The 57671-nt window shown below is 59.5% G+C and carries 50 protein-coding genes and 1 riboswitch (1 of these 51 running past the window's edge); of the genes, 26 read left to right on the top strand and 24 right to left on the bottom strand.

Annotated features, from left to right (window positions below):
• Positions 1-1859 carry the 3' portion of a KUP/HAK/KT family potassium transporter gene (locus tag GPK39_RS00250; protein ID WP_215673333.1) on the top strand. The gene continues 388 nt to the left of window position 1, outside the view, so only the last 1859 of its 2247 coding nucleotides appear in the window; the start codon falls outside the window, past its left edge; it ends in the stop codon at positions 1857-1859.
• 81 nt (positions 1860-1940) lie between these two features.
• Here GPK39_RS00250 and bsh read toward each other — a convergent pair whose 3' ends face one another.
• Positions 1941-2906, bottom strand: coding sequence for a choloylglycine hydrolase (bsh, locus tag GPK39_RS00245; RefSeq protein ID WP_195919494.1), 966 nt, complete (start codon positions 2904-2906; stop codon positions 1941-1943).
• A gap of 244 nt (positions 2907-3150) precedes the next feature.
• Positions 3151-3570 (bottom strand): peptide deformylase, encoded by a 420-nt coding sequence (locus tag GPK39_RS00240; protein WP_252204438.1) that lies wholly within the window; start codon positions 3568-3570, stop codon positions 3151-3153.
• A gap of 193 nt (positions 3571-3763) precedes the next feature.
• Between GPK39_RS00240 and GPK39_RS00235 the strand changes: the two genes are divergently transcribed.
• Positions 3764-5074, top strand: a complete 1311-nt coding sequence (locus GPK39_RS00235; RefSeq protein WP_215673331.1) for an NCS2 family permease — start codon at positions 3764-3766, stop codon at positions 5072-5074.
• A 137-nt stretch (positions 5075-5211) separates the two neighbouring features.
• On the top strand, positions 5212-5877 hold the full coding sequence (locus GPK39_RS00230) for an alpha/beta hydrolase (protein WP_195621498.1): 666 nt from the start codon (positions 5212-5214) through the stop codon (positions 5875-5877).
• Positions 5878-5937: 60 nt separating this feature from the next.
• Here the strand turns inward: GPK39_RS00230 and GPK39_RS00225 are convergent, their stop codons facing one another.
• The 4 genes from GPK39_RS00225 to GPK39_RS00210 all read right to left on the bottom strand — a co-directional run bounded on the left by GPK39_RS00225 (position 5938) and on the right by GPK39_RS00210 (position 10497).
• Positions 5938-7272 carry a uracil-xanthine permease family protein gene (locus tag GPK39_RS00225; RefSeq protein WP_215673330.1) on the bottom strand — a complete coding sequence of 445 codons (1335 nt, stop codon included), beginning with the start codon at positions 7270-7272 and terminating at the stop codon, positions 5938-5940.
• A 123-nt stretch (positions 7273-7395) separates the two neighbouring features.
• Positions 7396-8529 carry a 5-methyltetrahydropteroyltriglutamate--homocysteine S-methyltransferase gene (locus GPK39_RS00220; RefSeq protein WP_252204434.1) on the bottom strand — a complete coding sequence of 378 codons (1134 nt, stop codon included), beginning with the start codon at positions 8527-8529 and terminating at the stop codon, positions 7396-7398.
• Between the two features lie 152 nt (positions 8530-8681).
• The gene (locus tag GPK39_RS00215; protein WP_006234513.1) at positions 8682-9578 is read right to left on the bottom strand and encodes a LysR family transcriptional regulator; all 897 of its coding nucleotides are present in this window, start codon (positions 9576-9578) and stop codon (positions 8682-8684) included.
• 10 nt (positions 9579-9588) lie between these two features.
• Entirely contained in the window at positions 9589-10497 is a 909-nt protein-coding gene (locus GPK39_RS00210; RefSeq protein ID WP_215673328.1) for an HAD-IIB family hydrolase, read from the bottom strand.
• Between the two features lie 160 nt (positions 10498-10657).
• Positions 10658-10768: riboswitch (TPP riboswitch) on the top strand.
• A gap of 51 nt (positions 10769-10819) precedes the next feature.
• Between GPK39_RS00210 and thiM the strand changes: the two genes are divergently transcribed.
• From thiM to GPK39_RS00195, 3 genes are read left to right on the top strand one after another with little or no spacing between them, the layout of a single operon-like run.
• Positions 10820-11659, top strand: a complete 840-nt coding sequence (thiM, locus tag GPK39_RS00205) for a hydroxyethylthiazole kinase (RefSeq protein WP_338404361.1) — start codon at positions 10820-10822, stop codon at positions 11657-11659.
• Between the two features lie 3 nt (positions 11660-11662).
• Positions 11663-12004 (top strand): thiamine-binding protein, encoded by a 342-nt coding sequence (locus GPK39_RS00200; RefSeq protein WP_252204431.1) that lies wholly within the window; start codon positions 11663-11665, stop codon positions 12002-12004.
• Positions 12001-12696 carry a thiamine phosphate synthase gene (locus GPK39_RS00195; protein ID WP_215673327.1) on the top strand — a complete coding sequence of 232 codons (696 nt, stop codon included), beginning with the start codon at positions 12001-12003 and terminating at the stop codon, positions 12694-12696. The genes GPK39_RS00200 and GPK39_RS00195 overlap by 4 nt, the downstream gene beginning before the upstream one ends.
• A 297-nt stretch (positions 12697-12993) precedes the next feature.
• On the opposite strand, the gene GPK39_RS00190 is transcribed toward GPK39_RS00195, so the two are convergent.
• Positions 12994-13863, bottom strand: coding sequence for a patatin-like phospholipase family protein (locus GPK39_RS00190; RefSeq protein WP_215673326.1), 870 nt, complete (start codon positions 13861-13863; stop codon positions 12994-12996).
• Between the two features lie 230 nt (positions 13864-14093).
• On the opposite strand from GPK39_RS00190, the gene GPK39_RS00185 reads away from it, so the two are divergent.
• The 8 genes from GPK39_RS00185 (at position 14094) to GPK39_RS00150 (ending at position 25676) form a co-directional block, all read left to right on the top strand.
• Complete coding sequence (locus tag GPK39_RS00185) at positions 14094-17015, top strand: EAL domain-containing protein (protein ID WP_215673325.1); 2922 nt, start codon at positions 14094-14096, stop codon at positions 17013-17015.
• A gap of 77 nt (positions 17016-17092) precedes the next feature.
• Positions 17093-19810, top strand: a complete 2718-nt coding sequence (locus GPK39_RS00180) for a bifunctional diguanylate cyclase/phosphodiesterase (protein ID WP_215673324.1) — start codon at positions 17093-17095, stop codon at positions 19808-19810.
• 127 nt (positions 19811-19937) lie between these two features.
• Positions 19938-21467, top strand: coding sequence for a diguanylate cyclase domain-containing protein (locus GPK39_RS00175; protein WP_215673323.1), 1530 nt, complete (start codon positions 19938-19940; stop codon positions 21465-21467).
• Between the two features lie 74 nt (positions 21468-21541).
• Positions 21542-22165 (top strand): flavodoxin family protein, encoded by a 624-nt coding sequence (locus GPK39_RS00170; RefSeq protein ID WP_195233116.1) that lies wholly within the window; start codon positions 21542-21544, stop codon positions 22163-22165.
• 12 nt (positions 22166-22177) lie between these two features.
• On the top strand, positions 22178-22519 hold the full coding sequence (locus GPK39_RS00165; protein ID WP_117645782.1) for an arsenate reductase family protein: 342 nt from the start codon (positions 22178-22180) through the stop codon (positions 22517-22519).
• Positions 22520-22605: 86 nt separating this feature from the next.
• On the top strand, positions 22606-23736 hold the full coding sequence (locus tag GPK39_RS00160; RefSeq protein WP_215673322.1) for a GTP-binding protein: 1131 nt from the start codon (positions 22606-22608) through the stop codon (positions 23734-23736).
• A gap of 95 nt (positions 23737-23831) precedes the next feature.
• Positions 23832-24431, top strand: a complete 600-nt coding sequence (locus GPK39_RS00155) for a tRNA (cytidine(34)-2'-O)-methyltransferase (protein ID WP_215673321.1) — start codon at positions 23832-23834, stop codon at positions 24429-24431.
• Positions 24432-24575: 144 nt separating this feature from the next.
• Positions 24576-25676: an ATP-binding protein gene (locus tag GPK39_RS00150; protein WP_215673320.1), complete on the top strand. Its 1101-nt coding sequence runs from the start codon at positions 24576-24578 to the stop codon at positions 25674-25676.
• Positions 25677-25716: 40 nt separating this feature from the next.
• On the opposite strand, the gene GPK39_RS00145 is transcribed toward GPK39_RS00150, so the two are convergent.
• From GPK39_RS00145 to GPK39_RS00130, 4 genes are all read right to left on the bottom strand, one after another.
• On the bottom strand, positions 25717-28230 hold the full coding sequence (locus GPK39_RS00145; protein WP_215673319.1) for an excinuclease ABC subunit UvrA: 2514 nt from the start codon (positions 28228-28230) through the stop codon (positions 25717-25719).
• The gene (locus GPK39_RS00140; protein ID WP_215673318.1) at positions 28223-29341 is read right to left on the bottom strand and encodes an ATP-binding protein; all 1119 of its coding nucleotides are present in this window, start codon (positions 29339-29341) and stop codon (positions 28223-28225) included. The genes GPK39_RS00145 and GPK39_RS00140 overlap by 8 nt, the downstream gene beginning before the upstream one ends.
• Positions 29342-29434: 93 nt before the next feature.
• The gene (locus tag GPK39_RS00135) at positions 29435-31438 is read right to left on the bottom strand and encodes an elongation factor G (protein ID WP_215673317.1); all 2004 of its coding nucleotides are present in this window, start codon (positions 31436-31438) and stop codon (positions 29435-29437) included.
• 253 nt (positions 31439-31691) lie between these two features.
• Positions 31692-32180, bottom strand: coding sequence for a GNAT family N-acetyltransferase (locus GPK39_RS00130; protein WP_215673316.1), 489 nt, complete (start codon positions 32178-32180; stop codon positions 31692-31694).
• 77 nt (positions 32181-32257) lie between these two features.
• On the opposite strand from GPK39_RS00130, the gene GPK39_RS00125 reads away from it, so the two are divergent.
• Positions 32258-32554 (top strand): hypothetical protein, encoded by a 297-nt coding sequence (locus GPK39_RS00125; RefSeq protein WP_055286660.1) that lies wholly within the window; start codon positions 32258-32260, stop codon positions 32552-32554.
• Positions 32555-32602: 48 nt separating this feature from the next.
• On the opposite strand, the gene GPK39_RS00120 is transcribed toward GPK39_RS00125, so the two are convergent.
• Complete coding sequence (locus tag GPK39_RS00120) at positions 32603-33307, bottom strand: class I SAM-dependent methyltransferase (protein WP_055286662.1); 705 nt, start codon at positions 33305-33307, stop codon at positions 32603-32605.
• Positions 33308-33741: 434 nt separating this feature from the next.
• Here GPK39_RS00120 and GPK39_RS00115 point away from each other — a divergent pair, with 434 nt between their 5' ends.
• Positions 33742-34143, top strand: a complete 402-nt coding sequence (locus GPK39_RS00115; RefSeq protein WP_215673315.1) for a hypothetical protein — start codon at positions 33742-33744, stop codon at positions 34141-34143.
• 128 nt (positions 34144-34271) lie between these two features.
• Here GPK39_RS00115 and GPK39_RS00110 read toward each other — a convergent pair whose 3' ends face one another.
• Positions 34272-35087 (bottom strand): putative RNA methyltransferase, encoded by an 816-nt coding sequence (locus GPK39_RS00110; protein WP_215673314.1) that lies wholly within the window; start codon positions 35085-35087, stop codon positions 34272-34274.
• A 232-nt stretch (positions 35088-35319) separates the two neighbouring features.
• On the opposite strand from GPK39_RS00110, the gene GPK39_RS00105 reads away from it, so the two are divergent.
• Positions 35320-36702 carry an MATE family efflux transporter gene (locus GPK39_RS00105; protein ID WP_215673313.1) on the top strand — a complete coding sequence of 461 codons (1383 nt, stop codon included), beginning with the start codon at positions 35320-35322 and terminating at the stop codon, positions 36700-36702.
• Between the two features lie 27 nt (positions 36703-36729).
• On the opposite strand, the gene GPK39_RS00100 is transcribed toward GPK39_RS00105, so the two are convergent.
• A complete protein-coding gene (locus GPK39_RS00100) occupies positions 36730-37596 on the bottom strand; it encodes a LysR family transcriptional regulator (RefSeq protein ID WP_195621469.1) in 867 nt (288 codons plus the stop codon).
• Between the two features lie 158 nt (positions 37597-37754).
• On the opposite strand from GPK39_RS00100, the gene GPK39_RS00095 reads away from it, so the two are divergent.
• Positions 37755-38657, top strand: a complete 903-nt coding sequence (locus tag GPK39_RS00095; protein ID WP_215673312.1) for a DMT family transporter — start codon at positions 37755-37757, stop codon at positions 38655-38657.
• A gap of 87 nt (positions 38658-38744) precedes the next feature.
• Positions 38745-39470: a uracil-DNA glycosylase gene (locus GPK39_RS00090; protein WP_215673311.1), complete on the top strand. Its 726-nt coding sequence runs from the start codon at positions 38745-38747 to the stop codon at positions 39468-39470.
• Between the two features lie 50 nt (positions 39471-39520).
• Here GPK39_RS00090 and GPK39_RS00085 read toward each other — a convergent pair whose 3' ends face one another.
• The 3 genes from GPK39_RS00085 to GPK39_RS00075 form a co-directional block, all read right to left on the bottom strand.
• Entirely contained in the window at positions 39521-40201 is a 681-nt protein-coding gene (locus GPK39_RS00085) for an SDR family NAD(P)-dependent oxidoreductase (RefSeq protein ID WP_215673310.1), read from the bottom strand.
• 9 nt (positions 40202-40210) lie between these two features.
• On the bottom strand, positions 40211-40933 hold the full coding sequence (locus GPK39_RS00080) for a VUT family protein (RefSeq protein ID WP_022093974.1): 723 nt from the start codon (positions 40931-40933) through the stop codon (positions 40211-40213).
• A gap of 156 nt (positions 40934-41089) precedes the next feature.
• On the bottom strand, positions 41090-42703 hold the full coding sequence (locus GPK39_RS00075; RefSeq protein WP_215673309.1) for a peptide chain release factor 3: 1614 nt from the start codon (positions 42701-42703) through the stop codon (positions 41090-41092).
• 215 nt (positions 42704-42918) lie between these two features.
• On the opposite strand from GPK39_RS00075, the gene GPK39_RS00070 reads away from it, so the two are divergent.
• Genes GPK39_RS00070 through GPK39_RS00060 form a run of 3 tightly spaced genes read left to right on the top strand, consistent with a single transcriptional unit; the run spans position 42919 to position 44899 of the window.
• Positions 42919-43299: a GntR family transcriptional regulator gene (locus tag GPK39_RS00070; RefSeq protein WP_215673308.1), complete on the top strand. Its 381-nt coding sequence runs from the start codon at positions 42919-42921 to the stop codon at positions 43297-43299.
• 23 nt (positions 43300-43322) lie between these two features.
• Entirely contained in the window at positions 43323-44204 is an 882-nt protein-coding gene (locus GPK39_RS00065; RefSeq protein WP_215673307.1) for an ABC transporter ATP-binding protein, read from the top strand.
• Positions 44201-44899 carry an ABC-2 transporter permease gene (locus GPK39_RS00060; RefSeq protein WP_215673306.1) on the top strand — a complete coding sequence of 233 codons (699 nt, stop codon included), beginning with the start codon at positions 44201-44203 and terminating at the stop codon, positions 44897-44899. The genes GPK39_RS00065 and GPK39_RS00060 overlap by 4 nt, the downstream gene beginning before the upstream one ends.
• A 90-nt stretch (positions 44900-44989) precedes the next feature.
• Here GPK39_RS00060 and GPK39_RS00055 read toward each other — a convergent pair whose 3' ends face one another.
• From GPK39_RS00055 to GPK39_RS00045, 3 genes are all read right to left on the bottom strand, one after another.
• Entirely contained in the window at positions 44990-46294 is a 1305-nt protein-coding gene (locus GPK39_RS00055; RefSeq protein ID WP_215673305.1) for a chloride channel protein, read from the bottom strand.
• Between the two features lie 125 nt (positions 46295-46419).
• Entirely contained in the window at positions 46420-46953 is a 534-nt protein-coding gene (locus tag GPK39_RS00050; RefSeq protein ID WP_215673304.1) for an LOG family protein, read from the bottom strand.
• A gap of 36 nt (positions 46954-46989) precedes the next feature.
• Entirely contained in the window at positions 46990-47415 is a 426-nt protein-coding gene (locus GPK39_RS00045; RefSeq protein ID WP_215673303.1) for a potassium channel family protein, read from the bottom strand.
• A 198-nt stretch (positions 47416-47613) separates the two neighbouring features.
• Between GPK39_RS00045 and GPK39_RS00040 the strand changes: the two genes are divergently transcribed.
• Positions 47614-50418 carry an ATP-binding protein gene (locus tag GPK39_RS00040; protein WP_215673302.1) on the top strand — a complete coding sequence of 935 codons (2805 nt, stop codon included), beginning with the start codon at positions 47614-47616 and terminating at the stop codon, positions 50416-50418.
• A 42-nt stretch (positions 50419-50460) separates the two neighbouring features.
• Positions 50461-50940, top strand: coding sequence for a pyridoxamine 5'-phosphate oxidase family protein (locus tag GPK39_RS00035; RefSeq protein WP_215673301.1), 480 nt, complete (start codon positions 50461-50463; stop codon positions 50938-50940).
• A gap of 70 nt (positions 50941-51010) precedes the next feature.
• Here the strand turns inward: GPK39_RS00035 and GPK39_RS00030 are convergent, their stop codons facing one another.
• From GPK39_RS00030 to tsaA, 4 genes are all read right to left on the bottom strand, one after another.
• Entirely contained in the window at positions 51011-53203 is a 2193-nt protein-coding gene (locus GPK39_RS00030) for a hybrid sensor histidine kinase/response regulator (protein WP_215673300.1), read from the bottom strand.
• The gene (locus tag GPK39_RS00025; RefSeq protein ID WP_215673299.1) at positions 53200-54069 is read right to left on the bottom strand and encodes a substrate-binding periplasmic protein; all 870 of its coding nucleotides are present in this window, start codon (positions 54067-54069) and stop codon (positions 53200-53202) included. Before GPK39_RS00025 ends, GPK39_RS00030 begins: the two co-directional genes overlap by 4 nt.
• Positions 54070-54213: 144 nt before the next feature.
• On the bottom strand, positions 54214-55428 hold the full coding sequence (locus GPK39_RS00020) for a MalY/PatB family protein (protein WP_215673298.1): 1215 nt from the start codon (positions 55426-55428) through the stop codon (positions 54214-54216).
• Positions 55429-55540: 112 nt separating this feature from the next.
• Entirely contained in the window at positions 55541-56278 is a 738-nt protein-coding gene (gene tsaA / locus GPK39_RS00015; protein ID WP_252204427.1) for a tRNA (N6-threonylcarbamoyladenosine(37)-N6)-methyltransferase TrmO, read from the bottom strand.
• Positions 56279-56419: 141 nt separating this feature from the next.
• Between tsaA and GPK39_RS00010 the strand changes: the two genes are divergently transcribed.
• On the top strand, positions 56420-57247 hold the full coding sequence (locus tag GPK39_RS00010) for a TipAS antibiotic-recognition domain-containing protein (RefSeq protein ID WP_215673296.1): 828 nt from the start codon (positions 56420-56422) through the stop codon (positions 57245-57247).
• A gap of 51 nt (positions 57248-57298) precedes the next feature.
• The gene (locus tag GPK39_RS00005; RefSeq protein WP_215673295.1) at positions 57299-57544 is read left to right on the top strand and encodes a glutaredoxin family protein; all 246 of its coding nucleotides are present in this window, start codon (positions 57299-57301) and stop codon (positions 57542-57544) included.
• Positions 57545-57671 lie beyond the last annotated feature (127 nt).

Genomic DNA, 57671 nt, shown 5'->3' with positions numbered 1-57671 from the left:
CGCTGCTCGCCGACGGCATCCTCACCCCCGCCGTCACGGTTACCACGGCCATCGAGGGTCTGCGCACCATCGAGTGGGGCCACGCGCTGTTGGGTGACGGGCAAACTAACGTCATCATTATTACCATCATCATTATCTGCGGCCTGTTTGCCATGCAGCGCGCTGGCACCTCGTCAATCGGCAAGCTGTTCGGTCCGCTCATGACGCTGTGGTTCCTGTTCCTGGCAGGCGCCGGTCTATTCAACATGCTCGGCAACCTGTCCATCTTGCGCGCGCTCAACCCCATCCGCGGCGTCATGTTCCTGTTCTCGCCCATCAACCACTCGGGCATCATGGTGCTCGGCTTCGTCTTCCTGTCGACGACCGGCGCCGAGGCGCTCTATTCAGACATGGGCCACGTGGGCAAGGCCAACATCTACGCATCCTGGCCGTTTGTTAAGGCGGCGCTTATCCTTAACTACCTGGGTCAGGGCGCTTGGCTGCTCGCCAACAATTCCAATCCCCAGATGCTCGCGATGGATATCGTCAACCCGTTCTATATGATGCTCCCCGAGCCCCTGCGCCCCTTTGCCATCGTGCTTTCGGCCGTGGCGGCCATCATTGCCTCGCAGGCGCTCATCACCGGCTCGTTCTCGCTGGTATCCGAGGCCACGCGCCTCAACCTTATGCCGCATCTGCGCATCCACTACCCCAGCGACACCAAGGGCCAGCTCTATATTCCGCTCGTCAACAACATCATGTGGGTCGGCTGCATCTTCATCGTGCTGCTGTTCCAAAACTCCGAGCGCATGGAGAGCGCCTACGGCCTCGCCATTACCGTGACCATGCTCATGACCACGACGCTTTTGACGAGCTATATCGCTGGCATTCTCAAGCACAAGCTGGGCGCCTGCGTCTTCGCCCTGCTCTTCGGTGCCATTGAGCTGTGCTTCTTCGCCTCGTGCCTCACCATGTTCTTTGACGGCGGCTATGTGATGATCTTCCTGGCCGCACTGCTGTTTGGCCTTATGTACGTGTGGCGCCGTGGCACCGCCATCGAGCGCACGCAGACGATCCTGCTGCCCGTCTCCAAGTACATCGACCAGCTCAACCGCCTGCGCAACGACGAGACCTATCCCGTGCTCGCCGACAATCTGGTATTTCTCACCAACAGCCCCGACCCGCTCACACTCGACCGCGACGTGCTCTATTCCATCCTGGACAAGCACCCCAAGCGCGCCAAGGCATATTGGTTCATCAACGTGCACGTTACCGACGAACCCTATACGCACGAGTATTCCGTCGAGACCTTTGGCACGGACTTTTTATTCCGCGTGCGCCTGGACCTGGGCTTTAAGGTCAACCAGCGCGTTAATGCCTACCTGCGTCAGATCGTCGGCGACTTGATGGCATCGGGCGAGCTGCCGCCGCAACATCACACCTACTCCATCTACGAGACGCGCGGTAACGTGGGCGACTTCCGCTTTTGCATGCTGCGCAAGATGCTTGCCCCCGAAACGGACATCAACCGCAATGACCACCGCGTGATGGCCATCAAGTACGCCGTCCGCCGCGCCTGCGGAAGCCCGGCACGCTGGTACGGTCTCGAGAACTCGGCCATCATCATTGAGTACGTACCGCTCTTTGCCCGCATGCGCCCGGCCGTCAAACTTGTGCGCACCCAGGTGCCACTCGAGGTTCAGATCGAAGAGGCCGAGGAAATGGAGGTCGACATCTTCTCGGACGACTTGGTCAACGGCAACGAGGCCGGCAAGAGCATGAACGTCGATCCCACCGAGCTGCTCGAGAGCGTCGCCGATACGCCCGAACAGCAACTCGACGGACTCGAGAGCACCCAGTTCAACGACGCCAACTTCTAACACGCCACCAGCCATTGACGACAACGGCCTCGCATCTCATAAGAGGTGCGAGGCCGTTTTATGTCGCAACGGACCAGTGAGCTACGAACGGCGCGGCTCGGGAACCACGAGCCTATCGGGGCTCGCGCCCTCGGCATCCATCAGGCTCACGTAGCGAATCGACGGATCCCCATACATCGCGTAGTAATAATTGCCCGTGCGCGCGCTAAAGCATCCGGTGTAGATAGTCTTCTCGAACTTGCCATCGCCCATCCTGGACGCTCCCTCGATCATCACCACGCCCTCGAGCGAGCGGAACATGCGAACGACGTTTTCGGTCTCGCTCTCCTTTTGCGGATAATTGGCATTGAGGTACGCCGCCTTTACAAAACGGCTCGGCGAATAGCAGTCACCCGGAATACCGCGCATGCCGGCACCGGCTCCATAGGGCTTGAGCTCGGCGCCACGCCATGTCGCCGTCTGCGGAAAATCGCTTGTGGCGGTGATATAGGTGCGGAGGTTTTCCATGTGCCACGGGAAGGTCGGCTGGTTGGCAAGGGTGTCGACCGGATCGTCGTACACATACAGGCCGTCAGCCATCATCTCGACCACGATGCTGCGCTGGCTGTCGCCGATAATCCAATGGAGCAGCGACACGCCCAGTCCCTCTCCTGCAGATTTGGCAACAATCACCGTGTCGCGCAGCGCGGCCTCGACCTCATCGACCGTCGAGAACGTCGCTGCCACCCACAGGGGAAACTCATAGGCCGCGATATTGGTCTTTCCATCAACCGGCCCCTCGGCATACTCGGCATAACCCGGGAAATTGAGGCCCGCTACGGCGAGGCCCGCATCGTTGCCGCAATCGAAGAACATAGGGTAGTTCTTGTAATCGATGCACATACCGATCACTGCGTGCGCCGCTGTCGCGTCGTCGATAAACGAATACGGAATGTGAAACCCGCGCGGCATCACGCGAACCTGTTGGCCGTAGTCAAAGCTCCAGTCGAGATTGCGGCCCAGATACATGTGGCCAGAATTATCGGTAAATCGAATACTCGTACACATAGCGCCTCCTAGCTTTACGTTCTTGCTAATTTCATTGTCTCCAAACAAAGGGGCGCTAAACAAAAAAGCCCGGACATGACAACAATGTCACGCCCGGACTATTCAAGCTGGATAAACTCAACCAAGTTAACCCCGCAGGTCGTCTAAGGGGTCAAAGTGCCGCAGATTGCCACGAAAGAGGAGCGCCGCGTACTAACGGTACGCAAGCGACGATTGAGCGGCAAGGTGCGGTGCTTTGATCCCCTTAGACCAACTTGCCAAGACAGTGATCAATCATATGCTGGATCATTTGTGCCTCAAAGCCCGCGTAGTCGCGGCGGCACTCCTTCATCTTGCCGTCGACGATCCGGTCAAAGGCAACCTTGCACTTGATGTAGCGCGTGGACTTGGTGACCTCCTCGTGCGTCAGGCAGCTCTCCTCCATCTTGCTGGCACCCAGGCCAAATACCAGACGGGGGTTGTAGAGCACATGGGGCTCGCCGGCGTCGTCCAGATAGACGCAGACCTTCTTGGTGACGCCGATCTGGTTGGCGGCAAGGCAGCCGGCATCGTCGAGCGACTTGATGGTATCGATCAGGTCCTGTGCCACCGACTCGTCCTCGACGGTCGCGACCTCGCAACGCTGGGACAGAATAGCCTCGTCGTGGCAGAGCTCTTTAATCATACGTTCCTCCATAGGGGTCGTTGTAACTGCTTAAGTATACGGTACCCACACATTTTCATGCGAAAAATACCGTCCGTCTGCTACAAAGCGCCGAACATCAACATGCGAGGAACAACAGCGTCGTAAAGGGGCTATAGTGGGTGAGTTCGTGTCAATCGGCCTAAACTCGGGGCCGAACAAGGAAAGGGTATGCATGGACGAACTATTTCACGTCAGCGAGCGCAAGTCCACAATCGGGACCGAACTCCGCGCTGGACTGACAATATTCCTGGCGATGGCCTACATCATCGCCGTCAACCCCGCGGTGCTCTCGGGCGCTGGCATCGATGCGGGAGCGCTCGCCTGCGCCACCTGCCTGGGCGCCGGCATCATGACCATCTGCATGGGCATCTTCGCCAACCGCCCGCTCGCCTGCGCGTCGGGCTTAGGCGTCAACGCGATGATCGCCGGAATCACCACCACCGTCTGCGGCGGTGACTGGCACGTGGCCATGAGCGTCATCTTCCTTGAGGGCGTCGTCATCTTGCTGCTCGTGCTTTGTGGCCTGCGCGAGGCCATCATGGACGCCATCCCGGTTGTCCTGCGTCACGCCATCTCGGTGGGTCTGGGCCTGTTCATCGCCATGATTGGCCTGTGCGATGCCGGCATTATCACCGCTGGCGCCGGTACACTCGTCGGTCTGGGCGACATCACCTCCCCCACCTTCATCGTCGGCATCATCTCCATCCTGGTGACAGTCGCCCTCGCCTGCCGCAACGTCCCCGGCTCGCTGCTCATCGGCATCGTCGTCGCCGTCATCGCCGGTATCCCCCTAGGTGTGACCCAGGCTCCGACCGGTATCATCGCCCCGCTCGACTTCTCGAGCATCGGTGGCCCCATCGCCGACGCCGGCGGCGTGCCTGCCATCGTCAAGGTCCTTACCGACCCCGCGCTCCTCGTCATCTCGTTCTCGCTGCTCATGAGTGACTTCTTCGACACCATGGGCACCGCGATGGCCGTGGCCAAGCAGGGCGAGTTCCTCACCGACGACGGCAACGTCGAGAATATCAAGGAGATTCTGATCGTCGACTCCGCCGCCGCTGCTGTGGGCGGTTTCATGGGCGTCTCCTCCATCACCACTTTCGTCGAGTCCACCTCTGGCGCTGCCGACGGTGGCCGCACGGGCCTCACCTCCGTCACCACCGGCGTGCTGTTCATTCTCGCCGCGTTCTTCTCCCCCATCGTCACCATCGTTTCCAGCGCCGCCACCTGCGGTGCTCTGGTCTACGTCGGTTACCTCATGATGAGCGAAGCCTCCGAGATCGACTGGTCCGACGTGTCGCAGGGTTTCCCGGCGTTCATGATCGTCGCCGGCGTGCCCTTCACCTACTCCATCTCTGCCGGCATTGGCCTGGGCTTTATCGCCTACGTGATCGTCGCGCTCTTTAAGGGCGAGGCCTCCAAGATCAAGCCGCTCATGTGGATCGCAGCCCTTGCCTTCCTCGTCTACTTCTTCGTGGCGTAACGGCATAGTCTGCTAAAGCAGAACATCAAGGCGCGGAGTCGCATCGAGCGGCTCCGCGCCTTTCTTTTAGCGTCTGCCCCCGCGCCAGCGTGCGACAATTGAGGCTGTCAATATCACAACACCGAGAGAAGCCTGCCTTGGAAGCGCATCATAAGCAGATAACCGTTTACTCAGAGTGTGCGGAAGGCGCGCCCGTCATCTACCTCCCCGTGGTTATGGGCGACGGTAGTGAAGTCTACGAGCGCTGCCGAGAGCTCGACTGCCCGCCATTCACCCTTGTCGCCATTGGAGGGCTCGATTGGAATCGCGAGCTTAGCCCCTGGGAATGTGAGGGAACTATACGAGATGCCGAGCCCTTTGGTGGACAGGCTGCTGGTTTTCTTGACGAGTTGTTGAAGCAGATAATCCCAGAGGCCGAATCATCACTTCCCTGCCCGCCCACCTGGCGCGGCATTGCCGGCTACTCGTTGGCGGGTCTTTTTTCACTGTGGGCACTTTGGCAAACAGATGTCTTTGAGCGCGCGGCAAGTGCATCGGGGTCGCTGTGGTTCCCCGGCTTTATCGACTACGCGCGCGAGCGCACGATGACAGCCACGCCCGACGCCGCCTATCTGTCGCTCGGTAAAAAGGAAACCAAGACGCCCAACCGCATGATGCGGCACGTACTCGACGATACGCGTGCGATGGAAGAGCTGTTTATCGAGCGCGACATTCCAACAACACTGGAGCTCAACCCCGGCAATCACTTTGCCCAAACTGACCTGCGCATGGCGCGCGGCATCCACTGGATACTGACGCATTAAAAATGGCGTCCACGCGTACATACGCATGGACGCCATTTTTAATTTGGCTGAACGCAGCTACTATTCAGCAGTCTCCTCAAGCTCGGAAGTATCGAACTCAAAGTCATTACCGGGCAGGATGGCGTTGAGCACAATGCCCACCAGCGAGCCCACGGCAAGGCCCGAAAGCGAAATCGTCACGCCGCCCAGCTCCAGCACGATGGCACCGGCGGTACTGTAGGCAATGCCGAGCGAAAGCACGAGCACCAGAGCCGCCACCAGCACGTTGCGGTTGTTCTGGAAATCAACCTGATTCTCGATGAGGTTACGCGCGCCAACGGCGCTGATCATGCCGTAGAGCACGAGCGACACACCGCCGATAACGCACGCCGGCATGGCGGCAATCACCGCAGCAAACTTGGGGCAGAACGAAAGCACAATGGCGCAGCAGGCGGCAATGCGAATCACACGCGGGTCGAACACGCGCGTAAGCGCAAGCACGCCGGTGTTCTCGCCATACGTGGTGTTGGCCGGAGCGCCAAAGAGCGACGCCAAGATGGTCGCCAGGCCATCGCCGAGTAGGGTACGGTGCAGACCGGGATCGGCAATGTAATTGCGTTCGCAGGTAGAGCCAATGGCGGAGATATCGCCAATGTGCTCAATCATGGTCGCAAAGGCCAGCGGCATGATGGTGATGATGGCCGTCGTGGCAAGACCGCTATCGAACTGCGGGCCAAAGAGCGCAAACACGGTGTTGCCCCACACGATGGGCAGACCGACCCAGGGGGCGGCTGCGACGCCAGAGAAGTCGACCTCGCCCAACGCGGCCGCAACGGCATAGCTCACCACAACGCCCAGCAAAATCGGCACGATCTTGACCATGCCGCGGCCCCAAATATTGCAGACGACGATCACGGCCACAGCGATGACGGCGACAAGCCAGTTGGTCTGGCAGTTGGCAATGGCAGAGCTTGCCAAGATCAGGCCGATGGAAATGACGATGGGGCCGGTCACCACCGGCGGGAAGAAACGCATAACGCGCTTGGCGCCAAAGGCACGGAACAGGGCCGCCAGCACCGGATAGAGCAGGCCGGCGCAGGCTACGCCCAGGCAGGCGTAGGGCAAAAGCTCGGTCTCTCCGTTGGGCGCGATTGCGGCATAACCGGCAATAAAGGCAAACGATGAGCCCAAAAATGCCGGCACCTTACCGCGCGACAGGAAGTGGAACAGCAGCGTGCCGATGCCGGCGAACAGAAGCGTCGCCGAAACGGAAAGGCCGGTGAGCACGGGCACGAGCACCGTGGCTCCGAACATCGCAAACATGTGTTGCAAACCCAACACAAACATGCGCGGGCGGCCGAGCGACGATGCATCGTAGATGGCATCGGTGACGGCGGGCGTCGAGGATTGGGACATGGAAGTCCTTTCATGATGGAAGGGCGATCAGGCATATCGGATAACCTGCCCGAACGATACGATCCGAACCATTGTACGTGATACACCATGTCTCGCGCGCGCCGTCACCTGCAAACGGTAGCGTTACTTCCAAACGCGCTCGGCAATGCGCTTGACCAGCGCGATCTTTGCCCACTGCTCGTCCTCGGTCAGCTTGTTGCCAATCTCGCAGCTGGCAAAGCCGCACTGGGGCGACAGGTACAGATTCTCGAGCGGCACGTACTTTGCGGCTTCGCGGATGCGCTCGACGATAACATCCTCGTTCTCGAGCTCTGCCGCCTTGGTGGTTACCAAGCCCAGCACGACCTTCTTGCCGGGAGCGACGTACTTGAGCGGCTCAAAGCCGCCGGCGCGCGGCGTGTCGAACTCCAGATAGAACGCATCGACATTCTCATGTGCGAACAGGTACGGCGCGATGGGATCGTAGCCGCCCTCAAAGGCATAGGTGGAGTGATAGTTGCCGCGGCACACGTGCGTGTTGATGACCAGATCGTCGGGCTTGCCCTCGATGGCGGCATTGTTGAGTGCCACGCCCAGCTCGCTTACCTTTTGCAGGTCGACCGGGCTCATGCCGGTTTTGGCGACAAAATCGGTATCGCAGTAGATGCCCCAGGTGCAGTCATCAAACTGGATGTTGCGGCAGCCTGCTGCGTACAGGTCGGCGATCACCGTGCGATAAGCGGCTGCAATGGCGTCGGCAAGTTCCTCGTCGGTCTTATAGACGGCACGCAGGCTCTCCTGCTGGCCGTCGCAGCGATCGAGCGTAACCTCAGAGAACGTCTGGATAGGCGCCGGGATGGTCTGGCGTGCAACGTGGCCCTCTCCCTCAAGCGCCTTGACGAACTTAAAATGCTCGACGAACGGGTGGTTCTCGCCGCTAATGGGACCGGTAACCACAGCGGTGTCGGCCGTGGTCTCCTCGTCGTGGAACATATAGCCCGTACGTGAGGCACGGCGTTCAATGCCGTTGAGTCCCCACATAAAGTCGAGGTGCCAGTAGCTGCGGCGAAACTCGCCATCGGTAATCACCTGCAGGCCGGCGGCCTTTTGCTTGTCCACCAGGTCGCGAATGGCCTCATCCTCGACGGCCTTAAGACCGGCGGCGTCGAGTTTGCCCGCGGCGTAGGCGGCACGGGCGTCCTTCACGGCCTGCGGACGAAGAAAACTGCCGACGATATCGGCGCGAAACGGCGCGTTCGGTTGAATCGAAGTGCTCATAGATATCTCCCTTTGCATTGGTTGCTTTATCGAGACAGAGTATGGGCGCTCATGTGGTCATCGTAAAATATATGTTTATATAGGTTTGTTATTAGTTTTTTCTATACCGAGCAACAGCGGGACTCAGCCTCACATGGATATCTCGAAGTGAGCTAAATATGCTGACGAATCGCGTCGATATAGGCCTGCCCATAGCGCGTGAGCGTCGTATTTTTGCGCGTGATAATGCCAATCTCCATATACTCGTCCACATCGAGCGGAATCGAGATAATACCGGGGCCGTTAAGTTCATGGCTGATCACGCCCGAACACACCGTGTAACCGTTAAGGCCCATAGCTAGGTTGAACAGCGTCGCACGGTCACGCACGCGGATATTCTTGCGACGCTCAAAGGTCGAGGTCAGCTCCTCGGAATAATAAAACGAGTTATAGCTGCCCTGCTCATAGGACAGGAACGGGTAGTCTTCCAAGTCCTCGAGCGTCACGCTGGAGCGGCCCGCCAGCGGATGGTCGGCGCACACGAAGACATGCGGCGCGGCGCAGAAGAGTCCTTCGAACACGAGCTCGTTGGCCGCCAGCATGCGCTCGATGACCTCGCGGTTATGCTCGGATAAGTACAGGATGCCCAGTTCGCTTTTCATATGCGCGACATCCTCGATAATCTCGTGGGTCTGCTCCTCGCGCAGGGTAAAGTCGTAACGCGCGGCATCGAACTCGCGGATTACATCGACAAACGCGTTAACGGCAAAGGAATAATGCTGGCAGCTCACACTAAAGTGCGGCACCTGCTCGGATGCGCCCTTGTACTTGCCCTCGAGTAGGTCGGCCTGGTCGAGTACCTGACGCGCGTAGCCCAAGAAGGTCTCGCCTTCCTCGGACACAATGACGCCCTTGTTGGTGCGCTCAAAGATGTGCACACCCATCTCGTTTTCGAGATCGCGGATCGACGCGGTAATCGAAGGCTGCGACACAAAGAGCCGGCGCGAGGCCTCGGTGATGCTGCCGCATTCGGCAACCTTAACAACATACCTGAGCTGCTGAAGCTTCATGACGTTCTCCCTAGACGTTCGTGGCGCCAAGACCCGCCGCGTCCACCTGGCGCATAAACGACGGCATCTCCCCCGTCGCGGCGCAGGCGACAATCTGATGCAGAGCCCCGGCAACCGCATCATCTGCCGCAGCGCCGATATGCCAGCGTGCGGCAGCCGTGACGGCCTCGTTGGCATTGGCGACTGCAACGGAGTTGGGAACGGCATCGATCATGGGCAAATCGTTATCGGAATCGCCGAATACGGCCACCTCGTCGGGCGTCAGACCCAAAGCACGCGCCAGCTCCAGCGCAGCGCAGCCCTTGTCCCAGTCGGTCGGAAGAACGTCGAACAGGCGCACGCGGTTGTTGGGAAACACAAGCGAGAGCTCCGGCACCTCAGCGGCAACACGCTCGCGCAGCTCGGCGAGCTCCTCGCGCGAACGGGCACTCCAGATATTCGCCTTGTATACCGGGGCATCGTCAACGACAGGACAACAGGGAGCCTCTTCGCCCTTGAGCCACGCGTTGCCGCCTGACTTCATGGCGCGACGCACACGCTCGGGATCGCTTGTCACGCAATAGGCATCGTTATTCCAAAAGTCATCGCCCAGACGGTAGACCTTCAAATACGTATCGTCGGTCTCCTGTTCAAAATAATCGGCTAAGCGCATAAGGACATCGTTATCGATTGCGCGCGAAGCGACTACTTCGCCATCGACAAACATCACCTGGCCGTTGCAAAACGCACCGGTCGAGAAGCACTCGGAGCGATTGCGGAACATCCAGCCCATCGCGGACGGCTGACGACCCGAAACCGGACCAAAGTGCAGACCCACCGCCTGCATGGCATGAATACCCTCAATGGCATAGTCGCTGGCGCCGTCATGCCCGGCTGGAATCAGCGTATCGTCCATATCGGTTAGCACAAGTTTGATCATAGAGTCCCCCGTCATTTTCACCGTAACCATTGTAACGACCTACCAATAAGGGACAGGTTTATTTTGTCAGGTTTTATCTGGGAAAATACAGCGCCCCTGTTGCCACCTGCCAAAATAAACCTGTCCCTTATTGGCAGGTGCGCTAGTATAGGGAACAACAGATTCGATGCGGGAGTGCCGGCGGTGCAAACCACAAGGCTGAGAGGGCAATGGGCCCAATCCTTTGAACCTGTCAGTTAATGCTGGCGTAGGGAGCATGCCGCCTTTACAGGGGCGCTGTCTATGCACAGCGCCCCTTTTCTATGCCAAGGAGGCATGTGCAGTGATTGATTCGGAACAGCTTAAGCAACATGTGATCAAGGCCGTGAATGAGATTCGCGCTACCAATCCGATGGCCGGTTCCATCACCAACACGGTGACGATCGACTTTGTCGCCAACGCACAGCTCGCCGTGGGCGGATCGGCCGCCATGGTCTATCTGCCCGACGAGGGCGAGGCACTCGTTGCCGGCGGCGGCGCCATCTATCTCAATATGGGCACGCTCTTCCCCATCTACGAGCAGACGATTCCCCGCGCGGCCAAGGCGGCACACGACGCCGGCAAGCCCTGGGTGCTCGATCCGGTTGGCCTGGGTATCGGTAGCCTGCGCACCCAGCTGGTAAACGAGCTCAAGCAGTACAAGCCCGCCATCGTGCGCGGCAACGCCTCCGAGATTATCGCGCTCGCCGGCCTGTGGGGTCTTGAGGGCGAGGCGGCCGATCTGAGCCGCGTGCGCGGTGTCGATACCACCGACACGGTCGACGCCGCCCGCGATGCCGCCGTGGCGCTCGCCCGCTACACCGGCGGCGCCGTAGTGGTCTCGGGCGAAGTCGACCTGATTACCGACGGCACAACCGTGGCCAAGTCCCACGGCGGCAGCCCGCTCATGTCCAAGATCACCGGTTGCGGCTGCTCGCAGGGCGGCGTGCTGGCCGTGTATGCCTGCGCCGCCGATCCGTTTACGGCAGCCGTCTGCGGCACCGCCGTCTACAACGTTGCCGGCACGCGTGCCGCCGCTGTCGCCGATGCCCCGGCAAGCTTTAAGGTTGCCTTTATCGATGAGCTCTACCGCGCGACCGCCCAAGACATCGCTGATAACAAACTCGAGCTCGAGGAGGCATAAGCCATGTCCGAGCCCGCAACCAATGCCGGCATGAACACGCTCGTCGCTTTGGCCATCGCCCCGTGCGGCACCGGCGATGAGCTATCCGCCGAGGTCGCCGAGGTCGTGCGCGTCATTCGCGAGAGCGGCCTTCCCAACCGCACTACCTCGATGTTCACCGAGATCGAGGGCGACTGGGACGAGGTCATGCAGGTCGTGCGCGACGCAACCTTTGTGTTGGCGAGCAAGGGCATCCGCACCGAAGTCGTGCTCAAAGCCGATATCCGGCCCGGATTTACCGACACCATGACCGGCAAGCTCGAGCGCATGGAAGCACAGATCAAGAAGCAGGAGGAAGCACGATGAGCATCCGCGACAACCTTGATATCTCGGCCTATCTGGTGCTCGGCCCCGAAAATACGCTCGGACGCCCCGTGGGCGATGTGGTGGCCCAGGCACTCGACGCCGGCTTTACTTGCATTCAAGTGCGCTCCAAGGTGGCAAGCGCCCGCGAGATCATCGCGCTGACCGGCGACGCCGCGCAGGCAATCGCACATGCTGGCAAGACCGGTCAGGTCGCCCTGTTAATCGACGACCGTCTGGACTGTGTGCTTGCCGCACGCGAGCAGGGTATTGCTGTCGACGGCGTGCACGTGGGCCAAAACGATATTCCCGTCGAGGTCTGTCGCAAGCTGCTGGGCCCCGATGCCATCGTGGGCCTTTCGGCCCGTTGCGAGGAGATGCTCGAGTACGTCAAGACCGCCGACATGAGCCTGGTCGACTACCTGGGCATCGGCCCGCTCCACGAGACCGAGACCAAGCGCGACTGCGGACGCGCGGCCGACGGCTCTATCATCACCAAGAGCTTTGAGGACCTGGACGCACTCCACGCGGCAAGCCCCGTGCCCATCGTGGTGGGCGGCGGCGTCAAGACGGCCGACCTGCCGCAGCTCAAGGCCACCGGCGTCGACGGCTTCTTTGTGGTGAGCGCTGTCTGCAGCGCCGATGACCCCCACGCCGCGGCCAAGGAACTCGTCGACACCTGGCAGCAGGCATAGGCATAGGCCGAGCAGTCGATTCGCAGCCTCGTATCTTCAGCAATGGAAAACGCATCCCAGCTTGGATCTCCATTCCGGGATGCGATTTCCGCATGCGGCTCCGTTGGGAAACCCCATCCCATTCCAGGCGCAAATTCTGGGACGCCGTTTCCAAAACCCGCCGTCGGGGAAACTGCATCCCGTTTTGGATGCCGATTCCGGGGCGCGCTTTCCGCTACGGGCCTCTCGCGGAAACCTCATCCCATTTTTAGCGCCGATTCCGGGATGCGCTTTCCGCCGAGTCCACGGCAGTTTGCTCTACTCTGCCAGATACGCTTCCAGCGCCGGCAAGGTCGCCTCCGCATCGTGACGGCCGATCTGGTAGATGCGCTCAAGTTCATCCGGTTCGCGGCACAGCGACGGCACCTTCACCGATTCGCTCGGCCGTACCACAAAGATTTCGCCGGCAGCCTCGCGACGTGCCAGGTCATCGAGCGTGGCATTGTAGACCTCATGCCGATGCTCAAGCGCTGCAACAAATTCCGGGTAGTGACGGAACACGCGCCGCAGCATGGGCATCACGCTGTTGGGCTGCTTCACAAAGCCCGCCGGCTGCGTGAGTACCACGATATTGCGGTCATACCCCTGCGAAAACAGCCATGCACTGGGAATAGAATCAGCCACGCCACCATCCAGATACTTATGCCCGCCAATAGAAACGGGACGCGTCGCCACGGGAATCGCAGACGACGCCCGGATCCACTCGATATCGCGCTCATCGCCATAGGGCAGGTCGTGGTAGACGGCCTTGCCCGTCTCGATATCGGTACACACGCACGTAAACCGCATGGGGCAGGCGCGATACGCCTCCAAGTCGATGGGATCGCGCTCGATAGGCACCTCGTGATAGGCAAAATCGGCATTGAACATGTCGCCGGTTCGCAACCAGCTTGCTACACCCGCATAGCGCTTATCGGCGCAATAGGCCTTGTTGTAGCGAATGGCGCGGCCGATCTGGCGCGATTTAAAGTTGTAGCCAAACGCCGCGCCCGCCGAGACACCCACCATATGGTCGCAGGTCAAACCGTGCTCCATCCAAACGTCGAGCACGCCCGCCGTATACATACCGCGGTAGCCGCCTCCCTCGAGTGCCAGCCCCACCGTGCGCGTCGTATCCGGCTGTGCCATGCGACCATCTCCGTTCCTGCGTTTTAAACCGGGACAAGTATACCCGTCAACATATATCGTCTCAGTCGCATTTTTCATGCGCACCCAGGCGTTGCCGTCCTGCGAATAAAAAACGCCTCGCGGCGTTGCCATCCCCTTGCGCGCCCATAATGATGTTTATACTATTCAGTACTTTTCGATAACAAACAGCAAGCTGACAAATAAGCTCAGCAATGCAACGAGGCGGGGGCATGGGAACAAACGAGGTGCAGGGCACCGAGCCGCAACACCACAACGAGATCGACCAGCTCAACACCTGTCTCGTCGAGTTGTCGAAGCTCTACGGCGCACAGCAGCCCGAGGCCGAGCGCCTGCTCGCAGAAGCAACCAATGCCGCCGCCCACCTAAACGACCGCATCGTGCAACTCAAAGCCGATGCCTACATCGATTCGCTCACGGGCCTGCCCAACCGCACCGCCTACGACTATGACATTGCATGTGTTTGGGATCGACAGCTCGAACACACGATTGCCTATATCGATATCGACGGTCTTAAAGTCTGCAACGACCATTTTGGACACCCAGCAGGCAACCGCTACATCATCAAGGTCGCCAACTGCCTTAAGCTGCACTGCCGTCCCGATGAGCGCCTCTACCGTATAGGCGGCGACGAGTTCGTGCTCATCTCTATAACCGATTCGGTTGAGATGCTCAACCAGCGGCTCGAGGCTTGCCGGGCTTCTCTTGCCACCTCGACGTTCGATGATGGCCAGACTCCCATGAGCTACAGCTACGGTTGCGCCCACGCCAATCCCCAGGCAGGCGATGTGCTCCACAAGATGGTAGCCGAGGCAGACCGGCGCATGTACGACTACAAACTCGCCAACGCCGCACGCAAACGTATGAATATAGCGTTCAACGAGCGGTATCACGCACTCGATACCTTTGACGATTTTTTTGACGTGCAGGACCGCATCTTCCAGGCGCTATCGCTCACGGATACCGGACGCTACCTGTTTCTTTGCAACGTCGACACCGATCAGTCCCATTGGTCTCAAAACGCCGTACAGGATTTTGGTCTACCATCCGGAAACGTCTATCAGATGGATAAGGTATGGTCGCAACACATCCATCCCGACGACATCGATGCCTGGCGCCAGGATATCGAAGCGGTGATGTCCGGCAAAAAACGCCGTCACAGCATGAGCTATCGCGCCAAGGATGCAAGCGGCCGATACGTTACTGTCACGTGCTCCGGCATCCGTCTTGACGGCAACGAAAGTGAGCCCACGCTGTTTGCCGGCTCCATCACAAACGCGAGCATTGTCGAAAGTACCGATCCCGCTACCGGTGTGGGCGATGTGCGCGCACTGATAGCGGCTATCGAGAAGCGTAGGGAACTCGCCAAGCCCACCGATTTGGTGGCGCTTAAGTTCGAGAACGTCGACCGTATCAATGCCGCCTACGGCTATCAAACGGGCAACGATGTTCTCATGGAGCTCACCGGGCGCATCCTGTCTCAGCTCCCCGGATCGTCCGAGTTCTTCCGCTCGTATGGTCTGCAGTTTGTTCTTATGTTTGACAGCCAGCCCGACATCGATCTTTCCGATGTTGCCCAAAGGCTGCGGCAAACGCTCATGGCCCCCATCACGGTGCATGACATCGCTATCGTCCCTGTCGCCCATATGGCTTTTGCGCGTTATTCGTCTATCGTCTCGCAGCCGCTCACGGTGCTGTCCGGCCTCAATCGCCGCCTTGACGCCGAGATGCGCAGCACGGCTCCGACACATCACAGTCCAAGCACTTTGACCCAAGTCGGTGGTTTTGCCGCGTACGACCGACGGGACAAGATGACCGGGCTCATGCGCGGCAATGATTTTCTACACGTCGCCGACACGCATCGTTCCGCGCACCCCAACGAAGACCGCGCCATTGTCGCCATCGACCTGGGACGCATGCGTGTCTTTAACGAGTGGTACGGACGCCAGGCAGGCGATACCCTCATTGCCGAGGTAGGAAGCGCGCTACAGACGTTACAAGCCGATTGCGGCGGGATCGCCGGGTACTGGGGCCAGGACGACTTTGTCGCCTATCTCCCCGGCGACCGCAGGACCATCGATACACTCTACGAACGCATCCGGCGCATCGTCGCCACGCGCGACGACTCGGTCGGCTTTTTGCCCGCCTTCGGCGTTTGCCCCGTAGGTTCAGAAGAGCGCATCAACATTTTGCTCTACGACCACGCAAAGGCCGCGCTCACCCGCGCGCGCCACGATTTTAGAGACCGCATCAAGTTCTTTGAACCCGAGACCTACGCGCAACGCGAGCGCGAGGACCATCTGCTCTCGGCATTCCAGCACGCTCTAAACCAGGGACGGATAACCTTCCACATCCAGCCGCAATGTGACATGGAAACCAATAAGATCATAGGCGGCGAAGCGCTAGCCCGCTGGAAAGACGAGGATGGCAGCTTTATCTCACCCGGTACGTTTGTACCGCTGCTCGAGCGCAACGGCTTCGCGGTGACGCTCGATCGCCATATTTGGAGCCTCGTTTTTGCATGGCTCTCCGAGCGTTTGGCTCAGGGATTGCCCTGCGTGCCCATCTCCGTCAACATAAGCCAAACCGATTTGATCTCGGTTGACGTCGCCAAGCAGCTCGAACGCCTGGCAATGCGGTATGCCGTTCCCACGCATTACGTTAAGGCCGAAATCACCGAAAGTGCGTATGCCAATAATCCCGAGGATGTTACAACGCTCGCCAGCAAGCTCCGTTCTCTGGGCTTCTCTGTGCTCATCGACGATTTTGGCAGTGGATCGTCGTCGCTCAGCATGTTGCAAAAGATTGACGCCGATGTGATCAAACTCGACGGCCGTTTCATGCCCCTCGAAACCAGTCAGGCAAACAAGGGAGAAAGCATCGTCAAGTCTGTCATCAACATGTCTTGGCAAATCGGCATGTCCGTCATAGTCGAGGGCGTCGAGACCGACAAGCAAATCGCTTTTCTGCATGAACTCGGCGTGCGCTATGTCCAAGGTTTTTACTACTACCGCCCCATGCCGATCAATTCGTTCGAGGAGCTCATTGCCGACAGCGCATCCATTGACCCGCGCGGCATCCTTTTGCAGAACAGCAGCCGTACGCTGCCGCCGCAACATGGCGCCACCTGTTAACGACAAACGACTTTAGCCCCCACCGCGCAGCGCAACCAGCGCGCCGCAGCGCCTCGACCCAAGAAAGCAGCGTAGCTATGGATAGCGCCAACAACTATACCGAGACGCTCGAAGAGACCGTCCGCGGCCTTCTCAAGCGTCAGGAGGATCTGATCAGGACTGCCTTTACCGACCAGCTTACCGGGCTTGGCAACCGCGGCGGCTTTACCCGTTCCCTCGAGGAGCTCTGGGAGCAGGACACCCCCGTTACCATGGCGTACGTCGATATCGACAACCTCAAGCACTGCAACGACGTCTTTGGGCATGACGAGGGCAACCGCTATATTTTGCAGGTAAGCTTCTATCTTAAGCTGTATATGAAGGTGGACGAAGCGGCGTTTCGCATAGGCGGCGACGAGTTTGCCATCCTATCTACGATTGCGACCGAGGACGACCTCGCCGAACGTCTGGAACGCTGCCGAACGGTCCTGCTCAAAAACAACGATTCCGAGATGCCCCGCTCGTTTAGCTACGGAGTGTCACATGCCGACCCCGCCCTGGGCGAAGCCCCCAATCGTGTGACGCTCGATGCCGACCATCGCATGTACGACTACAAGCTACGTCATGCCGTGCACCTCGATCGACGCAATATCACGCAAGTCCACGCCGACGACTTCGAAATAAGCGATCGTATTTTCGACGCCTTTTCGATGCTCAACGAGGGCCGCTATTTCTTTATCGAGAACTTGGACAAACATCGCACCCTTTGGTCACAAGGTGCCTTGCGCGATCTTGGCCTTCCCTCGGAGCACATAGACAACTGTCGCGATTACTGGAAAACGCACGTCCATCCCGATGACCTTGAGGCTTTTACCGACGACATCGACCAAGTCTATAACGGCTCCAAGCACCATCGAGTCATGCAGTATCGTGTACGCAACGCCACGGGCGACTACGTGCTCTGCCGTGCTCGCGGTTTTCGCATCGATGGGGACGAAAACGAGCCCTCGCTCTATGTTGGCGAGCTCGTCAATCATTCCCTTGCCGAGACCGTCGACGCCGCCACGGGGCTTGGAACGCAACGCATGCTGGTCAACGCTATCGATGCCTGTCGCCGCGACCACTGCAAAACAGGACTCATCGCCGTGCGCGTTCGTGGCACGACGAAGCTCAACGAGCTCTATGGAGCCGAGGCGGTCGACAACATGCTTGCCGAATACGCAGGCCGCATGCTGTCGATCACCCGCGGCAGGAGCAGGGTCTACCGTTCACGTAGCGCCCAGTTCGTCGTGCTCAGCAACGACCTGGACCACGAGGCATTCGAGCAACTGACCCGCCACCTTAAAGAGGCCGTTTTCGCTCCTGTGCAAATCGCGGGCGACACCATTACTCCCGTCTGTCTTGTCGTCCCGGCCTTTTACGAGCGCCTGGACTCCCAAACATCTGCTGTTTTGTGCGAACTTGACCGCCGCCTTCGCACAGCTGGCGGGCTTGTCCCCAACGACAGCCTCCCTATACCCGAGGTCGAACGCAAAAGCGCAATCGCCGAACGCATCGATATGCTCACCGGTCTCTACCGACCCAGCGAGTTTATGCGCCGTGCCAATGCCTTCATCAAGGCAAGGCGCGACGGCGCCTGGTGTATCGCCACCGTCGACATGGGCCACATGCGCCTGTTTAATGAATGGCACGGCCAGGCCGAGGGCGACCGCGTACTCGCCGATGTGGGCACGGTCCTCAAGGACATCGAGAATGCCGATATGGGCGTCGCAGGATACTGGGGCCAAGATGACTTTTGCGTACTCATCCCCTTTAAGCACATCACCGTCCATCAAATCTACAATCGCGTTCGCGAGGCCGTAGCCAGGCATGATGACGGCGTAGGTTTTTGGCCGTCCATGGGCGTTTACCCCATCGACTCCAATGAGGAGATCACCATCGATGCGCAGGCGAAGGCCATGTTTACCAATCGGCGCGCAAAAAACGACTTCAAGGAGCGCATTGCCATTTTCTGCCCCGCGGAGTACGAGCGCGAAGTCGTGTTCCACCGCACGCTGACCGAATTCCAGTACGCGCTCTCGGACGGTCGCATTACCTACCACTTGCAACCCCAGGTCGATATGGAAACCGGCGAGATTATTGGTGCCGAAGCACTCACCCGCTGGATTGACAAGGACGGCTCTCTCATTTCGCCCGCAACGTTTATCCCCGCACTCGAGGAAAGCGGCTTTGTAGTGACGCTCGACAAGTACATTTGGCAGGGTGTCGCCTCGTGGCTGCGCGAGCGTCTCGATCGCGGGCTTCGCGTGGTTCCGATCTCGCTTAATGTGTCACGCGTGGATATCCTTGCCTGCGACGTTGCCAAACATATGGGGGCGCTTGCCGCCCAATACAACCTACCGCCCGAGCTCATGCGTATCGAGATCACCGAGACGGCTTATACGGGAGAGTCCGAGGCCGTGGACAAACTGACAGCCGACCTGCACACCCGCGGCTTCTCGACCTATATGGACGATTTTGGCACCGGCCAGTCCACGCTCGCGATGCTCAAGAACGTCAACGTCGACGTCATCAAGCTCGACCGTACGTTTGTGTCCATCGACGGCGATCATGGCCGCAGCACGCAAATCATTTCATCGATGCTCGAGATGGCGCATTCGCTCCATCTGCCCGTCGTGGTCGAAGGCGTCGAGACAAATGAGCAGGCGAACGTGCTACGGCAAATGGGCGCCCGCGACGCTCAAGGCTTCCTCTACTACCGTCCCATGCCAGCGAAGGATTTTGAGGCATTGCTCGATGGTGGCAACAACAACTGATACGCTCGCGCGCAAAACGCCACCGTCGAAGGGGTCATTTGTCTCCATTAACTAACTTATATCCCCAATTCAAACCGAATTGGGGATATGATACAAACCGCTGTTCCGCCCAAGGAGGTTATCCATCATGAACGAATCATATCGCCTGGGCGAGCAATCGATTATTGCCTATCTTCAGCGACTTGCGAATGGCATCTCGACCGCAGAACTCGATGTTGCCGCGCTGCCTGCTGAGCTACGCGCCGTTGGCGAGCAACTGCAAAAAACGCACGCCATCCTGCAGCAAGAGCGCCGGCTGCTTGAGAGCAACGCCTATATCGACCCGCTCACCAACTTGGGCAACCGCAACGGATTCGACCGTCACGTCGAGCAACTCTGGCACAAAGGTGACCCCTTCACCTGCGCCTATATTGACATCGACCATCTCAAACATTGCAATGATAGGTTTGGCCACGCCGAAGGCAATCGCTATATTCTGGGCATCTGCCGCACGCTCTCCGAAACCATGGAGCACGATGAGATGCTGTTCCGTATCGGTGGAGACGAGTTTGTGCTTATCTCGCTCTCCGCAAACGAGACTGAACTCGAGCAGCGCTTGGAGCAGGTACGTGCCGGGCTGATCGAGGCGAGCTCAGGTGGCAAGGCGCCCATGATCGGCAGCTTTAGCTTTGGCTGCTCGCGCGTCGATCCACTTGCCGGCGACACGCGTCGCCAGATGACGATGGATGCCGATCGCAAGATGTATCGCTATAAGCTTATGCATCGTGTGCAGCAACCGAAAGACGATGACGCGCCGCAACGCCCAATCGTCGATCAGCCTCCCTGCAACGACCGGGTGTTCCAAGCGATCTCCATGAGCTCCGAGACGCGCTATCCCTTTATCCTCAATCTCGATACGGGCGAATCGCAATGGTCGGTTAACGCCGTGCGCGATTTTGACCTGCCCTCCCAGCACCCTTTTAACTCACTCGACATGTGGCTCGCCCGCGTTCATCCCGAGGACCGCGACAACGTACGCGCCGAGCTCGACATGGTAATAAACAGCACGTGGCACTTCCACTACATGCAGTATCGCGTAATGGATGCCACCGGAACGTACGTGCTTTGCGACTGCACGGGCTACCGCTTGGACGGCACCGATACCGAGCCCAGCATGTATGTGGGCATTATCGTCAACCGAAGCCTAGCGGATACGACCGACTCGGTAACGGGCCTGGGCGATGTCCACGCACTGGTCAACGCTATTGGAGAGATGCGCCACGTGCCGCACGAGGCAGGCTTTATTGCCATTAAGGTCGACGATATCGCCGAGGTCAATGCCCGCTTTGGATTCGATGCAGGCGACCGCGTGCTCGCCGAAAGCGCCGCCTGCCTCATGGATTGTTCGCGCGGCAAGGGCCGCCTGTTCCGCTCGACGGGGCCGATGTTCGTGGCACTCTTCGATGAGCTCGGCCCCGAGGCGATCGACGAGATCGCAAGCGACATCGAACGGTTCCTGGGTTCTCCCGTGCTCATCGGCTCGCTTGAATATCAGCCGCCCATTCGCGTGGCCACGCTCCATCTGGACGGCGTCGACCGTCAGCCCGTTTCCATTTTGAACGAGCTCAAAGCGTTGCTCGGGAAAGCCGTGCAGGTGCCAGGCACCAAACTGGATTAGCGCCGCGCCCGCGCCGCCTCCCCCATCGTGCGATAATCCTCTGCAGAAGTCACCAAAAGCAGAGGGAGTTTGTGATGAAGGTTCTTTTGGTCAATGGCAGCCCCAAGGCAAACGGCAACACCGCCCGCGCACTCGCCGAAGTCGCCGAGCAGCTCATTGCCGAAGGCATTGATACCGAGGCGTTTCAGCTGGGCGCCAAGCCCATTCGCGATTGCATCGGTTGCGGCCAGTGTGGCAAACTTGGCGGTCGCTGCACCTTTGACGACGACGTGGTGAACGAGCTCATCGCTGCCGCCGAGCAGGCAGATGGCTTTGTCTTTGGCTCACCTGTCTACTATGCGCATCCCAGCGGACGCATCCTCTCGGCCCTCGATCGCGTATTCTATGCCGGAGGCAAAGCCTTTGCACACAAGCCGGGCGCTGCCGTCGCCGTCGCCCGTCGCGGCGGTACGTCGACGACCTTCGACGTGCTCAACAAGTACTTCACCATCAACCAAATGCCCGTGGTTGCTTCCACCTACTGGAACAACGTGTTTGGCCGCGTGCCCGGCGACGCCGATGGGGATGCCGAGGGCCTTGCCACCATGCGAAACATCGGCAAAAACATGGCTTGGCTCCTGCGCTGCATCGAGGCGGGACAAGCCGCCGGTATCAACGCGCCCGAGGCAGATCGCGCAACGACCAACTTCATTCGATAGAGCGGCGGGGCCATGAATATTCAAATCTTCGGGACTAAGAAGTCGTTCGATACCAAGAAGGCCCAGCGCTATTTTAAGGAGCGCCGCATTAAGGTGCAGTTTATCGACCTTAAGGAAAAGGAGATGAGCAAGGGCGAGCTCACGAGCGTGATGCAGGCGGTCGGCGGCATCGACAAGCTGCTCAACCCCAAGGCCAAGGACGAGGAGATGCTCGCGCTCATCCAGCACCTCACCCCTAGCCAGCGCTTCGACAAGCTGCTCGAGAACCAGCAGGTTCTAGCCGAGCCCATCGTGCGCAACGGCAAAAAGGCCACCGTCGGTTATTGCCCCGATGTATGGGGAGCCTGGGAGTAGCCTGTGTTATTTGCCAGCGCGTGGGTATAAGAGCAGGCGTTTGGCATATGATTCAACTGTAAGCCATGTCTAACAAAGGAGGGCACATGCCCAACAAACCCGTGAAGATCATCATGCTTACCGGATACCTCGGTGCCGGCAAGACCACGCTGCTCAACCACATCCTCGCTAACGACGGCGGCATCCGCGCCGCCGTGATCGTCAACGATATCGGCGAGATCAACGTCGATGCCAGCCTCATCGCCGACGGCGGCCTTTCCGAGACCGACGACCTCATCCCGCTCACCAACGGCTGCATCTGCTGCACGCTTTCGGATGACCTGGCCAACCAGCTGCAGGGCATCGCCGATTCGGGCAACTTCGACTACATCATCATCGAGGCATCGGGCATTTGCGAGCCCATCCCCATCGCCTACACCATCTCGAGCTTCTGCGATGAGGCTAAGGTGGGCGGCGAGCCCAAGCTCGCGCTCGACAACATCGTGGCTGTGGTCGACTGCGCCCGCATGTACGACGAGTTCAACGGCGGTCGCGACCTGCTGGCCGAGGATATCGACGAGGACGACATCGAGAGCCTGCTCATCCAGCAGATCGAGTTCTGCTCCACGCTGATCCTCAACAAGACCGACACCGTGACGCCTGAGCAGATTGCCGAGCTCAAGGCCATCGTGCGCAGCCTGCAGAAAGACGCCGTAATTGTCGAGGCCCAAAACGGCGAGGTCCCCATGGAGGAGCTGCTCGATACCGACCGCTTCGACTTTATGCGCGCCTACAACTCCGCCGTCTGGATCGAGGCCATGGAGCATCCCGAGGAGCACGACGACCCCGAGGTGCTCGAGTACGACATCGAGACCTTTGTGTACTCGCGCCGCAAGCCGTTTGACCTGCAGAAGTTCACCGATTTTGTTGAGCAGGAGTGGCCCGACGAGGTCATCCGCGTCAAGGGCCCGCTGTGGCAGACCGGCGATCCGGACATGTGCTACATGTTTGAGCAGGCCGGCCACCAGATGCGCCTGATGGAGAACGGCCTGTTTGTCGATTCGGCGCCCGAGGGCGAGAAGCAGAAGATCATCGACGAGAACCCCGAGATCATGCAGATTTGGGACGACGAGACGGGCGACCGCATGACGAGCCTGTGCATCATTGGCCGTCACATGGACAAGGATGCGCTCATCGCCTCCCTCGATGCCTGCCTGACCGACTGGCACCGCGCCTAGGTTTATCCAAGCGGGTATTTTTCCGCCTACGTAACCGCCAAACCACCACGAAGGTGCTCTTCGTGGTGGTTTTTCGTTCTGAGCCAAGGAGATTCATGTTCAACATTGTGCTGTATGCGCCCGAGATTCCGGCCAATACGGGCAATATCGGCCGCACCTGCGTGGTCACCGGCGCCCGCCTGCATCTGGTGGAGCCGCTGGGGTTTTCGCTCGATGACAAGACGGTACGTCGCGCCGGCCTGGGCTACTGGCAAAACTTGGACGTGACGACCTATGCCGGCTGGGAGGATTTCCTTGCGCGCAACGACCTCTCCCCTGCCGACGAGCGCCTGCATCTGCTGACCAAAAAGGCACGCCGCACCTATGCGCAGAGTACCTACCGCGATGGAGACTACTTGGTCTTTGGCAGCGAGAGCTCGGGCATTCCCGAGCCACTGCTTGCCGCGGCGTCCGAGCGCTGCGAGCGCATCCCGATGCTGCGCGATTGTGACTCACTCGATAACGCCGAGGCCTGGGAAGCCCACGAGGAATCGCTGGGACATACCGAGGACAGCCACGAGGCCATCCTTCGGCAGGATATCTGCGGCAACTTCGTCGACCCGGACGACTACCGCATCAGCGCACTCAACCTCTCCAACAGCGCCGCCATCGTCCTCTACGAGGCGCTACGACAAACGGGCTTTGCAGGGATGTGACAAAGGAGCTGTCCCTTTGTCACATTCAAGCGCCACGCCGATGACACACACGCCTAATTGATGCTCCAGATAAAGAGCCCTCACTTTTAATCAGAATTAACTAAAGTAAAATAAAGTTAAACGGCGGTGTGAAAGGAGAGCCGTGTGAAATATCTCGAGAACCCGTTTACCCCTAGCTTTGGCGAGGTTCCTGCCCATCTCGCTGGCAGACAACAGATTATTCGGGATTTGGACCGTGCCTTCTTGAGCCAGCGCAGGCGCCCAGAATTGACCTCGATCTTCTCAGGCGCGCGTGGAACCGGTAAAACCGCTCTCATGTCGTCGCTCGCGACAAGGGCGGAATCCCACGGCTGGATAGCCGTAAAGACGACCGCGCTCCCGGGAATGCTTGAGGAACTCGAGTTCGGGGCGAAACGCGCCGCAGCCCATCTCATCGACCCGTCCAACCACTTCGAAGTCACCGGCCTCGGAATTGCACCGCTCGGCAGCATCGAGGTCAATCGTGTCCACGATGCCTCAACCTGGCGTTATCGCATGAGCGACATCATCGACCAGCTCAACGAGGCGGGCACCGGTCTGCTCGTCACGGTTGACGAGGTGGACCCGACACTCGACGAGATGATTCAGCTCGCAGCGACGTATCAGCACTTTGTGACCGATGGGAAACGCGTCGCCCTGCTCATGGCGGGACTTCCCAACAACGTCTCGACGTTGCTGAACCACAAGACGGTCTCGTTCCTTCGTCGCGCCCAACAATATCATCTGGGTCGCATTGCCGACTATGACGTACGCGAGGCCTTGATTCGCACGATCCAGGAAAACGATCGCCTGGCAGATGCTGAGGGAATCGATAGAGCCGTTCGCTCGATCTCTGGTTTTCCCTTCCTATTGCAACTCGTAGGCTACCGTGCCTGGGATCTCACAAGCGATTCGAAGGAGATCTCGTCACGCGACTTTGACCTGGGAATCAAAATCGCGCGCGACGAGATGGACGACCGAATCCTCGCGGCAACCTATCGGAAACTCACTGCAGAGGACAAGCGATTCCTCATCGCCATGCTCGATGACGAGGAAGAGTCCACCACCGCTGACCTTGTCGTGCGCCTTAGGCGTTCGCCGCAGCAGGTCTCCCGCTACCGACGCCGCATGATAGACGCCGGCATCATCGGGGAGCGAGGACGAGGGCTCGTCGCATTTGAATTGCCATTCTTCCGCGACTATCTCTCCGCTCAGTGCGTGAAATAGGCATCAATGAGGCAAAGGGACTGTCCCTTTGCCTCATTGTCTATAGGTAACGGCCAGTAACGCTCTTGGGACAGGCAGCGATATCCGCCGGCGTGCCGGCGCAGACGATTTGCCCGCCGGCGTCGCCACCGCCCGGGCCCATGTCGATCACATAATCGGCGTTACGGATAAGGTCGAGATCGTGTTCGATCACGATAACCGTGGCGCCCTTGGAAACAAGGCCGTCGAACACACTCAGCAACACCTGAACATCGAGCGGATGCAGTCCGATCGTGGGCTCGTCGAATACGAACACGGCATCGTCCTGCACGCGGCCCATCTCGCTCGCGAGCTTAAGGCGTTGTGCCTCGCCGCCCGAGAGCGCCGGCGTGGGCTCACCGAGCGTGAGATAGCCCAAGCCTAGGTCATGCAAGGTCTGCAAGCGCGCCTGGACTTTCTTGAGTCCCACCGTGGCGTCGAGGGCCTCGTCCACACTCATGTCCATGAGCTGCGGCAACGTAAGCAAGCTCCCGTCCTTGCCCTCGCGATGGATATGCGAGGCGGCCTCGGCGTAGCGCGAACCACGGCATGCCGGGCAGATGATCTCGACGTCGGGCAAAAACTGCACGTCGAGCGATATCGAGCCCGTGCCGTCACACGTAGGGCAGCGCAAGGCGCCGGTGTTGTAGCTAAAGGCGCCCGCCTTGTAGCCGGCTGCCTTAGCCTCGGGCGTACGGGCGAAGGCGCGGCGCAGCTCGTCATGAATGTCGGCATAGGTCGCTACCGTCGAGCGTACGTTGGCGCCGATGGGCGTAGCGTCAATCAGATTTGCGCGGCCAATGCCCTCGGCATCGACCCAACGCACGTGCCCCGGCAAGCGCTCGCCAGCTGCCTGCGCCTTAAGTGCAGGAATGAGCGTCTCGAGCACGAGCGTCGTCTTACCCGAACCCGAAACGCCCGTTACCGCGACAAGGCGGCCGCGCGGGATATCAACCTCGAGCAGCTTGACGGTATGGATGGCATCGGTTGCCATGCGGATATGTCCCTGGTCGAACATTTCGTCGTCAGTCACCTGCGGACGCAAGCGCTTGAGCTCGGCGCGCAAAAACGGCGCGATACGGCTGCCCTGCGATTGCTCGACCTCGTCTACCGTACCAGCGGCGATTACACTGCCGCCGCCTGCTCCGGCAACGGGGCCCATCTCGACCAGATAGTCGGCATCCGCCAGTACGCGCGTATCGTGGTCGACAACAACCACGGTGTTGCCGTCATCCACCAGATCGCGCATCACGCCCACCAAGCCGTCGACATTGGCGGGATGTAAGCCAATCGAAGGCTCGTCCAGCACATAGAGCACGCCCGTCGATCGGTTGCGCACCACGCGGGCGAGCTGAACGCGCTGGCGCTCACCCGTGGAGAGCGTGGCACCAGCGCGGTCGAGTGAAAGGTAATCGAGACCCAGGTCGACCAGACGACGGGCCACGCTCAAAAACGAATCGCAGATATCCGTCGCCATGGGCCGCATCTCGGGCGGCAAGGATGCGGGCACCCCGCGCACCCACTCAATCGCCTCGCCCAGCGTCATGGCCGCGGCCTGCGCCAGATTGATACCGCACACCTGGGGCTGGCGCGCAGCCTCGGAGAGACGCGCGCCGCCGCAATCGCGGCATGCTCCCTCGCGCAAAAAGCGCGCAACGCGTTTGAGGCCCTTGTCGTCCTTAACCTTGGCGAGCGCATTCTCGACGGTATAGACGGCGTTGTAATAGGTGAAGTCGAGCGGCGTGGCACCCTCGCCGTTTTTGGGAACGTAGAGAATGTGCTTCTTAACCGCCGGGCCGTGGAACACGATGTCGCGTTCTTCAGGCGTGAGCTGGTTAAACGGCACATCGGTGCGCACGCCCATCTCGCCAGCCACTTGCTTCATCAGATCCCACATGAGCGTACCCCAGGGAAGCACCGCGCCCTCGTTGATAGTCTTTGACTCATCGGGCACCAGGCTCACTTCGTCCACCTCACGCATGACACCGGTGCCGCCGCAGGTGGGACAGGCACCGCCGCTGTTAAAGGCAAGGTCCTCGGCGCTCGGCGCGTAGAACTCGCGACCGCATGCAGGGCACGTGAGCGACAGGCCCGCAGCCACGTTAAGGCTCGGCTCCACGCGCGCCCCGCAGTGCGGACACACGTGATGGGCGCAACGGCTAAAGAGCAGGCGCAGGCTGTTGTTGAGCTCGGTCATGGTACCAAAGGTCGAGCGCACGCCCGGCACGCTGGGGCGCTGATGCAATGCGAGCGCCGCCGGTACGTGCAATACCTCATCCACCTGGGCGTGTTCGACCTGCGTCAGGCGACGTCGAGTATAGGTGCTGAGCGCTTCCAAGTAGCGGCGCGAACCCTCGGCATAAAGAACCCCCAGTGCCAGCGAACTCTTGCCCGAACCCGATACGCCGGCAATACCCACCAGCTTTCCCAGCGGAATATCGATATCGATGTCTTTGAGGTTATGGACGCGCGCGCCGCGTACCTCGATAGCCTGCGGGCTCATCTTCTGTTCCGTCACCTTTATCACCCTACTCATGCCATAAAACTCGATCGCGAACGTACGCGCCCAGCATGGGCACGGTAAACCGGACGAGGCCGTATCCGGCAGCCTCGATGACGCGCTCGCGAATCAAGCTTGCGCGATATTTACTCGCCCAGCTTTGGGTACGATCGCAACGCTCAATGATATCCGCCATGCGCGTCGGCTTGCCCTCGTCAGCCGTCATGGCTTCAATAAAGAGGCGCTGTGGGCTGCGCAATCCGTAATACAGGGGCGCGTCGACCGCTTCATAGAACTCGGAGATGGCATCCGCATGGCCATCCTCGACATCGTGCCTTTCGATGACTTGCGAGCCACGCCGGACAGCAGACCGCCACATGTAATAGCCCACCAGCTGAACCATATAGGGATGCCCCATGCTCTTGTGTGCCGCAAGATCCGCCGTCCCCGCGTCAACGTAAAGACCAGCGTTTTTGACCGTCTGGATATATGAATCGCGCACCTTGGGCAAAGAAATCGCCCCCAGCGTACGCTGCTGGGCACGCCGCAAAAACGTCACGCTCGGCTCTTCGAGCAGATCGTCAACCATACTGGGTAAGCCGGCAAACACCAGCGCAAGACCGCGCTGGTCGCTATCGGACAAGCCCGTGGCATCCTGGTCTCCGAGCACCTGCTGATAGAGAACGGCAAGGGCCGCCAGCTCCTCGATAGACGCCGATTGCGCCTCGTCAATCGCAAACAGCATGCCTTTGCCTGGATCGAGCTTCTTAAGGCGCTCGTTGACCAGCCCGCGCAGCGTTTCACCCTTTGCACGCGCCGCCTCGACCGACATGCGCCCGAATGATGGACCGAGTTCCATTGACGTCACAACGGGTTTATTCGAGCGAAGTGCATCGGCCAAGCGGTCGCATAAGCCAAGCGAAGCGGAATCGGAGACAACCGCCCATCCGCGCTCATTGGCTAGACGTTGCAGCTCCCGCAGGAGAACCGTCTTGCCGCAACCGCGGTTTCCCGTAATGAGCATGAGCCTGCCCGGCGCTCCGGCGCCGTTATCGAGCCCTTCCTCGAAATCTTCGATGACCGACTCGCGACCGATGAGTATCGGAGGCCGCTTGCCAGCCGTGGGCTTAAAGGGATTTGGATTCATGTCGGCCTCCTCGGATTGGCAAACCTTGGCAATAGTTATACCAACTTGTACCGAGTTATACCAATAGCATGTGACAAAGGAACTGTCCCTTTGTCACATGTGGCCGAAAAACTCGGCGTCTGCTGCTCGCCAGGGGCGAAAGGTGGCGGGATCGACCTTTACGTGCGCCGTGGCGGGGACGTCGTGCCACTTGACGGTGTAGCCGGCGCCATGAGAGCAGAAGACCGAGTCGGGCGTATTGGGCAGATCGGCCTCGGGCTTATAGGCGGCCGTCTCGATGACGCGCTCAGCATCATGACAGGGCGCGTGGCCGGCAAACTCCAGGTACAGATGCCCGCGGCCACTCGTATAGGCAGCCACCTCCAGCGCGTAATCCTGCACTTCGGATGCCGGCACGCGGCCCATGAGCTTGGCGCGGTCTCCCGCCATCGTCGGCGGCTCGTACTCGGCACCCATACGCGTAACATCCGAAAGCGCCCGGCCCACACACTCCCCCGGCACCTCGAGCTCAAAGTGGTACCACGGCTCCAACAGCACCGCCGCGCCCGCCTCACGCGCCTGCATGAACCCCTGGCGAATCGCGCGGTACGTGGCCTGGCGAAAATCGCCGCCCTCGGTGTGTTTGGCATGCGCACGGCCGCCCGTGAGCGTAATGCGCACATCGGTGACGGGCGAGCCAGTCAGCACGCCCAGGTGATCGCGCTCCATGGCGTTGGTGAGCGCCAGACGCTGCCAGTTCAAGTCGAGCTCGTCAGTCGAGGTCACGGTGCCAAATTGCACGCCCGAGCCCGCCGGTAACGGCTCCAAACGCAGATGTACCTCGGCATAGTGGCGCAGCGGCTCAAAGTGGCCCACGCCCTCGACCGGCTGCGAAATAGTCTCCTTATAGAGAATGCCGCCGGGCTCAAACGCAATCGAAAGGCCAAAACGATCTGCCAACACCCGCTGCACGACCTCGAGTTGCACGGCGCCCATCAGCTGCAGGTGAATCTGCTCCAGATGAGTATTCCAGCTTACGCCGAGCATAGGATCTTCGTCCGCCAACTCAGTCAGTGCTTTGAACACCGTATGGACATCGTGTTCGCCTGGAAGCACCGTATAGGTGAGGACCGGCGCAATGACGGGCGCATCGCCCGCGGGCTCTGCGCCCAGGACGTCCCCCGGGCGAACGTGCGCAAGACCCGTCACGGCACAAATACCGCCAGCGGCAACTTCCTGGGCAAGCTCATACTTTTCGCCGTTATAGATGCGTACCTGATCGATCTTTTGCTCCCAAGTGGAGGCGCCAGAGCATCCCTCGACAACTTGCTTTGCACGCAGCACACCGCCCGTCACCTTGACCCAGGCAAGACGCTCGCCACGGTCTCCACGACTCACGCGGTAGACACGCGCGGCGAACTCCTGGGGCCATGTTCGCTCGTACATCAGAGTGCACATACCGTCGAGTAGCTCGTCCACGCCTTGGTCCTTGAGCGCCGAGCCGGCAAAGCAGGGAAAGAGCTTGCGCTCGGCGACCATGCGCGACAGCGTTGCGACGGAAAGCTCACCCGCCTCAAGAAACTCGTCGAGCGCCGCCTCGTCTAACGCAGCGGCGTCCTCCTGAACGGCGCCGCCCGCCAGCAGTTCGTTGGCGTCCAGGCAGCCCTCGGAAAGACGTTGCCCAAGTTGTGCCAGCAAAACATCGCGGCCGGGATTCTCCAAATCGATCTTGTTGATATAGATGAACGTCGGGATCTCATAGCGCGCAAGCAGGCGCCACAGGGTTTCGGCATGCCCCTGCACGCCGTCGTTGGCGCCCACAACCAAAATCGCGTAGTCGAGTGCGCGCAGCGTGCGCTCCGCCTCGGCTGAAAAATCGACATGCCCTGGTGCATCCACGAGCATGACGTGGGTATCGCCATGGTCGAGCACAGCCTGCGACGAGAAGATCGTAATACCGCGCTCGCGCTCAATCTCGTTCGTATCCAGATGCGAATCGCCATCGTCCACGCGGCCGCGCTTGCGAATGCGGCCCGCGTTGAATAGCATGGCCTCGGCCAACGTGGTCTTGCCGGCATCGACATGCGCCAAGATTCCAACGACCGCTTGCTTCGACATGGCTCTCCTCTTATTGCAAGCCCATCGCACGCGGCAACGGGCGTCCTCATTCCACACTGGATGATACAATTTACGGGCCGGCGGGCGAAGCGGGCCCTATCCCCCGACCGAGCTCATCGCCCTGCGTTGCCGCGCGGCGATTTTCGTAGGTTCGCGCCTTGCGAAAGCCGGCTTGCAAAACAGCCAGCGAACGAAAATGTCCCCACCCGGGGCCATTTTCGTTCGTGCAAATTGTTGATACGCGTCCCCGCTCTTATGCCTCGCGCAGCCAGTCAAACGCAACACGCGGTGTACCGTCGGACACATACACGATGCCGGCGCGCTCAAACCCCGCCTTGAGGCTCGCGCCCTGCATGGGCAGGTTGTCCTGATGCGTGTCGATGCGCAGGTGATCGGCACGCTCCTTGGCAAAGGCAAACATCGCAGCCGCGATACCGTGCACGGTGCCGTCGGATGCCACACGGTGCAGCACGGCGTACGGAGTGTCGCTACGCCATTGACCGTCCTCAATTACGTCATAGCACTCGTCCGGGCCCTGTAAAAATGCAAACGTCGCCACCACGCGGCCGTCGACTTCGCACACGTAACTGCCACCAGCGGCAATATCGGCAGCCAGTTGCTCGGCCGAAGGCGTGCCCTCGGGCCACTGCGTGGCGTTGCCATGTGCGCGCATAAAGGCGCGGGCCGCGTCATAGATAGCCATGACGGCGGGAATGTCGGTATCGAGGGTTTTTCTGATCATCACGCGGCGACCTCACGTTTATTGGTATCACTTTGATTGAGCAATGATACCAGCGTTTGAAGAGGGGCGCGAAGCAGATGGGGAGCAAAAAGCGAGCCGCCTGGTCAAAGGCCAAAAGCGAGTTTTTGGGCGCTGCTACCGGCGGCGATATGAGCGACCTGTTTGCGCGCGAGGATGAGCGCCGCGACGCCCTGGACGCCGAGCGCGATGAAGCCTGGCGCTACAAGTCGTGCGAACGCAAAAACCGTTACGACACGCGTGCCGAGGCCGAGGCAGTCATGGCCGACTGCGAAAACCATGGGCGGCGTGGTTTGGCCTGCTACAAATGCGAATACTGCGGCGGCTGGCACCTGACGTCGCACCCTTGGAAATAGGCGCCGCATCGGTACGGCACTGACGGAGTGCCAGCCATCGCACGCAAGCTACGGGCGCGGCGGCACTAAAACATCGTAACGAACTGCCTTGCCCGCAAGTTGATAGCTCGGCTTAACGCCGGCAAGCAGCGGCCCCTTCACCGGCCGCTTGATAACGACCTTGCGCGGATGCACCGCAAGCGCAGCTTCGACCAGCGTCTCCTCATCGGCGCACGGCTGTTCCAGATGATGTAGGAGCTGGAACTTCTTTTTGACCGCCGCACTTTTAGTACGCTCGGGAAACATGGGGTCCAGATACACCACGTCGGGAGCCGCGAGCTCGCCCTGCCCGATCAGCTCAGCTGTATGGCGAAGGCCGGTAATACTGTCCTCGCCCGCATGTAAGCGCATGCGCGCCACGGCTGTCGCAAGCGCCGGATCATCTGCCGCGCGATCCAAAGCATCCTTGAGGAGTGCCGCGATCACGCAATCCTGCTCATACAGATCGACGGTAAAGCCCGCGGCCGCCAACAGCAGCGAATCCTCGCCAAAGCCTGCCGTGGCATCAATCGCCCATGGGCGCTCGATACCTTTTGTGCGCGCAGCCTTTACCAGCAGCTCTTGCTGCAAACGGCCCTGCTTGAGCCGCGGATGCATGCGGGTGAAATCGGCGCGCAGCTCCATCGTGCCGTCGGTGAGCGTGAGTCCCTCGGACTTCCCGGTCAGCTCAAGCCCCGCGGCCCGAGCAACAGAAAAGGGATCGACTACGCCCATGAGTACTCCTTAGCAAGCAAAACGAATACGTGAGCGCCGTTTGTGTCGGCACCCCACCGTCCGCTATTGTCCCACATGCGACATGGCCCACAGCATCCCAATGCAAAGCACCGCCATCAATCCCGTGCACACGGCAGCGATCACGGAATCACTCATGCGCCTTCCCAACGACCGCGGCTCACGCACTTGCCCTGCTCCGTACATCATGGCTCCTCCTTCGGTCCAGCTCTTACCATGGCCCCATCATCTCAGCGCCGCACATGAGCTGCCATCGATTTGGCTTACGTCCAGCTTTCCTTTTTGAAAGGTTGGACCGTACAGGCAAGAGACGCTTTCAAGCGCATGCATCGCCCCGTTGAACTACAATGTGCTTCACAATATGTGCAGCACATGAGGTGCGCCAGGTTGGCGTACTCGTATCGAAAGGACCAGCCATGAGCTCCGCTCGTAAGACTCTCAAAATCCTTGCCCTCGTCTACTTTGTTTTGGGCATCGCCAGCCTCGTCATCGGAATTGCCGGCATTGTTACCGGCAATTTTGGATCCGCTTACGGATCGAACGCCACGCTCGCCGCTGTTGTGGTGATTGTTAAGGGCCTCGTCGACCTTGCCGCAGGCGTCGCCGGTATCAAGGGCGCCAACAAGCCTTCGCAGGTGGATGGCGCGTTTAAGCTCGGCATCGTTGCCGCAATCGCCACGATTGTGCAGGCCGTGCTCACGCTTCCCGCGCTCGGCGGCAGCTCCGTCAATATCGTCGCCTTTGTCATCGTAGTGTACGACCTGTTCTTTGTTCAGCAGGCACACGCCGTTAAGGCCGAGAACAAGGACCGCCTGTAAGCGCTCGCTTCTCATAACCTCTGCAGCCAGGCAGCTAAAAAGGGCCGATCGCGCATCTCCGCGGTCGGCCCTTTGCATTTGCCCAGATAAAACCTGCCAAAATAAACCTGTCCCTATTTGGCAGGTTGTTAGCTGTGGCGGTACTCGGCGATGATGAAGTCGATGTCGGTTTGAAGTGTGTCCAAATTTGCCAGGCGCTCTTTGTCGGCAGGGCGTGTGCGGTAGTAATACGGCGTCATCTGGAACACCGCCTCGATGTCGTCCTGGGTCTGAAGCGTAATATTCGCAGACACCCGCTGCGTTCCGACCAACTCGAGCTCAGTGGTCTGCGGCAGCTTCTCGTCGTTAAGGTACGGTGTATCGTAGAGCACTTCCTTAAGCCCAAACAGATGACGGGCACCTGGCACGACGGTGTAGAGCGAGCCCTCGGGCGCCAGCACGCGGGCAAACTCACGCTCGTTAAAGGGAGCGAAGAGCTCGGTCACCATATCGAAGGCGCCATCAGCCACGGGTATGTCCTTCATGTTGGCCACGAAGTAGGTCGCATCGCCGCGCTTGGCGGCAAGGCGCACCATCTCTTTGCCCAAATCGAACCCGTAAGCGTCCACGCCCGGCACCGCGCCCATGGCGCTGGTGTAGTAGCCCTCGCCACAGCAAATATCGAGCAGCGTCATGGGGCCATTCGTAGACGCAGCGCGCCCAGACGCCTGCTTGCGCACCAGCTCGACCATCGCATCGCGCAACGGCGCATAGTAACCGCGGTTCAGAAAGTCGCGACGGCTGCGCGCCTGTGATTTGGGATCACCCATGGAGTCGCCGCTCTTGGACGAGCGTAGTAGATATAGATAGCCTTCGCGCGCACGGTCAAACCGGTGCCCGCCCGCGCATACAGCACCGCGCTCATCGTCCACCAACGGCTCATGGCAAACGGGACACAACAACATGACAACTCCTTAGCGCGAACAACACAACGCCCACCATTGTCGCACGCCTTCCCCACCTAGTCATTGGGGACGTTCTTGAATGACTAGTCGTTTAAGGACGTCCCCAATGGCTACAAGGAGTGTCCCCAGCTGCCGGCAGAAAAGGAACGTCCCTAAGTGCCGACTGGTTGCATTAGGAGTATCATCGTCTGCGCAAATAAGCACGAAAGAGCATGTTAGAGATTGAGAGCGTATGGCTGACACCGTATCTAAGCACATCGATATGACCACCGGCTCGCTGTGGCGCAATATTCCCCTGTTCGCCTTCCCCGTGGCCGCCACGAGCATCTTGGAGCAGCTGTCGAACCTCATCGCCACGGTCATCATCGGTAACTTCTCGGGCGACCAGGGAACCCTCGCCATGGCGGCGGTCGGCTCCAATGTTCCGCTTACCAGTCTTATGCTCAACCTGTTTATTGGCATGTCGCTTGGCTCCAACGTGGTCATCGCCAACGCTATCGGCCGCAACGACCAAAACATGGTCAAACGCGCCGTCCATACCTCGATTTTAATGGCGCTCGTGGGCTTTGTCGTCATCGCCCTGGGCGAGATTTTTGCCGAGCCCATGCTCGCCGCGCTCAACGTTCCCGCCGAGACCATGCCGCTCGCCTCACTCTACCTACGCGTCTTTTTGCTCAGCATGCCCTCGATCTTGCTCTACAACTTTGAGGCCGCGATCTTCCGCTCCGTCGGCATCACCCGCATGCCGCTGCAGGCGCTTGCCGTGTCCACCGTCCTCAACATTGGCCTGGACCTCATCTTTGTCCCTGTACTCCACTGGGGTGTCGCGGGCGTCGCCATCGCCACCGCCATCGCTTACACCGTCAGCGCCGCTACGCTCTTTATCCGCCTACTCAAGACCGACTCCGTCGTCCGCGTCACCCCACGCGACCTGGCTATCGACCCCGTCGCCCTCAAGCGCATCGTCAAGATTGGCCTGCCCGCCGGCATCCAAAGCGCTGTCTTTGCCGTCGCCAACATCATCATCCAATCCGCCATCAATAGCCTGGGCACCGAAGTCATGGCGGCCTCGAGCGCCGCCATGAGCCTGGAGTACGTGTGCTACAACCTGCTCAACAGCTTTAGCCAGGCTTGTACCACCTTTGTGGGACAAAACCACGGTGCCCGCCAGATCGACCGCTGCACCAAAACGCTCAAGGTCTGCCTGGTCGAAGGTGGTATCGTTGCACTCACCACGATCATCGTTATTGTCGGCCTGGGGCGCGAGATCTTGTCGCTCTTTAACAGCGATCCCAACATCGTCTCGATCGGCTATATCCGCGTGTGCTCGATCTTCCCGGCGTACGCCTTTAGTATGTTCTATGAAAACATGTCAGGCTACCTGCGCGGCTTTGGTATCTCGCTCACGCCCGCCCTCATCACCATGATCTGCGTCTGCGGCATCCGCTTCTATTGGGTGTTCTGCGTGTTCCCGCACTTCCGCACCTTTGCGAACATCATGATGGTCTACCCCATCAGCCTGGGCACCACGGCGTTCTTTATGGTCGTGGCGGTACTACTTTGCCACCCGGCACGCACCTATCGCGCCACCCAAGCCAAAGCGACAGCCCGCTAAACACCGCACTCAACGCCACGCCAGTCATTAATTGACAATATGAGAGCTCATATAGTCGATAAAGCGCCTCGTGGCGATGGGCATGGTGTCCCAGCTGCGCCAAGCGGCCACCACGTCGCGCGAGGGGGCATGCACGATGGGCCGCACACAAATATCGGCTCGCATGCCCTCCACAGTACGACGGTAGAGCATGCTCACGCCTAGGCCTTCCTCCACCATCGCCATGATGGTGTAGTCGTCGGTCACCTCACTCGTCACGTGCGGTGACAGGCCATGCATTGCGAATGCATCGAGCACCAGACTCTGTTCGCCCTCATCCAGCAGCACAAACGGCTCGGACGCCAGGTCGGCGAGTGTCACCTTTTCCTTTGCTGTCAGCGGATGCGCAGCCGGCAACAGTGCCACCAACTCGTCGTGATAGACGACGCGCTTCTCGAGCCCAGCGGTAAATCCGCGGGCCGTAAAACAAAAATCAACCACGCCGTCGTGCACCCACTGGGCGTTGCGCGTGTAATCGCCCTGCTTGAGGGTAAAGCGTACGCCCGGGTGCAGCGTGCCAAAGTCGCGGATCACACGCGGCAGCACGGTACGGCTCACGTTGGTAAACGTCGCGATACGAATATCGGTCGACGAAAGGCCCAGCAGCTCCTGGCGCTTGCCCTCGAGCTCGGCCTCGGCAGTCACGATCTGGCGCAGGTACGGCAGATATTGTTTACCGTCGCGCGTAAGCGAAACGCCCTGCTTTCCGCGCTCGATAAGCGTGGTGCCCAGCTCGCGCTCGAGCGCCTTGACGGCCTGGCTCACCGCACTTTGCGTATAGCCCAACTCGTCCGCCGCGGCCTTAAGACTGCCGCGATCGACCACCATACAAACAATCTGATACCGCGATGCCATCGTGCCTCCACATCAATGCAGCCGTAAAACGTTTTGCCAGCGCTTTTCGCACCAACTTTAGCGTTTCTTAATCATACTGAAGATACATTCGCTTTACTACATCCAAATCTGGGAGCAGAATCCTTTGTGCGAAACCGTTCTGCAACAAAAGGAGTCCCATGGATCGCAAAAAAGCAATCGCGCTCTCATTTTCCGTTCCCGTCGCATGGGGCTTTTCGTATCCCCTCATGAAGATCGGCATGGACAGCATGAACGCCACGAGCATCGTCGCGCTACGCTGCATCATCGCCTTTGTGGTCTGCCTGCTGCTCTTCCACAAGCACGCGTTGCGCATCAACCGCGACCTTATGGTCCGTGCCGCCATCATCGGCGCCATTATGGCAACCGAGCTCACCTGCATGTGCCTGGGCTCCAGCCTCACCTCTGCCTCCACTGCCGGCTTTTTGCAGAGCCTGACGGTCGTGATCGTGCCGTTTGCCAACGCAGCCCTGCTGCGTCGCGCCCCCGAGCGCAAGGTGCTCATCGGCACGGCTATCGTCACCTGCGGCATGCTGCTGCTCTCGGGCGCCGACTTTACCAGCCTGAATCCCGGCGCAATCATCATGCTGCTCTCGGCCTTTATCTATGCCAGCCACATTATCGTGGCCAAGCGCTTTGTCGAAGAAGTCGATCCGCTGGCTCTGGGCGTTTGGCAGCTAGGCTTTGGCGGTTTGTTCTCGGGCGTCGCGGCATTCACCTTTGGCGGCTTCACGCTTCCCAGCACGCCGGGCGAAATCGTGGTCGTCGTCGCGCTCGCACTCATCTGCTCTGCCTACGGCTTTATCACCCAGACGCTCGTGCAGCCCCACGTGCCTGCCGAGACCACCGGTTTCGCCTTCTCGCTCGAGCCGGTATGCTCCGCCATCTTTTCGTTCTTCCTGGTCGGCGAGGTCCTGAGCCCCATCGCCTTCTTTGGCGCCGCCCTCATCCTCACCGGCGTCATGGTGGCAACCGTCGAGCTTCCGCGCCTTCGCGCACATGGGCACGCTCGTATGGCAGGAGCGCCCGAGCACGTCTCGTAGACCCCGGTCCTCATACAGCCGCGGCATAACGGTCCCCGGACGCCCTTACAATAGATGCCAACAGAGCATCTGCCATAAAGGAGCCCCATGGACACTGCAACCCGCGACCGCAACATAGCAACTTGGTTGGGCGATGCGCCGCAGCCGGTACGTGACACTACGAACCAGCTGCTCGAGCGTATCGCCCTTTTGCGTGCCGAGCAGACCATCTACCCGGCACAAGACGACATCCTCAATGCCCTCGCCTACACGCCGGCCGACCAGGTCAAAGTTGTCATCTTGGGTCAGGACCCCTATCACGGACCCAACCAGGCAATGGGGCTGTCGTTCTCGGTCCCCGCGACGCAAACCAAGTTGCCGCCGAGCCTGCGCAACATCTATAAGGAACTCAATGCCGATCTGGGCTGCCCCATTCCCGCCACGGGAGACCTAACCGCATGGGCACAACAGGGCGTCCTACTCCTTAACACTACGCTCACCGTGCGCGAGCATGCCGCCAACTCGCACGCCAAACTGGGCTGGAGCACGCTCACCGACTACGTTATCGAACGCTGCTGTCAGCTGCCCCAGCCGGTAGTCTTTTTGGCATGGGGCCGCTTTGCCCAGCAGATGGTCGAAGGTAAGCTCGTCGCAACTGGTGCGGGCAAGGCAACCGACAAGTTCTGCCTGGCCTCCACACACCCCTCGCCGCTTTCGGCCAACCGCGCCACGGCAGAACTCCCCGCTTTTATGGGGTCGCGCCCCTTCTCCGCTGCCAATCGACTACTCGAACAGCGCGGCTCGACCCCCGTCAACTGGACTTGCCTCGGCTAAAAATCGATACATCAAAAACGCGCCCGACGGCTTTCCATCGGGCGCGTTTCCTATTCGGGCCAAATAAATTGTGTGCGGCCGGCCTCGCCGCCATCGATTAGCAGACTCTGTCCGGTCATAAACCGGTTGGTCACGCCCACAAAGTAGATCCACTCGGCGATCTCTTGGGCGGTGGCCCAGCGTTTAAGCGGTGTGAGCTCCATAATCTGGCTCCACAGGTGTTCGTCTTCCATCACGCAACGGTTGAGCGGCGTGATAACGCCGCCCGGGTCCACACTGTTGGCAATGGCCTGCGGCGCCAGGCGGTTTGCAAGGTTCTTGGTGTAGGCGATAACGCCGCCCTTGCTGGCAGCATAGGCAGGAAACTCCGATCCCGTATGCCCGCTCGCCGACCCCACATTGACCACGGATTTGATAGCCGGCGCCGGCTTGGCGGCAAGCCCCTCCCCCGCAAAGGCGTAGCGCTCGGTCACGTTGATGGTGCCATACAGGTTGGCGGCGATGTCATCGGCCGAATCCTGCGTACCGGCAACGTTCACGATCACCTGAGGCTCAAGGTCGCCTGGAAACGAGTTAGGCTCGCGAACATCAACAATCAGATGGCGGTAGCGCTCGTGTTCGATTGCCGCCGGCAGCAGATCAAAGCCCACGACCTCGTGGCCCTCGTCCAAAAAGCGCTGCACGCATGCGGCTCCGATACCGCCCGAAGCGCCCGTGATCAAAACCCGCATACTTGCTCCTTAGGCGGTTGCGTGGCGCTCGAGGTACTCGGAGCCCACATTCTCGCGCTCCCAGCCACGCACGACCTTGTAGCCCACGGGGCTCAGGAAGACCTCGCACAGCAGCTCGGCGACAGCGCCGGTCAGCGAGCACATAAGGACCTGTACCCAGGTCCAACCAAAGAACGTGTGGCTTACCACAATGGCAAAGACCAGGTTGTCGATAAACTGGCCAACGCCCGTAGACACATAGGAGCGGAAGGCAAAGCTCGCAAAGTTATTCTTTTTGAGCATACGGCCGAGCGACTGGTTGAGCGTGGAGTTAACCACGGCAGAAACGAGCATTGCCAGCGAAGAGCCGAGCACCACGTACCAGGTGCCGCCGATGGTGGCGTTAAGGGCGGTGTTGACCTCGATCATGCCCGTGTCGTAGTAAGCGCCCCACATGCCGGGCGTGAGCGAGCATGCCCAAAAGCACAGGCTCACGGCCAGGTTGACCAGCAGCGCGAGGATAGAGATTTTAATGGATGCCTTGGCGCCAAAGCGCTTGCAGATCATGTCCTGGCACAAAAACGAGACCCAGCTCACCACAAAGCCGCAATCGAGTGCCAGATACGGCAGGCTGATAAGCTCTTTGTTGGCCAGCAGGTTCATCATGATGACACTCACGAAAAACAGCGAAACCGTTGCCGCGGGAATGCTCCGCAACAGGACCTTGTAGTCCTCCATGACCTTCTTGATCATTATGTACTCCTTTGGTTTTAGGTTTAACGAGCAGGATATCGGACCCGAACTGCTCGGACGCCTCGGTCTTGAGACGACGGTGGGTATGATAGCCGCTCACGCGGCATCAGGCAAGCAATCGGCGCGGCAGCCCCGCAGGGCCACCGCGCCGATGCGTTAAAACGCTACGTTGCCAAACTCCGACAGGATAAGGTCGGGGTTGTGGTCGGTTGCCCAATCCACGTTCCACGGGCTCGTGAACAGCAGCAGCTTACCGCCGCGCATGTCCTCGACGCGCAGCGTGTCGCGCGTGAGCGAAAGGCCCGGGATATCGATGATGTCGGGGTCATTCTGGATCCAGCGGATGTCCGTATAGGGCAGCGGCTGGCGACGAACCTCAACACGGTACTCGGCCTTGAGGCGGCGCTCAAGTACCTCAAACTGCAGCACGCCGACCACGCCCACAATGACGCTCTCCATGCCGGCACCCAGTTCGCGGAAGATCTGGATGGCGCCCTCCTGGGCAAGCTCCTCCATACCCTTGACGAACTGCTTGCGCTTGAGCGTGTCGACCTGCGTAATGCGAGCGAACATCTCGGGGGCAAACGTCGGGATCTGCGGATACTGCACGTGGCACTTGCCGGAGCACACGGTGTCGCCGATGCTAAAGATACCCGGGTCGAACAGGCCCACGATATCGCCCGCGTACGCCTCGTCCACGATGGCGCGGTCATCGGCCATCATCGACGTGCCCGTGGCAAGCTTGAGCTTGCGGTTGCCCTGCACGTGGAAGGCGTCCATGCCGCGCTCGAACTTGCCCGAGCAAATACGCACAAAGGCGATGCGGTCGCGGTGGTTCTTGTCCATATTGGCCTGGATCTTAAACACAAAGCCGCTAAAGTCGTCGCGGCAGGGATCGACCGGCTCGCTGGTGAGCGTATCGGTATAGGCACGCGGCGTCGGGGCCAGACGCAGAAACTCCTTAAGGAATGGCTCCACGCCAAAGTTGGTGAGCGCCGAGCCAAAGAACGCCGCGCTCAGCTTGCCGCAGGCCACGGCATCCAAATCGAGCTCGTCGCCGGCACCATCGAGCAGCTCGATGTCGTCCATCAAGTTCTTATGGTTTTCCTCGCCGATGAGCTCGTCCATGGAAGGATCGCCCAGCTCGGCCTCGACCTCGGCGACCTTCTTGGTGGCGTTGGCGTGGCCGTCGCCCTCAAAGGCAATGACGCGACGAGTCTGACGATCGAACACGCCGCGGAAGTTGCGGCCGCTGCCGATCGGCCAGTTCATGGGATACGTATTGATGCCCAGGACATTCTCGATCTCTTCCATGAGCTCAAACGGGTCGCGAGCCTCGTGGTCGAGCTTGTTCACAAAGGTAAAGATGGGAATGTGGCGCAGCGTGCAGACTTTAAAGAGCTTTTTGGTCTGGGCCTCGACGCCCTTAGCGCCATCGATGACCATAACAGCAGCGTCGGCGGCCATAAGGGTACGGTAGGTATCCTCCGAGAAGTCCTGGTGGCCGGGGGTATCGAGGATGTTGACGCAGGCGCCGTTGTAGGTGAACTGCAGCACCGAGGAGGTAACGGAAATACCGCGCTCCTTCTCGATGTCCATCCAGTCCGAGACGGCATGCTTGGCCGAGCTCTTGCCCTTGACCGAGCCGGCAGTCTGGATGCTGCCGGTATAGAGCAGCAGCTTCTCGGTAAGTGTGGTCTTACCGGCGTCCGGGTGGCTGATGATCGCGAATGTGCGGCGCGACGAGATTTCATCCGACAGGCTTGCCATGCGGATCCTTTCTTGCATTGAGTGCATTACGTCGTTGTAACCGCACTATTGTAGCCGCGAAATCCCGCTCTAAGGCGCCTATCAGGACAAATTCATCAGTTGGGGCCTAGGCAGCCGGCCCAATCCGTATTTGCCTCTTGCATAACTGTACATAGTGTATATATACTGTGCTTACCGGTTATATACACGTGTAGCCCAACAGCTAAGGAGCCGCTGTGGACATCATCCTATCCAATTCGAGCGATAAGCCCATCTACGAGCAGATAGCCTCGCAGGTCAAAGCTCAGATTCTTTCGGGCACGCTTGTTGCGGGAGCCAAACTCCCCAGCATCCGTGCACTCGCGAGCGATCTTGGCGTGAGCGTCATCACCACCAAGCGCGCCTACGCCGACCTGGAGCAGCTCGGGTTTATCTGCACCGTGCAGGGCAAGGGCTGTTTTGTCGCCGAGGGCAACCAGGAGCTTTTGCGCGAAAACCAGCTCTGCCATATCGAAGAGCTGCTTGCGAAAGCGGCGAGCCAAGCCGAAACCCTGGGCGTCACGCGCGACAAACTGCACGAGATGCTCGACCTGGTGGCCCCCGAAACCATGCAGTAGCCATCTGCAAGAAAGGCTATACCATGCAAAACTTGCTAGAACTCAAAGGCATCTCACGCACTGTAAGCGACCGCTTTTCGCTGCGCGACGTCACGCTTGCCGTGGAGCCCGGCCAGATCGTCGGCTTTGTTGGTGCCAACGGTGCCGGCAAAACCACGACGATTCGAGCCGCGCTCGGGCTTATAAAGCTCGATGCCGGCGAAGTGAACCTGTTTGGGCAACGTTGTGGCGCCGACGCGCCCGATGAGTCGCAACGCCATCTACGCTCCCGCGTCGGTCTTGTCCTGGACACGTGCCCCTTCCCCTCCACGCTCAAGGTGGGCCAGATCGAGTCGCTCGTAGGACCGGCGTACCCCACGTGGGACCGCGAAACGTTCGCGGGATTCATCAACCGATTTGGCCTCGATCCCAAGACAAAGGTCAAGGATCTCTCCCGCGGCATGGGCATGAAACTGCAGCTTGCCTGCGCACTCAGCCACAATGCCAAGCTGCTCGTTTTGGACGAAGCCACCGCGGGCCTCGATCCCATGGCACGCGAGGAACTGCTTGATGAGCTGCTTGCCTTTGTCGCCGACGGCCAGCACAGCGTGCTGCTCTCGAGCCACATTACGTCTGACCTCGATCGCACCGCTGATCGCGTCATCTGCATCGATAACGGCTCGATTGTGTTTGACCTGCCGCGCGAGGACATTACCGACCGCGCCGGCATCGCCCACTGCACCCAAGCGCAGGCCGCCGAGCTTATGGCTTGCGTCGAAGGCGCCCGTGCCGTCCGCCACGCCTATAGCGTGGACGTGCTCGTGCCCAACCGTCGCGAAACGCTCGAGGCCTTTCCCGAGATTCCCTGCGATCGGGCAACCATTGATGACTATCTGCGCCTCATGCTGAAAGGGGCTTCGAAATGAAACGCGCCTTTATGTCCGAGCTCGCCATCGTTCGCACGCTCACCCCGAGCATCGCGGGCGTCGGCCTGTTCATCTTCGTCGTGCTAACCCTTGCCAACGCGTCGGATGGCGATTCCGGCATGAGCGCCGGCGCCTGCGCGGTCAGCGCCATGTCGCCCATCATGGTCATGAGCTCGCTGGCCGGCTTCGACAATCAAAACGGATGGGAGCGTTATCGGGCAACGCTGCCTCTCACGCGCAAAGACATTATTTGCGCACGCTACCTGTGCATCGTTGTCTTCTCGGCCATCATGGCCTGCGCCGCCGTGCTTTTGAACATCATCGCCCTTCCGTTCTTCAACAGCATGGGCGTGGCCTCGACAGGACAAACCATCTTTGAGATCGCAATTGCCTCGACAGCATCGATGCTCATCTCCCTCATGATGGTGTTCTTGGCACAGCCGCTGTTCTTCCGATTTGGACACATGGAGGCACTGCGCCTATCCGTTGGCCTGTTTGCCCTGCTCTGGTGCCTTGCCATTGCCACGTTGAGCTCCTCCAACCCCATCAGCAACTGGCTCATGTCGATTGCCGGAGCGAATCCCGATCCTGCCGTCCTTGGCTGTCTGTGTGCAGGAATTGCCGTACTGGCGCTCGCACTATGCGCAATCAGCTGCACCGTCAGCACCAAGGTTTATCGAGTACGCGATCTGTAGCCACACGAGTCTCAATCCGCGAAGGACGCGATCGCCCCCCCTCCCCGCAAATCCGTGGCAAAGGGCATGTCCCCGGCGTGCGCCACTGTACTACTTGCGCAGCGGCTTGGGCAGTGGAATGCCGGCGGCGATGACGGCCGCGATGATCATGCAGACGATACCCTTGAGGGGGAAGCACATGAGCAGCAGGCCCACGACCATGACCGGCTGACGCATGACCGCACCCATCGTCGATGCCGTGCAGACGGCGACGCAAAAGACCGGATCTGCGCCGGTGAGGATGGCAAGGCCATAGCCCAGGCTTACGCCCGAGAAGATAACCGGGAAGAAGTGACCGCCGCGCCAACCAAGGTTGATGAGGGCGGGCGTCAGCATGGCCTTAACAAGACCGGTCGCGATAAGCACGCCAGCGGGAATGGTCAGATAGGTTTCCATGAGCACGTCGGCCTGGGTCTCGCCGGCAAACATGGTATAGGGCAGGACCGTGCCACAGATGGCGAGTGCCAGACCGGCCAGCATGGCCTTGACGACAGGACGCTCCCCTATTGCATGGGACAGTGCCTCGCTTGCATGCTCAGAGACAAAGTACAGCCAGCCGCAGACGGTGCCGATCAACGACAGAGGGACGAGCCAGGTAAGCTCTAGGTTGCCCACCTCGGCGGACTCGAACCTGGGCATGCCCATGCCGCCGCCCACAAGCTGTCCAAGCAGCAGGTAGGTGCCCAGACCGCCGGCAATCGCAATACCGTAGACCACCGTCTTTTGCGCCTTGGGCAGCTTGATGGTGATCTCGCCGGACGCGGACTCATCGTCGGCGTCTTCACCCTGGCCGTCGGTGCTACCGACAAGCGGCGCCACAAAGCCAAAGACGGGCGCGGTAAAGAGCGCCGTCAGGGCAGCCTGGGTGCCCAGCAACGTGAGCTCCCTAAACTCGGCGCCAAAGCGACGCATGCGGTCGCCGACCCAGCTGCACAGACCGGCGATAACGCCGGTCAGGCCGGCCTCCGGTCCAATGCTTCCGCCAAACAGCAGCGGCAGCAATGCCGCGAGCGAAAGCTTGCCCAGGTTGTCGTACGGGTAGCGCCCGTCTTGCTTAACCTTAGCCATCACCTGGTTGAGGTCATCGGTCTTGGTGCCCGTCATCTTTTCGTACAGGCCAATCACCAAGCCGCCCAGCAGGCAGACAAAAAACGGGTACGGCAGAAAGCCAAACGGGCCGCTGGCAAGCTCGGGCGAAGCGACGCCCAGCGCGTGCGGAATCTCGGTCCATAGATAGTCGATACCGTGCTCCATCGCAAAAAAGAACAGCCAGACTGCGGCACCCGCGAGTGCACCGGTCACGGCAACGCTGACCAAAAACAGCGCTCGGTTCGTGGGTTTGGCAAGGTTATCCATCGGGTCCTCCCGCGGTCAAAGTCGACATAGATACGTTTTATTGTAGAGCGAGTGTGGCCCAGACAAGCCAACCGTCTGCGCCGCAAACGGCACCATTGGGAGCCATAGTAGGGCAGGCTCAAGGCTTATCCGTTGATAATCGAGGCAATCTCGCGCAAATCGTCGGCAAAGTAGATGCCGTGCTGGCGCTGCGGGCTCGATAAACCCTTATCGATCATGTGCCCGAGCAGCGCCTTGAGGTCGTTGTAGTAACCGTCCAGGTTATACAGGATGCACGGAGCACTCAGGTGCCCCAACGACACCGCGGACATGACCTCGGCAATCTCCTCGAGCGTGCCCGTGCCACCGGGAAAGGCAATGAACGCATCGCCGAGCTCGATCATCTTGGCCTTGCGCTCCGCCATATCACTCGTCACGATGAGATCGTCGATACCGTCATGTTGAAACTCGGCCTCGATAAAAAAGCTCGGCTCCACGCCCGTCACATGACCACCAGCATCAAGTACGCTATCGGCGAGCGCACCCATCAGGCCCGATTTGGACCCGCCGTATACCAGCGCGTGTCCGTTGGAGCCAATCCAGTTGCCCAGTTCTTGCACCGCAGGCAGAAACGCCGGGTCGTTGCCGACGCTCGCGCCCAGGTAGACGGTGATGTTCATGTTTGGTCCCCCTTGTTGTGGCGCACGACGTTCGTCTTAGCGCTGGCGTCGACGATACTCGCGCACACGGCGCGACAGATCGGCGAGCTGGTCGCGATCGAGCTCTTCCAAATGCTCCAGATCATCCATAAAGCGCGCCATGGTGTCCTTTTGGCGCATCTTGATAAGCGTATTGCAGTAGTTCACCGCCACGCCCGTGAGCATGGCGATGTAGAAGATGCTGATGACGCTCAGAATGACGGTAATGGCGCGGGCAACCGGTGTCTCGGCCGGAATGTCACCAAAGCCGATCGTCGAGACCGTCTCAAAGCTAAACCAGAGACCATCGCCAAACGTGAGGGTCGTGGGCTCGGACAGCCAGACAGCCGTCGAGCACAGCAGGTAAAAGATAAGAAACAGACCCGTGATGCGTGCAAAGCCAGCCTGTCGCAGTACGTCGGCAAGCGTCCTCAACCTGTTCATCGCGACCCCTTTTCCCAGACGCCCAATCACGTTCGCTCGGTATTGTCCCACAACCGGCAGCTAGGGACGTTCCTTTTGTGCCGGCAGAAAGGGACTGTCCCCAACTGCCGGGCGGGAGCGTTTAGCGGTACAGCTGCCGACTGGGCAGGCTGAGCTGGTATCCTTATGCGGTATTGTCTCGATTCGTTAGGATTGCATGTGAGAGCTGCCACTGTCCTTCGTTCAGTTATATGTCGCGCCCTGGCCATTGTGTTTGCCGCGCTTGCCGCACTGAGTTCCATCGCGCCTGTCCAGGCTTTTGCCGATGACTCTAGTCAGCCAGTCAAGACGGTCCGCGTCGGCTGGCTCGTCAACAACGAGGGCTTCCAGAACGGCACCCCCGGCGAGCGTCTCTCGGGATGGGGTTACGAGTACCTCCAGACCCTGTCGTACTACACGCCCGGCTGGCGGTACGAATACGTCTCCGGCACCTTCACCGAGCTTATGGACATGCTCGAGGCAGGCGAGATCGACCTCATGCCCAACATCTCCTACTCCGAGGAACGCGCCCAAAAGCTGCTCTTTTCCTCGAACCCCGAGGGCACCGAGCGCTACTACATCTACGCCAAGCCCGATCGCGACGATCTGGCCAAGGGTGACCCCCAAGCGCTCCAGGGTCTCACTATCGGTTGCAACTCCGGCGTCATGCAAACCTTCGTTGGCCAGCAGTGGCTCGCCAACGAAGGCATTACCTGCACCTATAAAGAAATCGACACTGGCAGTGCCCTCTTTGACGCGCTCACAAACAACGAGGTCGATGCCATCATCATGAACGACACGACCTCGTCGCCCAGCGCCTCCCCCATGTTCTACATTGGTTCGAGCGACTACTATTTTGCCGTCCCCAAAAGCCGCCCCGACCTGATGGACGACATCAATGCCGCCATGTCGGCAATCGCCCGCGTCAACCCACGCTATATCGACGAAGTCAAATCTAACTACTCGGCCCAAAACAGCGGTTCATCATCGCTCAACGGCCCCGAACGTTCCTGGCTCAAAGCAAATGACAACACCATCACGCTCGGCTACATTACGGGCAAACTCCCCTACTGCAACGAAGACGAAGACGGCAAAATGGAAGGCTCGCTCGCATCGCTTGCGACGACGTTGCACGATAAATTTGGCATTACGGTCAAAACCGTCGCCTTTGATAGCTACAAGATGATGTCAAAGGCCCTGTCAAAGGGAAGCATAGACGTCGCGCTGCCGGTATACCGAGATTACTGGTTTGCCGAGCAATCAGGCGTTGTGCAGTCGGTATCGTTGGGGACCATATCCCTCACCGCCATCCACAGCGGAAGCAACCTGAACAAAGATCTTCAGAACATCGCCTGTACCAAATCATCGTTTATCAACCGAAACGTACTTGAAAGTCTGTTCCCCACAGCGACCGTGACCGAATACCGATCCGACGATGAAGCGTTCGACGCCCTCAGGAGGGGAACGGCGCGCTGCGTCGTCGCTCCCAGTTCACGCGTAAAAACCCTCGGCGATCGTTATGATCTCGAGGACTGCGAGACGGTCGAGCTCCCTGACACCTGCGAGCTCTCGTGCTGGATTTCGCGCGGAAAGCCCGAGCTGCTGGGAATCATCAACAAGGGCATCATCAATGCCGGAGAATCGCTCTCCGCAAGCAATTACTCCTCTACGTCGTACACGGCCCAGGAATCCAACACGCTTCAATTCCTTTATCGCAACCGCACCGCCGTTGCCTCCACCCTCATCGGTATGTTGTCGGTCAGCATCGTCCTGCTCATCTGGGCGCTCGTGCGCGCTCGAACCGAGCGCGAAAAAGCCGACGCCGCCAACGCCGCTAAGACGGCATTCCTCACGCGCATGAGCCACGACATCCGTACGCCGCTCAACGGCATCCTGGGCCTTATCGATATCGAGGAATTGAAGGAAGGCGATATCCAGGTCGCCCGCGAAAGCCGCGCCAAGGCTCGTGTTGCCGCCAATCACCTGCTCTCGCTGATTAACGACATCCTCGAGATGGGCAAAATCGAAGACCGCAAGATAACACTGGAACATGCGCCTTTTAACCTCAAAGAGCTCTGTGACAATACGCTGGTTCTGTGCAAGCTCCGCGCATCCGATAACGGCATCACCATGCAGGACAATAGTCTGCCATACACCACGGGGCCATACATGGTCGGCAGTCCCACCCATATCCGACAGATCATGATCAACCTGTTAGACAACAGCATTAAGTACAACAAGCACGGCGGCTCCGTCACCTTTAGCTCAAAGACCAAGCCACTCGATAACGGGCGCGCGCTCTTTTGCTTTAGCGTTTCGGATACCGGCATTGGCATGACTTCCAAGTTTTTAAAGCATATCTATGAGCCGTTTGCCCAAGAAGGTAACGATGCGCGTAGCAAGTTCCAAGGAACCGGCATGGGCATGCCAATCGTCAAGTCGCTTATTGAACTGATGGGCGGCACCATCGAAGTCACCAGCGAGCTCCATGCGGGCACCTCGTTCTACGTGGAGATTCCGCTCGATATCGACAAGAACCCCCAGGCGCGGGCGAATACGGTCGAGGGGGCGCTCGACTGCTCGCTCGCCGACATGAACGTACTGCTCGCCGAAGACAACGAATTGAATGCCGAGATTGCCCAGGCGCTGCTAGAATCCGAGGGCGTCGTGGTCACCCGCGCCGCCAACGGCAACGAAGTCGTCGATCTGTACCTATCGCATCCCGCCGGCAGCTTCGATGCGATCCTGATGGACATTATGATGCCGGGAATGGATGGTTACGCGGCGACCCGCGCGATTCGTCTGAGCGAGAAGGTCGATGCAGCCGATATCCCCATCATCGCGCTCACCGCCAATGCCTTTGCCGAGGACGCCAAGGCGGCACACGACGCCGGCATGAACGCTCATCTGTCCAAACCGCTCGACTTTAACAAGCTCAAAAACATACTCGCCCGCATCAAGAAAAACGGATCCGTTTCGCTATAGTTTGTGCTCAACCACCACGCACGACCAGAAAGGAAGTCAACGATGTTTAGGCCCTTACGTCGAAAGAAACGCGCCATCACCGACGAGGAAGCGCGCGAACTGCTCGCCACCTGCAAGCGCGGCGTCTTTGCCGTCAACGGCGACGATGGCTACCCGTACGCCATTCCCGTCAACTACTTCTTTGACGCCGAGCACGACAATATTTATTTCCATGGCGCCAAGGCTGGCCACAAGGTCGACGCACTCAAGCGCGATGACAAGGTCTGCTTTACCGTTTACGGAAACGAGTGGTACCAGGACGGCGACTGGGCTCCCTACGTTATGAGTACCGTGGTCTTTGGCCGCTGTCGCCTGGCGAATGACACCCCCGCGTTTATCGAGGACAAAGTCCGCCAGCTCGCCCTTAAGTACTACCCTTCTGCCGAGGAGGTCGAAGAGGAAATCGCCAAGGACATTAAGGGCGTCCAGCTCTACGAGATTACGATTGAGCATCTCTGCGGCAAGCAGATTCAAGAAAAGTAAGCTCCAAAAACAGGCCTCATCAATAACAATATGGCCTGGTTCCAACCCACCTTGGAACCAGGCCATATGCTTATGAAGCGTCGGCGGCTATGTGCGCAAGCGCCTCAACGAGCTCCTGCGAGCTCACGGGTTTACTCAGGTGCGCATCCATGCCCGCCTCACGCGAAAGCCTGCGGTCGTCGGCAAAGGCGTTGGCACTCACGGCGATAATCGGCGTGGTCGCGGCATCCTCGCGATCGAGCGCTCGAATTCGACGCGTGGCCTCAAGACCATCGATACCGGGCATCATGATGTCCATCAACACCACGTCATACTCGTGCAGCGCGCTCGCGGTAAACATCTCGACGGCAGACTCACCATCCTTAGCATGCGTCACGACGGCACCGGCACGGCCGAGCGTAAACTGCGCGATCTCGGCATTCAGATCGTTATCCTCTACGAGCAAAACGCGCAAGCCCTGGAGCGCATCGCCATCGCCCGCCTCCACGCGCACTGCCTGAGGAATCTCGGAGCGGTCGCACTTCTCGAACGGCAGGCGGATGGTAAACGTCGTCCCCTGCCCCAAGACGCTCGTAAAGCTCATGGTTCCACCCATAAGCTCAACCAACTGTTTTGCGATAGGCGCGCCCAGTCCAGTTCCCGACGAAGCGCCTTCCACCTGCTGTTCCTCGCGGCAAAACGGCTCGTAGAGGCGCTGTTGGAACTCCTCGCTCATGCCAATACCGTTGTCGGCGATCGTGTATTCATAGACGGGGACGCCATCCGCTGGCTCCACCTCGCGGCACGCCAGGCGAACATAGCCGCCTTGGCGGTTGTACTTGACGGCATTGCCGGCAATATTGAGCAACAAGCGCTTGAGGTGCGTCACGCTCACCCGTGCATAGGGATGATCAAGCGCCTGCTGGTCACAGATAATTTTCACCAGACGCTCCTCGGCCTGGCGCTCCAGAATATCGCGCACTTCACAGTTGAGGGCCACCAAGTTTATGGGCACGAGGTTTAGGTCGACCTGCCCGCTCTCCAGGCGACTCATATCGAGTGCCTCGTTGGCAAGGTCGAGCAGCAGTCCCGATGCCGTCCAGATTTTCGAGCGGCACTCAGTCTGCTTTTGCAGATCGTCCGCATTGGCATCGCCAACCTCGACCATGCCGCGAATGCCGTTGATGGGCGTGCGCAGATCGTGGCTCATGCGACGCAGAAACTCCGTCTTTGCCGAGTTGGCAGACGAGGCCTCACGCGCCGCCTTTGCCAGCTTGTCGCCATAGTCGCGCTCCTGCTGCAGCAAGTCCGTCAAACGTCGGCGATCAGCGCGGCGACGCACCGTCACAACAACGGCTATAACACCGCTGTAGAGCACCAGCACGCCGGCAGCAACAGCCGCGACGACCTCAAAGTAGCGCTGCGCCGAGGCATAGGTGTACACGTAGAATTTTCGCGCTTTACCAAATGTGCCCAGATACCACTCGCCGTCGGCGTTAACCAATCTGACCTTACCAGCCGGGCATCGATCCTTTATACCGTCGACAATAAAGACATCCGTCGCAGGCAGATCGAACACGCCCAATATGGTGGGTCCAACGGCATTGGTCGCAACGACCTTGCCATCGCTTTCGATCACGATATTGCCGCTGTCGATGGTCTCATAACCACCGAGCAGGCTCTGCAGTTTGAGCGTATTGCTTGCAACTGCCTTCGCGCTCTGATGCCTTACCGCGACAACGATACCCTCGTCATCCCGCCGAGTCACGCAGCCAATGTCTGTGACCGAGTCATCCGCAAGTGTGATGCGGGCGGTATAGGACTTAAGCGGATGGGCTGCCACCTCCAGCACGGGTGCTTCCTTGAGATACGTAGCGAGCGACTCGTAGCCCACGCCATCCGTCGAGGACTCGGACACCAAATTGCCCGATGCGTTCGTCACGATCAGCGCGCTCACGTTGAACTGGTCGGTATATTGCTCCAGCGTGGCGTTATCCACCGAACCGTCGCGCTCCATATCGCGCGCTGTCTCTCCGGCGATCTCCATAACGCGAATCAGGTTTTTGGTCGTATAGGCGCTGTTGAATGCATCGTAGGAAAGGCTCTGCGTCGCCACGTAATCGACAACGTCGGCAAAGCGCTGCTCGGCTTGGGCCGTCGTGTAACCGTAGCTCATCATGCCGGCAACAACCGAGAGCGCTATCCCCAGCAGAGCGACAAGGAGCCATGCCCCTGCCGAACGATTGTCCCGCTCCTGAGCGGCGTGGTCGGGCGCATCAATCATGACAGGCCCTCCATATTCAAAAATGGCGAAGGGTCATCAAAGTACTTTGACACCAGGCGTTCCATGGTGCCATCGGCAAGCATTTCTTGGTAGGCACGGGTGAGCTTAACGTCGATGCCGCGCGTATCGTTGATGTCGAAAGCAGTGCCCAAACCAACTTCTAGCAGCGGCTCATCCAAAATGCGATACGTCACACCATAGTCTTTTTCGTAGGTGAGCAACGACGACTCATGTGCGGCGATGGCGTCGACCAGGCCCTCGACGAGCGCCGGATTCAGGTATGAACGGTCCGAAAAACTGTAGAGCTCTTTGATCTGCGGAACGTTTTCATTTGTACGATTGAGCGAAATGTCCTCGGGCTTGGTGGTGGATTGAACCGCCACGACCTTATCCTCAAGATCAGCAAGCGTGTAGATATCGCTCTGGGGATCGACCGCGACCACCTGGCGGCTCGCAAGGTACGGGCCGGCCCAACGATACTCGTTTTCGCGACCCGTCATGCTAAAGCTGCCCATGACACAATCGAGTTCGCCGCTCGCCAGCAGCTCTTTCTTCTTTTCCCAATCGATCAGCTGGTACTTTGGCTTGTAACCAATGCGGGCCAAAGCCTCGGTCAATATCTCGACATCCAGGCCAACGATATCGCCGTACTCGTCGGTATACACAAACGGTGGATAGAGGTCGCTGCCAACGTTGAGCGTCTTAAGGTTGTCGTCTTTGGCTTGTGAGGCGTCCAGACCTTCTAATGCAGACGTCGAGGCTCCGTCATTCGACCCGGAGCAGCCAGCTATCGCTACGACAAAAGCGCTCGCCACTGCAAGCGCAACAAACAACGAAATGGCAACCGAGCGACGGGATCTTTTCATCGAGCTCCATACGATCCTGTTTACAGACTGAAATGGTTAAAGATAATAGCAAACAAAACCACACGAGCACCCAATTGTTACAGACGCTTTACCGTGTGGGGCCTTCCAGCTGACTTGGCAGAAGACCCAGCATGCAGTGCTCACTTACCGTGCATTAAAAACGTAGCGGTCCAGGCGGTCGCACGCTTCCTTTACGCGCGAAAGCGGCAGCGCCAGATTCACGCGAATGTGGCAGAGCCCGTGGAACGGACGACCGTCCTGATACCCCACGCCCACGCGCGCCCCCTCGTCGAGCAGCCACTGAATATCGCGGCCATGTTCGCGGCACCACTCGGTGCAGTCCAGAAACACCATGTACGTGCCCTGCGGACGCGAATAAGACACGCCCTCAAAATGCTCGTCCACGTAATCGCAGAAGTACTCGATATTGCCGGCAAGCACCTGGTTGAGCTCGTCCACCCACTCGTAGCCCTGCGGCTGGTAGGCACCGATCAGCGCATGCATGGAGAGGACGTTCATCTCATTGTAGTGAGTCTTGTTGGACACGGCGCACATGCGGTCACGCAGCGTCTCGTTGTAGACAATGTGGTAGCTGCCGACCAAGCCCGCCAGGTTGAACGTCTTGCTCGGCGCATAGAGGGCAACCGTGCGCATGCGGGCATCCTCGCTCACCGACTGCGTCGGAATATGCTTGTGACCCGGCAGAATGATATCGGACCAAATCTCGTCCGAGATCACCACGCAATCGTGCTGGCAATAGATGTCCATGGCGCGCTCAATCTCGTCGCGCTCCCATACGCGGCCGCAGGGATTGTGCGGCGAGCAGAACACCGCGGCATGGATGTGGTTTTGGGCGAGCTTGTGCTCCATGTCCTCAAAGTCCATACGCCACACGCCCTGGTCGTCGAGCTTAAGCGGGCTGTGGACAATACGATAACCCGCGGCTTCGATGGACTTGGTAAAGCCGATGTAGGTGGGGCTGTGGACCAGCACCGCATCGCCCGGCTGGACATACGCGCGCAGTGTCGACACGACACCGCCCAGCACGCCGTTTTCGTAGCCGATATGTTCAGGGCGCAGGCACTCGACGCCATTGCGGCGGCTCTGCCATTCGATGATGCGGTCAAAGTACTCGGGGCGCGGATTGAAATAGCCAAACATGGGGTGCTGGGCGCGCTGAATGATGTGTTCCTGGACCGTGGGCACCGTGGCAAAGTTCATATCGGCCACCCACATGGGAATGCGGTCGAAGCCCTCGTCGGGTGCGTTCGGAGCCATACCGGGGATCTCGCCCCAAGAGTCAACGGCGATGGAGTCCATGCCGTGGCGGTCGATAAGCGAGCTAAAGTCGTATTTCATGCTGAGCTCCCATGCAAAGCGGATTGTTTTGGTAGGCGTTATTTTCTACCAGCGTGAGCGGTTTTGGCATGGGGTTTGGCGCCTAATTTGACGGGTGCGGACGAATGGCTGGTTAGTCTTGCGCGTCGTTGACGGCGACTACGGTTAGCTGGGTTTTATCGACCGTAAAAGATATGTCGAGCCCGGCAAAGGCCAGGTGATAGACGCGGTTTGGCTCGTGCTTGCTGCCTGCGCGGCGCGGGTCTTGGCGAAGGACCTCGACCAAGCCGGGGAGCTTTGCGGGCGGGACCATATCCTGCAGCGTCTGCGGGAACTCGATGTCGAGCTCTTGCCACGGAGCGTCCTCGATCCAGCCGCCGGTCGCATCCGGGTGACAGTCCGCAAACGGAATGTAGGGCTTAATGTCGTAGATGGGCGTGCCGTCGCGCAGGTCGGCCCCCAGCACATGAATGATGGGGCCATCATCGGTGAATTCGACACGATCGAGCTTGACGCAGGTGAGACCGATGGGATTAGGGCGAAACGGACTGCGCGTGGCAAACACGCCCACGCGCTCGGCTCCACCCAAACGCGGCGGGCGCACGGTTTTCGACCACTTGACGTTGGTGCCGGACCTGTCCTGCAACTTGGCATCGGCAGCTATGTCCTTAGCCGTGCCGCCGGGCGTTCCGTTTTCGAAGCGCCACAGCAACCATAAGTGAGAGAAGGAATCCAGACCCTCAACTGCTGCGTTGGAGGCAAATTCCGGCTCAAAGACGATGCGCCCCTGCAGATGGGGCGCCAAAAAGCTGTTGCGCGGGATGCCGAACTTCTGCGGCAGGTCGGTATGTATGTGTGCGATAGGTTCCATGCCGGTCATTGTACGGCATGGAGGCGTGGGGCGTTGCGCGCAATTCTTCGCCGCGGTCCTCCGTCGTGCAACCAACGGTTGCTTGGAAGGGCACCTGCCGCCGCGTATGCTTAAGCCATCAACCAGCAGAAAGGAGCCGCTATGGCCTTTGCAGAAAAGCTCATCGCTGTCCGTCGCGCCCATCACCTTACCCAAGAGCAGCTCGCCGCCAAGCTCTTCGTCACACGCCAAGCCGTCAGCCGTTGGGAGCGTGGCGAGGTCACACCGGGCATCGACATGATGAAGCTCATCGCCGCCGTAACCGACGAGCCACTGTCCCATCTGCTCGAAATGCCCGAGCACTATTGCCAGAGCTGCGGCATGATACTCACGCCCGACGACTGCGGCACCGACGCCACGGGCGCCACGACTGACCATTACTGCAAGTGGTGCTACGACCATGGCCAGTACACCTACGACACCACCATGGAGGCAATGATCGAGGATTGTGCCCCGCGGCTGGCGCAAAACACCGGTATGTCGCTCGACGAAGCCGTCTCGCTCATGGGCGCCGTCCTGCCGCAACTGGAGCGCTGGCGCACCGTGCAGGAAAACGAGGAGCGCTACGGCGCCGAGGCGCGGGCGCGCTATGGCGACGAGGCTATCGATGCAGCAAACGAAGCGCTGTTGGACATGGACCCCGAGACATGGAACGACATGAAGGAACTTGAACGCGCTATTCTGGGTCAGCTCTCGATTGCCATGGGCGCTGGCGACCCAGAGAGCAGCGAGGCCCGTAAACTTGTCGCAATGCACCGTCGATGGATTGGCCTTAACTGGGGGCACGAACCCCAAGACGAAGCATACCTGGGCCTCGCCCGCGGCTATCTTGCCGACCAGCGCTTTGTTGACTACTATGACAAGCCCTGCGGCACCGGAGCCACGGCGCTTCTGGTCCAGGCCATCGAGTCATCATTGACGCGCGCATAGACCGCGGCAGCTTTGGGTATTTCAATCGAAACCTCAACCGATTGGAGACCCATGGCTACTGATCACGAGCTCGTGCTCTACGTTATGACCGGCTGCCCGTATTGCATGAAGGTCAAGCGATTCCTGGCCGATAACGGTGTGACCATCCCCGAGCGCAATATCTCGACCGATACCGAAGCCGAGCAGACACTCATCGCCGTCGGCGGAAAGCGCCAGGTTCCCTGCTTGTTCATCGACGGCAAGCCGCTCTACGAGTCGAGCGACATCATCGCATGGGTACAGAAGAACCTGCTCTAGCGTGAGAGTACTCATCGGGGACGTTCTTAAATGACTAGTCGTTAAAAAACGTCCATTACAGTCGAAATTGTCAGCCCGGGACCGTCTCGGGCTACGATTGAGGCGCGCCCAGAACGGGCCGCCGACC

The organism is Collinsella aerofaciens, assembly GCF_018785245.1.
Lineage (GTDB): Bacteria > Actinomycetota > Coriobacteriia > Coriobacteriales > Coriobacteriaceae > Collinsella > Collinsella aerofaciens_AD.
Note: the sequence above shows the minus strand (reverse complement) of the source record. Positions and strands in the feature narration are given on the sequence as shown.

Excerpts from the sequence above, each read along its gene's own strand:
- bsh (WP_195919494.1), bottom strand. The coding sequence starts at position 2,906 with ATGTGTACGAGTATTCGATTTACCGATAATTCTGGCCACATGTATCTG.
- GPK39_RS00240 (WP_252204438.1), bottom strand. The coding sequence starts at position 3,570 with ATGATTAAAGAGCTCTGCCACGACGAGGCTATTCTGTCCCAGCGTTGC.
- GPK39_RS00235 (WP_215673331.1), top strand. The coding sequence starts at position 3,764 with ATGGACGAACTATTTCACGTCAGCGAGCGCAAGTCCACAATCGGGACC.
- GPK39_RS00225 (WP_215673330.1), bottom strand. The coding sequence starts at position 7,272 with ATGTCCCAATCCTCGACGCCCGCCGTCACCGATGCCATCTACGATGCA.
- GPK39_RS00220 (WP_252204434.1), bottom strand. The coding sequence starts at position 8,529 with ATGAGCACTTCGATTCAACCGAACGCGCCGTTTCGCGCCGATATCGTC.
- GPK39_RS00215 (WP_006234513.1), bottom strand. The coding sequence starts at position 9,578 with ATGAAGCTTCAGCAGCTCAGGTATGTTGTTAAGGTTGCCGAATGCGGC.
- GPK39_RS00210 (WP_215673328.1), bottom strand. The coding sequence starts at position 10,497 with ATGATCAAACTTGTGCTAACCGATATGGACGATACGCTGATTCCAGCC.
- GPK39_RS00200 (WP_252204431.1), top strand. The coding sequence starts at position 11,663 with ATGTCCGAGCCCGCAACCAATGCCGGCATGAACACGCTCGTCGCTTTG.
- GPK39_RS00195 (WP_215673327.1), top strand. The coding sequence starts at position 12,001 with ATGAGCATCCGCGACAACCTTGATATCTCGGCCTATCTGGTGCTCGGC.
- GPK39_RS00190 (WP_215673326.1), bottom strand. The coding sequence starts at position 13,863 with ATGGCACAGCCGGATACGACGCGCACGGTGGGGCTGGCACTCGAGGGA.
- GPK39_RS00185 (WP_215673325.1), top strand. The coding sequence starts at position 14,094 with ATGGGAACAAACGAGGTGCAGGGCACCGAGCCGCAACACCACAACGAG.
- GPK39_RS00180 (WP_215673324.1), top strand. The coding sequence starts at position 17,093 with ATGGATAGCGCCAACAACTATACCGAGACGCTCGAAGAGACCGTCCGC.
- GPK39_RS00175 (WP_215673323.1), top strand. The coding sequence starts at position 19,938 with ATGAACGAATCATATCGCCTGGGCGAGCAATCGATTATTGCCTATCTT.
- GPK39_RS00170 (WP_195233116.1), top strand. The coding sequence starts at position 21,542 with ATGAAGGTTCTTTTGGTCAATGGCAGCCCCAAGGCAAACGGCAACACC.
- GPK39_RS00165 (WP_117645782.1), top strand. The coding sequence starts at position 22,178 with ATGAATATTCAAATCTTCGGGACTAAGAAGTCGTTCGATACCAAGAAG.
- GPK39_RS00160 (WP_215673322.1), top strand. The coding sequence starts at position 22,606 with ATGCCCAACAAACCCGTGAAGATCATCATGCTTACCGGATACCTCGGT.
- GPK39_RS00155 (WP_215673321.1), top strand. The coding sequence starts at position 23,832 with ATGTTCAACATTGTGCTGTATGCGCCCGAGATTCCGGCCAATACGGGC.
- GPK39_RS00145 (WP_215673319.1), bottom strand. The coding sequence starts at position 28,230 with ATGAGTAGGGTGATAAAGGTGACGGAACAGAAGATGAGCCCGCAGGCT.
- GPK39_RS00140 (WP_215673318.1), bottom strand. The coding sequence starts at position 29,341 with ATGAATCCAAATCCCTTTAAGCCCACGGCTGGCAAGCGGCCTCCGATA.
- GPK39_RS00135 (WP_215673317.1), bottom strand. The coding sequence starts at position 31,438 with ATGTCGAAGCAAGCGGTCGTTGGAATCTTGGCGCATGTCGATGCCGGC.
- GPK39_RS00130 (WP_215673316.1), bottom strand. The coding sequence starts at position 32,180 with ATGATCAGAAAAACCCTCGATACCGACATTCCCGCCGTCATGGCTATC.
- GPK39_RS00125 (WP_055286660.1), top strand. The coding sequence starts at position 32,258 with ATGGGGAGCAAAAAGCGAGCCGCCTGGTCAAAGGCCAAAAGCGAGTTT.
- GPK39_RS00120 (WP_055286662.1), bottom strand. The coding sequence starts at position 33,307 with ATGGGCGTAGTCGATCCCTTTTCTGTTGCTCGGGCCGCGGGGCTTGAG.
- GPK39_RS00115 (WP_215673315.1), top strand. The coding sequence starts at position 33,742 with ATGAGCTCCGCTCGTAAGACTCTCAAAATCCTTGCCCTCGTCTACTTT.
- GPK39_RS00110 (WP_215673314.1), bottom strand. The coding sequence starts at position 35,087 with ATGTTGTTGTGTCCCGTTTGCCATGAGCCGTTGGTGGACGATGAGCGC.
- GPK39_RS00105 (WP_215673313.1), top strand. The coding sequence starts at position 35,320 with ATGGCTGACACCGTATCTAAGCACATCGATATGACCACCGGCTCGCTG.
- GPK39_RS00100 (WP_195621469.1), bottom strand. The coding sequence starts at position 37,596 with ATGGCATCGCGGTATCAGATTGTTTGTATGGTGGTCGATCGCGGCAGT.
- GPK39_RS00095 (WP_215673312.1), top strand. The coding sequence starts at position 37,755 with ATGGATCGCAAAAAAGCAATCGCGCTCTCATTTTCCGTTCCCGTCGCA.
- GPK39_RS00090 (WP_215673311.1), top strand. The coding sequence starts at position 38,745 with ATGGACACTGCAACCCGCGACCGCAACATAGCAACTTGGTTGGGCGAT.
- GPK39_RS00085 (WP_215673310.1), bottom strand. The coding sequence starts at position 40,201 with ATGCGGGTTTTGATCACGGGCGCTTCGGGCGGTATCGGAGCCGCATGC.
- GPK39_RS00080 (WP_022093974.1), bottom strand. The coding sequence starts at position 40,933 with ATGATCAAGAAGGTCATGGAGGACTACAAGGTCCTGTTGCGGAGCATT.
- GPK39_RS00075 (WP_215673309.1), bottom strand. The coding sequence starts at position 42,703 with ATGGCAAGCCTGTCGGATGAAATCTCGTCGCGCCGCACATTCGCGATC.
- GPK39_RS00065 (WP_215673307.1), top strand. The coding sequence starts at position 43,323 with ATGCAAAACTTGCTAGAACTCAAAGGCATCTCACGCACTGTAAGCGAC.
- GPK39_RS00060 (WP_215673306.1), top strand. The coding sequence starts at position 44,201 with ATGAAACGCGCCTTTATGTCCGAGCTCGCCATCGTTCGCACGCTCACC.
- GPK39_RS00055 (WP_215673305.1), bottom strand. The coding sequence starts at position 46,294 with ATGGATAACCTTGCCAAACCCACGAACCGAGCGCTGTTTTTGGTCAGC.
- GPK39_RS00050 (WP_215673304.1), bottom strand. The coding sequence starts at position 46,953 with ATGAACATCACCGTCTACCTGGGCGCGAGCGTCGGCAACGACCCGGCG.
- GPK39_RS00045 (WP_215673303.1), bottom strand. The coding sequence starts at position 47,415 with ATGAACAGGTTGAGGACGCTTGCCGACGTACTGCGACAGGCTGGCTTT.
- GPK39_RS00035 (WP_215673301.1), top strand. The coding sequence starts at position 50,461 with ATGTTTAGGCCCTTACGTCGAAAGAAACGCGCCATCACCGACGAGGAA.
- GPK39_RS00030 (WP_215673300.1), bottom strand. The coding sequence starts at position 53,203 with ATGATTGATGCGCCCGACCACGCCGCTCAGGAGCGGGACAATCGTTCG.
- GPK39_RS00025 (WP_215673299.1), bottom strand. The coding sequence starts at position 54,069 with ATGAAAAGATCCCGTCGCTCGGTTGCCATTTCGTTGTTTGTTGCGCTT.
- GPK39_RS00020 (WP_215673298.1), bottom strand. The coding sequence starts at position 55,428 with ATGAAATACGACTTTAGCTCGCTTATCGACCGCCACGGCATGGACTCC.
- tsaA (WP_252204427.1), bottom strand. The coding sequence starts at position 56,278 with ATGGAACCTATCGCACACATACATACCGACCTGCCGCAGAAGTTCGGC.
- GPK39_RS00010 (WP_215673296.1), top strand. The coding sequence starts at position 56,420 with ATGGCCTTTGCAGAAAAGCTCATCGCTGTCCGTCGCGCCCATCACCTT.
- GPK39_RS00005 (WP_215673295.1), top strand. The coding sequence starts at position 57,299 with ATGGCTACTGATCACGAGCTCGTGCTCTACGTTATGACCGGCTGCCCG.